Origin of the sequence: Pseudomonas sp. NPDC087598 (genome assembly GCF_044743525.1) — a bacterium.
Lineage (GTDB): Bacteria > Pseudomonadota > Gammaproteobacteria > Pseudomonadales > Pseudomonadaceae > Aquipseudomonas.
The window spans coordinates 172,370-230,040 of sequence record NZ_JBIUWQ010000001.1 but is presented as its reverse complement, the minus strand read 5'-3'; the positions used below and the strand labels follow the sequence as shown (position 1 = coordinate 230,040).

Here is a 57,671-nt window from a genome sequence, read left to right as displayed (position 1 = left end):
GACTTCTGACATAAACAGCGCTTTCCGCGACCTTTGGATAATTGCGTCAACCCTATAACGAATGCACGGCTGCCGTGTAGGCGCGTGCTTGAGCGGCGAACTATGCTTCCCTCAGAAATAGTGATTTAACTAGGTAGTTACCTATCTATATAATGCCCGCCTCATTTCAACGGGACATTCAACGTGAAGCAGAGTCAACGCCTCTCGGGCATATCAAAATTCATTCTGGTCGGGCTGGGCGTGGTCATCGCCCTGCTCGGTCTGGCACTCGCTGCTGGTGGCGTGAAATTGGTCAGCCTGGGAGGCTCGTGGTACTTCCTGCTGGGTGGCTTGGTGATGGCCGTTTCCGGCCTGCTGATTGCTCGCTTCAAACCGGCGGGTGCGTGGTTGTTCGCAGCGTTCCTGGTCGGAACAGCGATCTGGGCGGTGAGCGATGCCGGGCTGGTGTTCTGGCCGGTGTTCTCGCGCCTGTTCATGTTCAGTGCCATCGGCGTGGTCGTGGCGCTGGTGTATCCGCTGCTCAAACGTGCCAACGGCGGTGTTCCAGGACGCGGCGCTTATGCGCTGGCCGCTGTGCTCGCCATCGGTGTGGCGGTCGCGGCCGGCAACATGTTTGTTGCGCACCCGACTGTCGCCGCCACCGGCACTGGTCCGGGCCTGACCCCGGTTGAGCCGGAAAACGCGCAGAAAGACTGGGCGCACTACGGCAATACCGAAGGCGGTAGCCGCTTCGCCGCGCTGGATCAGATCAACCGCAACAACGTCGACAAATTGAAAGTGGCGTGGACTTACCACACCGGTGACGTCGCCGAGAGCGATGGCAACGGTGCCGAAGACCAGCTCACGCCGTTGCAGGTCGGCAACAAGGTGTTCATCTGCACCCCGCACAACAATCTGATTGCGCTGGATGCCGACACCGGCAAGGAACTCTGGAAAAACGCCATCAACGCCCAGTCGAAAGTCTGGCAGCGTTGCCGTGGCATGGCGTATTTCGACGCCACTGCCGCCGTCGCCAAACCGAGCAGTTCTTCGGTGACCCAAGAGGCTGCAGTCGCGCCTGGCGCCAACTGCCAGCGCCGTTTGCTGACCAACACCATCGACGCACGTCTGATCGCTGTCGATGCCGACACCGGCGAGTTCTGCCAGGGTTTTGGCAACAACGGTCAGGTGGATCTGAAGGCCGGTCTGGGTGATGTCCCGGACAGCTACTACCAATTGTCCTCCGCCCCGCTGATGGCCGGGACCACCGTGGTGGTTGGCGGTCGCGTTGCCGACAACGTGCAGACCGACATGCCCGGCGGCGTGATCCGTGGTTTCGACGTGATCACCGGCGCCATGCGCTGGGCGTTCGACCCGGGCAATCCGCAGGATAAAAAGGCACCCGCCGACGGCAGCACCTATGTGCGCAGCACGCCGAACAGCTGGGCGCCGATGTCTTACGACCCGGCGACCAACACGGTATTCCTGCCGATGGGCAGTTCTTCCACCGACATCTACGGTGTCGAACGCAGCAAACTCGACCACACCTACGGCGCCTCGATCCTCGCGCTGGATGCCAACAGCGGCGAAGAAAAGTGGGTGTTCCAGACCGTTCACAACGATCTCTGGGACTTCGACCTGCCGATGCAGCCAAGCCTGATCGACTTCACCAAGGACGGTAAGTCCGTTCCTGCGCTGGTGATCGGCACCAAGGCCGGGCAGATCTACGTGCTGGATCGTGCCACCGGCAAACCGCTGACCGACGTTAAAGAAGTCCCGGTCAAAGCGGCGAACATTCCTGACGAGCCTTACTCGCCAACCCAGCCAAAATCGGTGGGCATGCCGCAGATCGGTGCGCAGCACCTGACCGAATCGGACATGTGGGGCGCGACCCCTTACGATCAGTTGCTGTGCCGCATCGACTTCAAGGGTATGCGCTACGACGGCTTGTACACCGCGCCGGGCACCGACAAATCCCTGAGTTTCCCGGGTTCGCTGGGCGGCATGAACTGGGGCAGCATCTCCACTGACCCGGTGCACGGTTTCATCTTCGTCAACGACATGCGCCTGGGCTTGTGGATTCAGATGATCCCGTCGCAAAACAAGGCTCAAGCGGCTTCCGGTGGCGAAGCACTGAACACCGGCATGGGCGCTGTACCGCTAAAAGGCACGCCGTACGCGGTGAACAAGAACCGCTTCCTGTCGGTCGCCGGCATTCCTTGCCAGGCGCCGCCGTTCGGCACGCTGACCGCCATCGACATGAAGACTCAGAAAGTCGCCTGGCAGGTTCCGGTCGGCACTGTTGAAGACACCGGTCCGCTGGGCATTCGCATGCACCTGCCGATCAAGATCGGTCTGCCAACCCTCGGCGGCACCCTGTCGACTCAAGGTGGCCTGATCTTCATCGCCGGGACTCAAGACTTCTACCTGCGCGCCTTCAACAGCGGCAACGGTGAAGAAGTCTGGAAAGCCCGCCTGCCGGTGGGCAGCCAGGGCGGCCCGATGACCTACGTTTCGCCGAAAACCGGCAAGCAGTACGTCGTGATCACGGCCGGTGGTGCGCGTCAGTCGACCGATCGCGGCGACTACGTGATGGCTTACGCCTTGCCGTAAACCTCGGCGCCCATGCCCAGCATGGGCGCTTTCTTTCGAGCGCGGCACCTACGGGTGCCGCGTTGCTTTTGCGATACCGCTAAAGATTTCAGCAGGAAGATTGTCATGTTTCGTTTTTCTCAAACCGCTTGGTTCAACGGCGTGCTGTTGGGCCTGACCTGTAGCGCCGCCCTGCCCGCTTTCGCTTCTGATGATGCAAATCTTTTGACCCGCAATACCCTGACCGGCGACTGGGGCGGCCTGCGCCACCAGATGGACGAGGACGGCGTCAAATTCACTGGCGACTACAGCGGCGAGACGGCCTACAACGCCGACGGTGGCCTGCATCGTTCGGCCCGCTACTCGCAGAACATCAAGCTCGGCGTGCAATTCGACCTGAGCAAACTGTACGGCGTCGACAACGCCGGCAAGGTCCAACTGAGCATCAACGACCGCCGCGGCAACAGCGCTTCCGAGGATCTGGTCGGCAACCGTCTGCCGATCCAGGAAAACTACGGCGGGCTCTACACGCGCCTGACCGAATTGAGTTACGAGCGCAGCCTGTTTACCCCGGCGCTGAACGTGAAACTGGGTTACATGGCCATGGGCAACGACCTCGGTGGCCTCGACAGCGGCATTCTCTGTAACTTCATGAACGCCGGTTTCTGCGGGCACCCGCTGAACATGTCCGGCGGTAGTGGCTGGACCAACTACCCCAACGCCCGCCTCGGCGTGCGGGTGAAATACGATCTGTCGCCTGAATGGCAACTGCGTGTGGCCGCGTTCAATGTCGATCCCGAAAGCAACGGCAATTCCAGCCGCGCCTGGCACCTTGACCCGAAACACACCACCGGCACCGTGGTGCCGATCGAACTGGTATACAAGCACGCGGGTCAATTACCCGGCGAATACAAGGTTGGCTATTACTACGACAGCTCTGATGTGAAACGCATCGGCAGCGACAAGGAAGTCTCCGGTCGCGGCGGTCATTACCTACTGATCGATCAGGCGGTGTGGCGCTCAGAGACGTCCGAGGGCCGCAGTCTGCATGCTTTCGGTCAATATTCGGCAGCCAGTGAAGCGGCATCGCCGTTCAGCAAGTGGTACGGCACCGGCATGGTCTTGTACAAACCCTTCGAAGGCCGCCCGCGTGACACCGTGGCTCTTGGCTACGGCCGCGCGGTGCCCAACCCACGCAGTCGCGACGTGTTGCAAGACGCGGCGCAGAACAACGGCACAGCATTCCCGAATCTGGACAGCGCCGAACAGTTGATCGAACTCGGTTACGGTTATCAGGCCACCCCTTGGCTGACCCTGCGCCCGAATCTGCAATACATCATCGAACCGGGAGCGTTTTCCGGGCAGGACATCGACAATGCGTTGGTGGTGGGTTTGCAGGTGAAGGCGTCGCTCTGATTGCTGGCCATAAACACCTTTACCCGAACCAAAGTTGATCTGTGGCGAGGGAGCTTGCTCCCGCTGGGGCGCGAAGCGGCCCTTTTCTTGCGCAAAAGAAGGTCTGCTGCGCAGCCCAGCGGGAGCAAGCTCCCTCGCCACAGATACTGCGCGAAATTCGTTCACTCGCCACCGAGGTGTTGGGTAGATTAGCTGACGGCCCACGCCCGCTATAGGATCGCGCATGCCCTATCCCATCATCTTCCTCGTACTCTTCGCAGCGCTCTTGCATGCCAGCTGGAATGCCGCGTTGCGCGGTGGCGCCGACAGATTGTGGTCGATGACGATCATGTGCGTGGCGGTAGCGATTGTCAGCATCGCAACTGCCTTTTTCTTGCAGGCTCCGGCCAAGGCCAGTTGGTTCTACGCGGCGCTTTCAGCAGTCCTGCACGTTGGCTACAACTTGTTCCTGGTGCGCAGCTATAAAGTTGGCGACCTTGGACAGACTTACCCTATCTCGCGTGGGTCCTCACCTATCCTGATTACCCTCGCCGCTTCGGTTTTTGCCGGGGAAACGGTCGGGGCCGTCGCGATGTTTGGCATTTTGCTGGTGTCGGGCGGCATCATCTCGCTAGCCTTCAAAGGGCGCAAACTGGCCGTTCCCAGTCTGCCGTACGCCCTCGGTACCGGTTGTTTCATTGCGGCTTATAGCGTGACGGATGGCATTGGCGTGCGCCTGTCCGGCGCGCCGATGGCCTACACGGTATGGATGTGCGCCTTGTGGGGCGTGTTGATGCCGCTGGTGTATGTCGGCATACGCGACACGAAGAGTCTGGTGACCTTGCGACCCGGGTTCATGACGGCCTTCATCGGCGGTCTGGTTTCACTGCTGGCCTACGGCATCGTCATCTATGCGATGTCCGCCGCGCCCATGGGAGCGGTGTCGGCATTGCGCGAAACCAGCGTGTTGTTCGCGGCATTGATCGGGTACTTTTTCCTCGGTGAGACACTGACGGTGCGAAAGATCCTGGCCTGCGCGGTGATTGCCATCGGTACGATCATCATTGGCTGACACCAGAGGCGCAAAACCGCTGGTCAGCTATATTGGATCGGCTGCTGCCCTTCCTGAACGCTTGGGGCAGGGTCGATACCACTGAAATCGCTGCCAAAGGAGTTATCTCATGTCAAAGCTCTATCCCAGTATCGATCCCGAGGGGCTGATCGAGTACTCGGTGGTCTACACCGACCGCTCGCTCAACCACATGTCGCAGTCATTTCAAGACGTGATGAAAAACATCTCCAGGACCCTGAAACAGGTCTACAACGCCGAGGCTGTTGCGGTGGTTCCGGGCAGCGGTACATTCGGCATGGAAGCGGTGGCGCGGCAGTTTGCTACCGACCAGCAATGCCTGGTCATACGTAACGGCTGGTTCAGTTATCGCTGGAGCCAGATCCTTGAGACGGGCAAAATCCCGGCGGCCACCACGGTGCTGAAAGCCCGACCGGTCGAAAGGGGTCGCCAGGCTGCCTACGCCCCGCATCCTCTGGACGAAGTGCTGGCAGCCATCGCGGCGCAGAAGCCGCAGATTGTCTTCGCCCCCCACGTTGAAACCTCATCTGGAATTATCCTGCCCGACAATTACCTGCGAGCCGTCGGCGACGCGGTGCATGCGGTGGGTGGTCTGTTCGTGCTGGACTGCATCGCCTCAGGCGCGCTGTGGGTGGACATGCACAAATGCGCCGTCGACCTGCTGATCAGCGCACCGCAGAAAGGCTGGAGCGCCTCGCCTTGCTGCGCCCTGGTGATGTTCAGCTCTCTAGCCCTCGAGCGCATCGAACAAACACAAAGCAGCAGCTTCGCCTGCGACCTGAAAAAGTGGCTGCAAATCATGCAGGCATATGAACAGGGCGGACATGCCTACCATGCGACCATGCCCAGCGATTCCCTCGCACGCTTCAATGAGGTGATGAAAGAGACGCAGGCCTACGGTTTCGACAAGGTCCGCGACGAACAACAGGAACTCGGCGATCGCGTGCGCGCCATGTTGACCGGCAAAGGCATCAAAAGCGTGGCGGCAGCAGGCTTTCAGGCCCCTGGCGTGGTGGTGAGTTATACCGATGACGCCGACATCAAAACCGGCAAGAAATTTGCCAACCACGGCCTGCAGATCGCCGCTGGGGTGCCGTTGCAATGCGATGAGCCGGCCGACTTCCAGACCTTTCGCATTGGTCTGTTCGGTCTGGAAAAGCTGCACAATATCGAGCGCACGGTGAGTACGCTTGAGCAGGCACTGGACGAGGTGATGGGTTAACTGAGCCCCAGCGAATATCTGGAAATCACACCAGTGGCCCAATGTCGGCAAAACCGACAATGGGGACAGACAGAAATCGGCCGGTAGCAGACGTACAAGGAGCAGCCGGCTAGTATTTCCGCTTTCTAGTCACAAGCCGAGAGTCCAACTCAGTGCTAAACCGCGATGCCGCCTCCCGCTCAAGATTCGAGAACCTAGCCCACACGTAAATGCCAGGCTAAATCTCAGGTGAAACTGCCTGGGATTGAACCGTGTTCTCGTGCAGGGACGACGCGATCAAGCATGTTCCGCTGCCAACATTGATCTGAACTGAGAAATGGCCTCTGAAGATAACCCGGCACCTTCGAACACTGCGCAGGTGAAGCTGACGGGTGCAGGCCCTGGAGCAGTGATGATGCGGTCTGCAACCACTGCTACTGAACTGCTTCGATAAAGCGTACGCCCTTCATAGCCCACGGCATTCTGTTGTAAGAAGTCAGCGCTGTTCGAGGTATGAGGAACCGTGTCAAGAAGCCCGGCCCTCGCCAGTGCCAGCGTTCCCCCACAGATACCGGCAATTGTCGCTCCGCTTGAACGACAGGCATGAAGAAATTCTCGAAGATCCGGTGCTTCTGCACGTTCCCAGACCATTCCTCCAATGACCACAACAACGTCCGGTTTCCAGTCCAGACATTGTTGCAGACTGCTATCTACCGTGACGGCCAATCCACCCTGCGAGCAGAACCGCCCCGTAGCAGCAGCGAAAAACATGACGTCGATCCCGTAAAACGGGGACGCAGTTCCAGCAATGAACGCATATTCCCAGTCCGCAAAACCGGGTGTCAGTATCAATCCTACGCGGGCCATCAATCAGAATCCTCCATGAGTGCCAATAACAAATGGCGATAGCTTTTGGGTCTGTTTCAGCCGATCACGACGCTATCGTCTGTCGGCCATGCCAGCACATGTTCCATGGTTTCGTACCGATTGGCCTTGATTTTACGGGTGATGTGCGGTGAAGAGGATCACCACCCCCTCCGCCTCTTCCGGCACCTGAAAGTAGCTAGTGATCAAATCAAACTCCGCATCAGTCGCCGCAAAATCATGCTCTCCCCGCTCATTGCGAGCATGCAATCGGGCTCGGCAAGTGTCGTCATCGACCTCCAGATAATGCAGGCAATGCGACGATTGACCCGCGTCCGCCAGACCTCGCAGCCACGCGCGATCGGCAACGGTATTCGCCGGAAAGTCCAATACCACATCAAGCCCTGCCCCTAGCAGATCAATAACCAAAGGCCCCAGCACATCGCGAATACGTTTTGCGCAGCGCACATAGTCCTGCACCGTTTGAACTTCGCCGGGGTAGAGCCGTGAAATCCACTGATCCTCACTCAAAAGAATCGCGCGGTGCTCGGCTGCCAATGACTTCGCGAGTGTTGATTTACCGGAGGCTATCTTGCCGCACATCAGGTGCAGTGTTGGTTCGGGCATGCAGACCTTCCTTATCTCTAAACATGTTTAGCGGCTGACAGCAGCAGGCCATTTCGGCCAATGGCGGGCGCATGGATTGAATTCGTCATGCGCCCTGCTCGCTCACGCCTGATCCATAGCCTCGACCACGCCATTGTCCTCACCCAGGAACCCGCCGCTCTGATGCTGCCACAACCGCGCATAAACGCCGTTCCTCTCCAGCAATTGCGCGTGAGTGCCCTGCTCGACGATGCGCCCTTCGTCCATGACGATCAATCGATCCATCGCCGCAATCGTCGACAACCGATGGGCGATTGCGATCACGGTTTTGCCCTGCATCATCTCGTCGAGGCTTTCCTGAATCGCCACTTCGACTTCCGAGTCCAGAGCACTGGTAGCTTCGTCCAACAGCAGGATCGGCGCGTTCTTGAGCATCACCCGGGCAATCGCCACGCGTTGACGCTGGCCGCCCGACAGCTTGATGCCACGCTCGCCCACCAGCGTGTCGTAACCGCTGTGACCCTGGCGGTCGCTGAGTTGGCTGATGAACTCATCGGCCTGCGCACTGGCCGCAGCGCTGCGCACTTGCGCGTCGGTGGCATCGGGACGGCCGTAAGCGATGTTGTCGCGAATGGAACGGTGCAGCAGCGACGTATCCTGCGTGACCATGCCGATGGCACTGCGCAGGCTGTCTTGCGTTACGTGTGCAATGTTTTGCCCATCGATACGAATCTCGCCACTGTCGATGTCGTAGAAGCGCAGCAGCAAGTTGATCAGCGTGGATTTGCCGGCGCCAGAGCGGCCGACCAGACCGATTTTTTCGCCCGGGCGAATGCTCAGGCTCAGGCCATCGAGCACTTGGCGCTCGCCGTTGTAGTTGAAGCGCACCTTGTCGAACGTCACCGCGCCGCCGGAAGTCACCAGCACGCCGGCATCCGGTGCGTCTTGCACCTTGGCGCCCTGAGTCAGCGTCGCCATGCCGTCCTGCACGGTGCCGATGCTCTCGAACAGCGAAGTCATCTGCCACATGATCCAGTTGGACATGCCATTGATCCGCAGCGCCATGGCGGTGATCGCCGCCACGGCACCGGCGCCAACGTCGCCCTGATGCCACAGCCATAGGGCATAACCACCCGCCGACATGATCAAGCCCACCACCAATGCCTGATTGACGATTTCGAACAGGCTGACCAGACGCATCTGGCGAAAACCGGTGAGTTTGAAATCCTCCATCGCCGCACGCGCAAAGTGCGCTTCACGATTGGAATGGGAGAACAGCTTCACCGTCGTGATGTTGGTGTAGGCGTCGGAGATACGCCCGGTCATCATCGACCGTGCATTCGCCTGCTCCTGTCCGACTTTCCCCAAACGAGGCACGAAGTACCACATGGCCAGCGCGAACAGCACCGCCCAGCCAATGAACGGCAGCATCAGTTTCAAGGCAAAGCCGCCGGCCAACGCGATGATCGCGATGAAATACACGCCAATCCCGGGGAGGATCTCAATAAGGGTGAACAGTACGTCGCGCACCGCGAGCGCCGTCTGCATCACCTTGGTTGTGACGCGGCCGGAAAACTCATCGGAAAAAAACGAAAGGCTTTGCCGCAACATCAGCCGATGGAAGTCCCAACGCAGCCGCAACGGCAAATTGATCGCCAAGATCTGGTGCTGAACCATCGTGCGCAGTGCGACCAGCCCGACACTGGTCACCATGACAATGCCCATGCCCCACAACACCCGACTCTCCTGCGCCGAGGCTTCACCGCCGGCCTGCCAGGTCGACAGCAGATCCACCACTTGCCCGAGGAAGGAAAACAACCAGGCCTCGTAGATCGACACGGCGGCACTCAGCAGCGCCAGCACCAGGATGTAACCGCGAGCGCCCCGCGTACACGCCCAGAGAAAACGCGCCAGACCATTGGGTGGTGGCGGTACCTCGTCTGGGGGAAAAGGGTCGAGTCTTCGTTCGAACGCACGAAGCATGGTGATCTCCAAAACTTTCAAGTTGAGGGGATTCTGCCATTGAATGGTGGCTGGGAGGGCTTTGTGAAAAAGTGTGTGTTAATTGGGGCTGCTTGCGGGTCCGCGAGCTTTAATCCATCCAGCCCGTTTGCAGACGTGTACCGCATGGATCAGACTTGCCGTCCCTTCCACTTTCCCATATTCCGAAATGTCTGACATGTGGCCAAACCCAGTCTTGCCCGGCGTCATGCTAAGACGATGGCGTCTGTTGCACCGGGTCAAACAGTCCTGTGCAGCGGAGTTGTTCAGCGTCACCCAATCCACCATCTCACGCTGGGAGAGTGGCGCACTGGCGCTGGATCCCCTCGCACACAAAAAGCTTGAGACATTGTTGGCCGCTCGCCTGACTACAGCGGCGGATCAAGCGCTGGGCCGCATGGTGCGTGATAGCTCGCGTCCCGTTCATCTCATCTGTGATTTGACGCACCGTTTGCTTGCCTGCTCGCCTTCGCGAGCAGCCCAGTTCACGACGCCTGTCAGCGAGCTGCTGGGACGCTCGTTATGGCGCTTCGCTACACCAAATATCCTTAACAAGGAAGTTGAGCTGGATAAATCGGGTTGGCGGGAAGCCTTCGCGCCACCCGCACTGGAATTTCTAACGGGCCACAATAGTTCGTCCATCGTTCCGATTCGCCAAAGCCTGTGTCGCTGGACACGTATCCCTCTTTCGGACGGAACAACAGCACGCCTGGTCGAGTCATTCTGACTGCGTCGTCCTGCATATTTTATGCGTGGACGCTGAGCATCCTGAGATTTAGTCTGGCCTGAACAAGGTGAGCAGCACTTTGCTCGCCGAATGGGTCAGAGGTGTTCATGGACATCGAAAAAATCAAAGGGCGCCTCGAGTTTCTGCGCGAGACGGAAAAGCTCAAGGATGTACTCAGAAGCGCACACACCTCTTCCGGGCGCACCGAAAGCACGGCAGAGCATAGCTGGCGTCTTTGCCTGATGGCCGTTGTTTTCGACGATTATCTGACGGGGCTAGATAAGCTGAAAATGCTCAAGATGTGTGTCATCCACGACTTGGGAGAAGCCATCAGCGGCGACATTCCCGCCGTCCATAAAGATTCGTTTCCCGACAAGAGCGAGCAAGAGAGACGCGATCTCGTGCTCTTGACCAATGCCCTGGATGAACCGATAAAAACCGAGATATTGGCACTTTGGGATGACTACGAAAGTGCTTCCTCACCAGAGGCGATAGCCGTCAAGGCGCTAGACAAGCTGGAAACAATGCTTCAGCACAACCAGGGCAAGAACCCGCCTGACTTCGATTACGAATTCAATCTTGCCTATGGCAAAAAATACACAGATGCAGCCCCTCTGTTCGAGGCGCTGCGCAATATCATCGACCAGGACACCAGAGAAAATATGCTTGCAAAGCCGAAGTGAATCAGCAGCAACCCTTGCTGGGCATGCGGTTCAACGGATGGGCACAGCGATCCAGTCAGCGTCAGGTGTCCAGGTTGCCATGGGACAGTGCTGCCCTCGTCAGTTTCCAGGGGCATGACGTGGGGTCAAATCCTGCATGCTCGCCTTCTGGGCGCGGCTTTGATGATGTTGTTTTTGGGGCGACCTTATGAGGCATTTCTTAACGGAATACGCAAGGTGTTTGGCTTGCCTCCTGGGCGCGACAAGCCGATGTCGTTGAATAGTTGAGTGGCGGCTATCGGCCAGAAGCAGCCGTTGGCAGTAGACTGCTTCCGACTAGAAGCGATCAGTCAGAAATCGTCAGAATGCAATTTAGAACATGAAAGCTCAGCTCGATAATCGCTGTGTATTAGTGCCAGTCTCTAAAGCAGTGCATGCATTGACGCGCGCGCCAAGTCCTCAACTGACCTCCGCAGAATGAGCACTAGGCAAGCTTTTGCTCGCACAGAGAATTCATCCGATGGTGGAAATACTCCCAGACAACATCCGGATCAATATTTTCTCTGCGGACTATCTCATCTACTACTGCCTGATCACCTTTTCCGTGGAAAATCCCAATGATTGCTAGCGTTTCAGTTGATGGACAATAAGCAGTAATTGACTCGCCGCACCGATTACAAACGCGTTGACCATAGCCAGTAATCATAAATTCGTTTCAGCACCTGGAACTGGAGATGACCTTTTTACTAGTTACTCAGAGCACTGACAACGTCCTCTAAGGGTCGATAACAGTCGATCATGACTGACCGCTCTTGGCCGACAGCAGTCACTCGTGACCCACAACTCGGAACTCAAATAGACTTTCTGATTTGAGCCACCAACATCGCACTTCTAACGAAACCAGGCTTTTAATGAGCGCCCTCTCTACACCGACTCCGTGTCGTCGACCGGCAATGAAGCAAGCATTTCTGCGCGGCACACTTCAAGGATTTCATCAGCAAGTGCGGAGTCATCCGGGCAGGCACGCGACAAAATAATCGCGCCAACGGCCCGCGACAGCAGGTCGATCATTTTCTTTCTGCCCTCACCCGCCTCGGCATCCGTTCCTGTCGGGTATTTCTCTCCTAGCGTCTGCAGAGTTTGTTCGATGCCTTCGGCAAACGTCGCTTTCACATCGTCCGTCTGACGCGCCGCGTCGCCACACAGCGCGGCCATGGTGCAACCGCTGCCGCGTCCGTCGCGATGTTCCCTGTTCAGATAGACGTTGATGAAACCGGGAACATCGAGCGCTTGGGCGCCTGTCAACGATTTGCCGAGACTGCAGGCCGAAGCTTCGGCCATCAGGTCGGCCTTCGAACCGAAATGCTTGTAGAAGCCTCCATGGGTGAAACCGGCAGCCGCCATGAGGTCCGCCACACCGACACCGTCAAAACCGCGCTCACGGAACAGCTCTGAGGCCGTTTCAACGATGTGCTCTCGATTGGCCTGCGCCTGGGCCTTGGTCACTCTCACGTGCAATACCTCGTGTTCACCGGGAAATCATGCGTCCAATCATACATAGATGCTGGTCATAATCAAAACCGTTGACAGTTTAGATTTCGATCATCATCCTAATTGAACGCAACATCGATCTCCATCAACGGGCACGGAAGAAACTCCAGATGACCAACCAGAACCTGTTTACCCCTTACACCCTTGGTAGCCTCGTGCTGTCGAACCGTGTCGTTCTCGCACCGCTGACACGCAACCGCGCAGGCCAGGGCTTTGTGCCCAGCGAATTCGCGGCTGCCTATTACAGCCAACGTGCCAGCGCCGGCTTGCTGATCAGTGAGGCCACGCAAATTTCCCGACAGGGCCAGGGTTATCAGGACACCCCCGGGATCTACACGCAGGCGCAGATAGACGGTTGGCGCACAGTCACCGATGCCGTCCACGCCGAGGGCGGAAAAATCTTCCTGCAACTGTGGCATGTCGGCCGCGTCTCACACGTTGACCTGCAAGAAAACGGCGCCGCACCGGTGGCTCCTTCTGCGCTGCGTGCCGCGACCAAAGTGTTCGTCAACAACCGCTTTGAAGACGTCTCCGAACCCCGCGCGCTGGACATCAGCGAACTGCCGGGGATCGTCGCCGACTTCCGCCAGGCCGCGGTTAACGCTGTCGCCGCCGGCTTCGATGGCGTCGAGATTCACGGTGCAAACGGTTATTTGCTGGATCAATTCCTCAAGGACAACGCCAATCTGCGTACCGATGCTTACGGCGGCTCGATTGAAAACCGTGCGCGCCTGCTGCTCGAAGTGACGGCGGCCGTGATCAATGAAATCGGTGCCGATCGCACCGGTGTGCGTCTGTCTCCAGTGTCGCCGGCCAACGGCGTGTCCAGCAGTGATCCCCAAGCGCAATTCGATTACGTCGCCGAGCAACTCGACGCCCTCGGTGTGGTTTATCTGCACGTGGTCGAAGGCGCGACCGGCGGCCCGCGTGACGTGACGCCCTTCGATTTCGCCGCCCTGCGCCAGCGTTTCAAAAGCACCTATATCGCCAACAACGGCTATGACTTGGACCTGGCGACTGCGAGGCTCGCCGAAGACCAGGCCGATCTGATCGCCTTCGGTCGCCCCTTCATTGGCAACCCGGATCTGGTGGAGCGCCTCAAGCGTGGCGCGCCGCTGTCCGCGTTCGATCCCGCCACCCTCTATGGCGGCGGCGCGGCAGGCTACATCGATTACCCGACACTGGCTGAATCGAGCGTCAGCGCGAGCTGAGCGCTTTCTGTTTCTCACCTTCTGAAAGAGAGATACCCCATGAGCACTCGCCCTACTGTTCTCATCACCGGCGCCTCCACCGGCATTGGCGCCGTCTACGCCGAACGCTTAGCGAAACGCGGCCACGATCTAGTACTGGTCGCCCGCGATCAGGCGCGCCTGGACGCACTTGCAGCGCGTTTGCGTAGCGAGCACGACATCGCCGTCGATGTCATCCCGGCAGACCTGACCCAACTCAGCGATCTGACCATTGTTGAAAGCCGCCTGCGCGACGACGCCCGTATCGGCATCCTCGTCAATAATGCCGGCGCAGCGCTGTCCGGTAACTTCATCAACCAAAGCACCGACAGCGTTGCGCAACTGGTCGCCCTCAACACCACGGCGCTGGTGCGGCTCGCCAGCGCCATAGCCCCACGCCTGGCCAAGGCAGGCGACGGCGCAATCATCAACATCGGTTCGGTGGTGGGCCTCGCGCCGGAATTCGGCATGACCGTCTACGGTGCGACCAAGGCCTTTGTGCTGTTTCTGTCCCAGGGCCTGAGCCTGGAATTGTCGCCCCTTGGCGTATACGTGCAAGCCGTGCTGCCCGCCGCCACCCGCACGGAAATCTGGGATCGCTCCGGCGTCGACATCAACACCCTGAGCGAAATCATGGAAGTGGGTGATCTGGTGGATGCCGCACTGGTCGGTTTTGATCGTCGTGAACCGGTGACCATCCCGCCGCTGCACGAAGCCGAACGCTGGGATGCCCTGCAGGGCGCACGTCTGGGCCTGATCGGGCAAATCCGTCAGTCCGCGGTTGCTCAGCGTTACCAGACTCCAGAGTGATCTTCAGGTAGTGAACATTTGCGGCGGATTCGATGCAGGCGCAAGTCGTTGCACCGAGTCCGGCCCGCTGTCCGGAGTAACAATAACTCCAACGCACAGGCGTTCCTTGATGCCTGACTACGCGGAGCAGCAACACCGCAACCCACCGACTACCCTCCGTACAACCAGCAAGAGCCGCACCACGATGAAAGCATTTCTGATTGATCGCTATGGCAAGAACCCCGGGCGCATTGGCGACGCGCCCGCCCCCGCAGTCGGTGCCCACGATGTCTTGATCGAGGTCCATGCGAGCAGTGTCAACGTGCTCGATTCGAAAATCCGCAAAGGCGACTTCAAGCTGATCCTGCCCTACTCATTTCCGTTGATACTGGGCAATGACCTGGCGGGTGTCGTGGCTGAAGTCGGCTCGAAGGTGACACGCTTCAAACCGGGAGACGAGGTATACGCTCGCCCGCCGGAATCGCGGATCGGGACGTTCGCCCAATTGATCGCCGTGAATGAAAACGCGGTCGCCGTGAAACCTGCCAATACCAACATGGCCCAAGCCGCGTCCCTCCCCTTGGTTGCACTGACCGCCTGGCAAGTACTGGTTGAAACCGTTCGCCTGCAAAAGGGCCAGAAAGTGCTGATTCACGCGGGTTCCGGCGGCGTCGGCACCATTGCCATTCAGCTTGCCAAACACCTCGGCGCGTTTGTCGCCACAACCACCAGCACCGCCAATGTCGAATGGGTCAAGGCACTGGGGGCCGATCTGGTGATCGACTACACGCAGCAGAACTTTGAAAGTGTCCTGCATGACTACGACGTGGTGCTGAACAGCCTCGGCGCCGACGTGCTGGAGAAGTCACTCGCGGTCCTGAAACCCGGTGGCCAACTCATTTCCATCTCAGGGCCACCCACTGCACAGTTCGCGCAGGAACAAAGATTGTCTTGGCCCTTGCAGCAAGTCATGCGCCTGCTGAGCCTTGGCATTCGTCGCAAAGCGCGCAAGCAAGGCGTCAGCTATGCGTTCGTATTCATGCGGGCCAATGGCGCTCAACTGCAACACATCACCGCACTGGTTGAGGACGAAGTCATCAAACCTGTGGTTGATCGTTCCTTCACCTTTGAATCAACGGCAGAGGCATTGAAATACGTCGAGCAGGGACGCGCCAAGGGCAAGGTCGTTGTTTCGCTGAAATGACCACGCCGCCGACTCATGAACCGACCGTTGAAGTTGCACCGCTTTTACCGCTTGAGCGGTCATCATCCGAAGTGATTTCGCCAGAGGCGCAGGAACAGCAAACGCTTCAACCGGATGTTGCGCGGGTTGAACCGCCCGTCATCGTTTGGCGCGGTCTGATGCTTGAGCCATAGGGCGAAACGGGTTGCACGTGATCTCGTCAGGCTGTCGCGTTCGACTCGACAAGATGAACTTCCGTGGCATTACGCCCCGCCAGCCAGGCAAGTACAGACGCGACGATCAGGACAACGGCGCTAAGCTCGAATGTGGCTTTGTAGCCGCTCAGATCAAAAGCCAGACCGCCAATGATTGCGCCGCCGGCGATTGCCAGCTGGACAATCGCTACGAGCAATCCGCCTCCGGCTTCCGCATCATCGGGAAGCGTTTGCGCCAGCCATGTCCACCAGCCGACCGGCGCGGCCGTGGCGACCAGTCCCCAAAGTCCGAGCAACACGGCGGTCAGCACCGGGGATTTGCCGAAGCTGACTAATGCCAGCGCGATAACCGCCATGATCAACGGGATGACGGTCAATGTGCGGTAGAGGCCGCGGCCAATAAATCTTTCGATCAAAAAGGTGCCGATAAAACCCGCCAACCCCAACCCCAGCAGCATGAAAGACAAGGTTGAGACACTGACGCCAGTCACACCCTCAAGAAATGGCCGCAGATAGGTGAACAGCATGAACTGGCCCATGAAAAATACGCTGACGGCGACCATGCCCAAGGCCACTGGCAGTTGCTTCATCAGCTGCAGAACGTTGCCACTACCGGCCTGGCGCTCGGCCTTGAAGGACGGCAGGCTGATTAGCAGCCACACGGCGGCCAGCACTGCGACCGGAACCACACAGAAGAATGCCCCGCGCCAGCCGATCAGCGAACCAAGAAAGCTGCCCGCCGGAGCGGCGATGACCGTCGCCAGCGCGTTACCGCCATTGACGATGGCCAGCGCCCGGGACACCTGATCAGGCTGCACCAGCCGCATGGCGGTCGCCGCCGAGAGTGACCAGAAACCGCCGATCGCAATCCCGATCAGAGCACGCCCAAACATGAATGAGGGGTAACCCGGGGCGAGCGCGACGACCGTTCCGGAGACGATCATCAGCAAGGTCAGCCCCAGCAGAAGTTTCTTGCGTTCGATGCGAGCGGCGACCGAGGCAATCAGCAGGCTGGTAATCAGTGCAAAGGCACCGGACACGGAAATGCCCTGCCCGGCCTGGCCTTCGGTGATGTGCAGGTCTGCGGCGATCGGCGTCAGCAGGCTGACGGGCATGAACTCTGAAGCGACCAGGGCGAATGCGGCCAACGACATGGCCAGCACGGCGCTCCAGCCGCCTGTTCTTTTAGAAGGATCTGTAGAAGGAAAGGTCATGGAAACTACCTGTGGTGCGAAAAAACGTGGGGGTGTGATGCGCAGAGGCAAAGCAGTTTGTCGCCCTTGCGGGCACTGCCCCTGTAACAGATAGACACATTCTCCCGGTCAATTCGGTACTTCCCTAGCGCATTCCTCTTGAATGCTTGCCTGATCCTCTGGCGATGCAGGGTGATGGATAGGAAACGTCTCGTGCGCGGACTAGAGTTCGGTCAACAGGAGTGACCCGACATGATCCCAAGCCCCCCGCCCCAGGCATCGCCTTTGGCGTTGAACATCGACCCGCGCGTGAGCGCACCGGGCGACTTCGCCACGGCCATACCGGGGCTGTCGCTGTTTCGTCGCGACCAGCCGGCGCCGCCCGTGGTGTGCATGATCGAACCCAGCCTGATTCTCGTCGGTCGCGGTGAAAAGCGCCTGTGGGTCGGTGGTGAGGGCTACAGCTACAACCCTTCACGGTTTCTGGTGACGTCGCTGGACCTGCCCGCCAACTCCGAAGTGATGCTCGCCAGTCCCGCCCAGCCCTGTGTCGGCCTCGTGCTGAAACTGGATGTCAGCATGCTCGCCGAGGTCATCACCAAGAGCGGCTTGCCGGCCAAGCGCCAGCCATCGACGGGCACGGGCGCCGCGATTGGCAGCCTGTCGTCTGCGTTGGAGGACGCGCTGGATCGCCTGCTGGCGTTGCTCGATGAACCCGAGGCGATCCCGGTCGTGGCGCCGCTGATTCTGCGAGAGATCCACTATCGGCTGCTGCACACCGACCAAGGCGCACGGCTGCGGCAGATCACTGCCGTCGATGGTCAGGGTTATCGCATCGCCAAGGCGATTGACTGGCTCAAGGTCAACTATACCGACGCCCTGCGCATCGACGATCTGGCCGCGCGGGTGCAGATGAGTGCGCCGACCTTTCACCATCATTTCCGCCAGCTCACCGGCATGAGCCCGCTGCAATACCAGAAATGGCTGCGGCTGAACGAGGCCCGCCGACTGATGCTGGTCGAGCGCCTCGACGTTTCGCGCGCAGCGTTTGCGGTTGGCTATGAAAGTCCTTCGCAGTTCAGCCGCGAATATGGCCGGCTGTTCGGCACCGCGCCGAGTCGTGACATCGCCCTGTTGCGCGGCCAGCCATTTGAAGCAGAAGCGCTCGGCACCGTCGCGAACTGAACGAAAACCGGTGATGCGCCTCGCCGCGTGTCATCGCTCATAACAATGCACGTCAACCGATGATCAAGCGGGTGAACCATGGAACTACGAATCAACCAGAAGACCTATCAGGTCGATGCCGACGCCGATACGCCCTTGCTCTGGGTGATCCGCGATGACCTGGGCATGACCGGCACCAAGTACGGCTGCGGACTGGCGCAATGCGGCGCCTGCTCGGTGCTGGTGGACGGCAATGTGGTGCGCTCGTGCGTCACGCCGGTGGCCGGTGTGGTCGGCCGCGAAGTCACCACCATTGAGGCCATCGAAAGCGATGAAGTGGGCAAACGGGTGGTCTCGACCTGGGTCGATCTGCAGGTCGCCCAGTGCGGCTACTGCCAGTCGGGGCAAGTGATGGCCGCCACTGCGTTGCTCAAAAAGAACCCCAAGCCAAGTGATGCGCAGATCGAGGCGGCGATGGTCAATCTGTGCCGCTGCGGTACTTACAACGCCATTCATGCCGCCGTGCATGAGCTGGCCGGCAAGGGAGAAGCCTGATGAACGTTCGAATCGACCCGTCACTGCAAGCCTCAGCACTGGATCTGCACGAACCGATCAATGTTTCGCGCAGACGTTTCCTGACCGGTACCGCCGTCGGCGCGCTGGTCCTCGGCTTTGGTCTGCCGCTGGGTGTGACGCGCGTGCAAGCTGCCGCTTCTGCGACGGCCGAACGCGGCACGCAGGTGCCGGCGTTTCTCGAAATCCGCCCGGACAACCGCGTGCGTCTGCTCTGCCCGTTCATGGAGGGCGGGCAAGGCACGTTCACCGCGATGGCGCAGATCGTCGGTGAAGAACTGGATGCCGACCCGGCGACCTTCCTGGTCGAAGCGGCACCGCCCGGCGAGGCTTACGTGGTCATGGAAAACGGCATGCGCATCACCGGCGGCAGCATGTCGGTGCGCATGAGCTACCCGGTGATGCGCCGCCTCGGCGCCCTCGCCCGCGCCATGTTGTTGCAGGCGGGTGCGCAGCAACTTGGCGTGCCGGTGAGTGAGTTGACGACCGAGCCTGGCAAAGTCGTACACGCCAAGTCGGGCCGCTCGCTGGCCTACGGTGAGCTGGCCGAGCGCGCGATGGATCTGCCGGTTCCCGATCTGGCTTCCGTGCAACTGCGTGATCCGAGCCAGTTCCGCTGGATCGGCAAACCGGTGAAGCGCCTCGATGCCTACGACAAATCCACCGGCAAGGCGCTGTACAGCATCGATCTGAAGGTCGACGACATGCTGCATGCCGCCGTTCAACATGCCCCGCGCCTGGGGATGACGGTCGGCAACCTGCGCAACGAAGAGCAGGTCAAGGCGATGAAAGGCGTGCATTCCGTGCATCGTCTGCCCGGTGCTGTGGCAGTGGTCGCCGAGCGCTGGTGGCAAGCCAAAAGTGCCGTCGAGGCGATTCAGGTTGACTGGCAAGAACCAACGGCCGACAGCAAAGTGCGGCCGATGCCCGCCGACTTTTCCAGCGATGCCTGGTTCAAGCGCCTCGCTGAAGACAAAGGCCCCGCCAAAGATGATGAACATGAAGGCGACGTGGCCGGGATTCTCCAGGCGACCAAGACCCGGATCGACGCCACTTACCACAACCAATACCTGAACCACGGCCAACTGGAGCCGCCTTCAGCGCTGGCCCGATTCAACCCGGACGGTTCGCTGGAAGTCTGGCTGCCGAATCAGGCGCCGGACATGTTCCGTGCCGATATCGCCAAACGCACGGGGCTGGATCCGTCGCGCATCACCTTGCATTCGCCGCTGCTGGGCGGGTTCTTCGGCCGACATTTCCTCTACGACTCGGCCAATCCCTACCCTCAGGCAATCGCGCTGGCGAAAGCGGTTGGCCGCCCGGTCAAACTGATCTGGAGTCGCGAAGAAGAGTTCCTGCGTGACGTGCTGCGCCCGGTTGCCGCGGTGAATTTCCGCGCCGCGCTGGACAGCGACGGCTGGCCGCTGGCAATCGAAGCGATCAGTGCCACCGAAGGCCCGACCGAAGCCCTCGCCGGCAAACAGGGTGAAAAGCTTGATCCGACGGCGCTTGAAGGCTTGTCGGGCAAGTCCTACGCGATCCCCAACAAGCGCATCGCGCAGATCTACGTCAAAGGCCCGGCAATGCTCGGTTACTGGCGTTCGGTGGGCAATTCGCTCAACGACTTCTTCTATGAGTCGTTCCTCGATGAACTGGCCGACAAGGGCGGCAAGGACCCGTTCGACCTGCGCCTGCATTTGCTGCGCGACAACAAACGACTGACCACCTTGCTGCAAGCAGTGGGTGAACTGTCGGGTGGCTGGAAACGTGGCCCATTTACCGCCGAAGACGGCAGCCGACGTGCGCGCGGTGTAGCCATGGCTTCGCCGTTTGGTACGGAGACGGCGGTGATCGCCGAGGTCTCCATCGAGAACGGCCAGGTCAAGGTGCATGACATCTGGCAGGCGATTGACCCAGGCAGCATCGTCAACCCGGCGATTGTCGAGGCTCAAGTGAATGGCGCTGTGGCGCTGGGATTGTCGCAAACGCTGGTGGAAGAAGCCGTGTGGCTGGATGGCAAACCCCGGGCGCGCAACTACGACTTGTACCCGATCCTGCCGCCTGCGCGGATGGCCCGGGTACATGTGCGTGTGGTTGAGAGCGGGGAAAAAATGGGCGGCATCGGTGAACCGCCGTTGCCTGCCGTCGCGCCCGCCGTCGCTAACGCGGTGGCAACGCTGACCGGTCAGCGGGTGCGCAGCCTGCCCATGAGCCGACACACCTTCACTTGATCAGCGCCGGAGCGTCCATGAATAACAGCCGATTCGCAAGAACCGCTGGCTGGCTGGCGGTGCCGTGCCTGGTCGCGGCAGGCCTGCTGGCCTGGTATGTCACCCGCGAGCCTGTCTCGCGCCTGGAAAACCATCAGATCGCCGTCGCCGATATCGACCCGGCGCTGGTCGCCCGTGGCGAATACGTCGCCAGGCTCAGCGATTGCGTAGCCTGTCACAGCGTGCCGGGTGGCGCGCCGTTCGCCGGCGGCCTGGAAATGGCCACGCCGCTGGGCGCGATCCACGCCACCAATATCACCCCGGACACGGAAACCGGCATCGGTCACTACAGCCTGGCGGATTTTGACCGAGCGGTGCGTCACGGTGTGGCACCCGACAGTCGCCGGTTATACCCGGCGATGCCCTACCCGTCCTACGCCAAGCTCAGTGATGACGACGTGCGTGCGCTGTATGCGTTCTTCATGAAAGGCGTGGCGCCGGTGAAACAGGCGAACATCCCCAGTGCGATTCCGTTCCCGCTGAACCTGCGCTGGCCGATTGCACTGTGGAACGGCGTGTTTGTCGACGCCGAGCCTTATGTGGCCAAACCCTCGCAGGATGAACAGTGGAACCGTGGCGCTTACCTCGTTCAGGGCGCCGGGCACTGCGGCAGTTGCCATACACCGCGCGGCCTGGCGTTCAACGAGAAGGCACTGGATGAATCCGCTACGCCGTACCTCGCTGGCGCCTTGCTCGATGGCTGGTACGCACCGAGCCTGCGTGATGATCACAACACCGGACTGGGCCGCTGGAACGAGGCGGAAATCGTCCAGTTCCTCAAGACCGGTCGCAACCAACACGCAGTGGTTTACGGCTCAATGACCGAGGCGTTCAACAACTCCACGCAGTTCATGAGCGATGACGATCTGACCGCGATTGCCCACTACCTGAAGTCGCTTCCCGGGGACCGCGAACGGGATGGCGCGCCTTGGCAGTATCAAGCGGTTTCGGCAGCGGAACGTCCGGACTCGCCCGGCGCTCATACCTATGTCACGCGCTGTGCTTCGTGCCACGGATTGGACGGCAAGGGTCAAGCGCAATGGATGCCGCCGCTGGCCGGCGCGACTTCTGCACTGGCCAAGGAAAGCGCCTCGGCCATCAACATCACCTTGAATGGTTCGCAGCGTGTGGTCGCGGCCGGCGTGCCGGACGCCTATCGCATGCCGGCCTTCCGTGAGCAACTGTCGGATCAGCAGATCGCCGAAGTGCTGACCTTCATGCGCAGCACTTGGGGCAATCAGGGCAGTTCGGTTGATGCGCAGACGGTAGGCAAGTTGCGTGAACACACCGATCCGGCCAGCAGCAGCCCGATCATTCTGCAGATGCGTTAGAGGAGAATCTGATGGAAAGCATCGACTTGCTGGTCCTGCGCACGGCGCGGGACTGGCTCGCCGCTGGCGAGCGTGTGCTGCTCGCCACGGTGGTGCAAACCTGGGGTTCATCACCACGGCCGACGGGTTCGATGATGGCTTTGCGTGACGACGGTCGCGTGCTGGGCAGCGTGTCCGGCGGCTGCATCGAGGATGATCTGATCCATCGCTACACCACGGCCCATGGCGGCAGCGCTTTTAGCGACAGCGCGCCGCAAGTGGTGCGCTATGGCGTCAGCGCCGATGAGGCGCATCGCTTCGGCCTGCCTTGTGGCGGCACGCTTGAACTGATCCTTGAGTTCAACCCGGCGTGGCAGTCACTCGATGAACTGCTGACGCAACTGGAGGCCGGGCAACTGGTTCGTCGTCGCCTGACGCTGGAATGCGGTCAGGTCCTGCTCGAACCGACCGCGACGCCGGAAAAGTTCAGCTTCGATGGCGCGCAGATGATCAACACCCTGGGCCCGGGCTATCGGATGTTGATGATCGGTGCCGGCGCGCTGGCCGAGTATCTGGCCACCATGGCGTTGTTCAACGGTTTCAAAGTGGCGGTGTGCGATCCGCGTCCCGAATACATCGAAACCTGGACGGTAGAGGGTGTGGAGCGCATCGTCGGCATGCCGGATGACGTAGTGCGCGACTTCGCGGTCGATTTGCGCACCTGCATCGTCGCCTTGAGTCATGACCCCAAACTCGACGATCTGGCATTGCTCGAAGCGCTGCACAGCCCGGCGTTCTATATCGGCGCCATCGGCTCGCGGCGCAACAGCCAGCTGCGCCGCGAACGCCTGATCGAGCATTTTGGCGAGACCGAGGCATCGCTTGAGCGCCTGCACGGGCCGATCGGCCTCTACATCGGCAGCAAGACGCCTGCGGAAATCGCCGTCAGCGTGATGGCCGAGATCCTTGCGACCAAGAATGGTGCGAGCTTGCCGAGCAGGCTCAGCGTCGCCCAGGCTAAACATTCCATCGAATCTGTGGCGTCATCCTCTTAGAGCTTCGCCGGATTGCCAATGCCCAGCGCATATTTCTCAGCAATCCTGCAGCGCAAACCCAGCGTCGTCATTGGCGCTTTTTCTACTCGCGCTCCATGTCCATTTCGATCCTCAGACGTCAGCCGCTATCAGTTCCACCTTGAGGCCAGATGCCCCAAATACCCCTGAGAGAAGTCGAGATACGCCCGCACAATGGCAGACGGATGCCGATGCGACGGGTAGAGCAAGTTGATCTGTTGCTCGGGTAGCGGATGATCGGCAAGCAACGCGACTAACGTCCCTTCGCGAATGGCATTTGCCGCCAGGAATGGCGGCAGTTCGGTGACCACATCACCGGCCAATGCCCGGCTTCGTAGGTGTGCGTAGTCGTTGGTCGACAGTATCGAGTCCGGCGTGAAGGGCTGATCTCCCAATTGCCATGTCGCACTCCCGCCCTGAGTCCACACCGCACAGGGATAGCTGTGCAGAGCCTCAACGGTGTCGGGGATGCCCAAGCGCTCGATCAATGCCGGACTCGCCACTAGCACGTGTCGATAAGTCAGCATGCGGCGCGCGACCAGCGTCTCATGGGCAATCGTTCCTACGCGCAGGGCGACATCGACGCCGTCTTCAATCAGATCAATACGCCGCGCGGTGGTGTAGACGCTGAGCTGAATCTGCGGGTATTGCCGCTGAAACGCCGCGAGGACGTCCCACCACGGTTCAAACGCCGGCGGCAATGACAGCCGCAAGCGCCCTTTCAACTGCGCCTGATCACTGATCACAGCCTGTTCGCCCTCTATCAATGCCTCAATGCCGCGGCTGGCATGTTCATACAGGCGCATCCCCGAATCCGTGAGCTTGGTGCCTCGCACCGAACGCTCAAGCAACTGCACCTTCAACTGCTGTTCGAGCTCACGAATGCGTCGGCTCAACGTCGGTAACGGAATGCTCAGGCGCTCGGCGGCGGCGGACAGACTGCCGGTCTGCGCCACGCTGACGAACATCCGGACGGCATTAAAGTCCATGACTATTCCCTCTCATATTTGAGATGAAGACTATCTCCTACGTGGATTATCTTCCACATTCAATCAGTAGATAGTGCACTCGCTTGCTTGAGAAACAACCTTTCAATCAATCAGGAGTGCCAACATGACCATTCAATCCATCCTCAAAACCTACGAAGCCGCGCTCAATGCCGCGGATATCGACACCATCCTCAGCCTCTACGGCAGCGACTCGGTGTTCATGCCGCAACATGCCCCGGCCCTGATCGGCCGCGAGGCGGTACGTGCCGGCTACGAGCAGGTATTCAAGACCCTCCAGCTCAACGTGCGTTTTGACCTCCATGAGATCGAAGAAACGGGTGATTGGGCCTGGGTGCGGACTTCGTCATCGGGCCGCACCCGTGTTCTTGCTGCCGGCATCGAAGTGACCGAAGGCAACAACGAGTTGTTCGTGTTCCGACGTGAAAACTCCGAGTGGAAGATCCACCGGTACCTGTTCGCAACCAACCAGCCACGTGCCTGAGGAAACCACAATGAAAGCCTATGTGATTGAACAACCGGGCGGCCCTGAAGTCCTGCAACTGCGAGACATCCTGTCACCCGAACCCACGCAGGACGAAGTGAAGATCCGCGTCCGTGCCTTTGGCCTCAACCGCGCAGAAGCGTATCTGCGCGCCGGTAAAATGGGCGAGATCACTTCGCCTCGTGTACCCGGCATCGAGGCCGTTGGCGAAATCATCCATGACCCTGCGGGCATCTTTCGCACCGGCCAACGCGTGGCCACGGCCATGGGCGGCATGCAGTTCAGCCGTAATGGCAGCTATGCCGAGCACGTCACGGTTCTGCGCAACAACGTGGTCTCGCTGGACGGCACCTCACTCTCCTGGGAAGAACTCGCCACGTTGCCGGAGGCCTATCTGACTGTTTGGGGGGCACTGGACAAAAGCCTGGCCATCCAGAAAGGCCAGACATTGCTGATACGCGGAGGAACGTCATCGGTTGGCCTCGCAGCCGTCACCTATGCCAAGGCTCGCGGACTAACAGTGATCGCCACTACACGCAACGCCGCGAACAGCCAGCGTCTCTACGAAATGGGTGCTGATGCCGTGCTCGTAGACAGCGGGGACATCGCGCAGCGTGTTCGCGAAATCGCTCCTCAAGGTGTCGATGCCGCACTCGAAGTGGTCGGGGCCGCGACGCTGCGCGACACGATAAAGACCTTGCGCCCCTTCGGCGCAGTGAGCGTCATCGGCCTGCTCGGCGGCGCACCGATCCTGGAGCAGTTCCACCTGATGCAGGACCTGCCTGCCGGGGTTCGGCTGAACTTCTTTCCGAGCGGCTTGTTCGGTACGCCGGCCTTGCCACTCACGGACACGCCATTGCCGTGGCTCGCCAAGGAAATAGCTGCCAAACGGATGCCGTCCATTCATACCCAGACCTTCGCCTTCGACGAAGTTCGCCAGGCGCATCGCTTGATGGAAAGCGATCGCGCACTCGGCAAGCTCGTCGTCTTGCTCTGATATCAGAGGTTTACAGCCATGCGTACTACATTGATTGCTTTGCTTCTCAGCGCACAGCTACTGCCCGTGGCGGCTCAGGCCGCCAACGCCGGCGCCGAGGATCCAGTGAAGACAGCCGTCACCCGCCAACTCGACAATTATGAAGCGGCACTGAATGCATCCGACGTCGACCGTGTCATGACCTTGTATGCCGCCGATGCCGTATTCATGCCGCAACACAGCCCGCCAGCCGTGGGCCGTGACGCGGTGCGCGCGACCTATCGCCAGGTTTTCAACACGATCAGGCTCGACATTCGTTTCACTGTCGATGAGATCCAACAGCTGTCCAGTGACTGGGCGTTCGCCCGCACTCGCTCCAATGGAACGGTCAAACTGCTGTCCGGCGATCAACCCGCCCGTGCCGAAGGCAACCAGGAAATTTTCCTGCTGCACCGGGAAGCTGACGGCCAATGGCGCTTTGCGCGCTACATCTTCACGACCACCAATCCGCCCCGACTGCAGTGAAATCTGCGTTCGCAGGCGAGATGCCGGTGGGTAACCACCGGCAGATCAACTCATAGGCGACCTCGAGTTCATCAAATCGCGGACACCACGCGGGGTAATTCACAGCGATGCCGACGGCAAGATCGAAGACATCGGCGCGCTGACGGCTGAACGTATGAAAACCATCGACGACGAAACCACCGCAGCGGCACAAGCGTTTATCGAGCGGCAGGCCAAGTCGGGCAAACCGCTTATTGTCTGGATGAACACCACCCGCTTGCACCTTTTCACCCACGTATACGAATCGATGAAGGGCCAGGGGCGGTTGCGCTTCCTTTCAAGAGGCAGCAATCGGCCAAAAGCAGCCGTTGGAAGTGGACTGCTTCCGACTAGAAGCGATCAGTCAGAAATCGTCAGAATGCAATTCAGAACATGAAAGCTCAGCTCGATAATCGCTGTGTATCAGTGCCAGTCTCTAAAGCAGTGCATGCATTGACGCGCGCGCCAAGTCCTCAACTGACCTCCGCAGAATGAGCACTGGGCAAGCTTTTGCTCGCACAGAGAATTCATCCGATGGCGGAAATACTCCCAGACAACATCCGGATCAATATTTTCTCTGCGGACTATCTCATCTACTACTGCCTGATCACCTTTCTCGTGGAAAACCCCAATGATTGCTATCGTTTCAGTTGATGGACAATAAGCAGTAATTGATTCGCCGCACCGATTACAAACGCGTTGACCATAGCCAGTAATCATAAATTCGTTTCAGCACCTAGAACTGGAGATGACCTTTTTACTAGTTACTCAGTGCACTACAACGTCCTCTAAGAGTCGATAACAGTCGGTCATGAATGACCGCGTATCGCGGATAATGATGTCGGTTGCAGGCCCAAACGGAGCTATGGGCGCTGGCCCGCCAGCGATGGGGTCAGGGTACCCCTTCCGCTGGCGAACCGGCTGTTGCTGCCTTGCACTTGGCGTCGCCCCGCGGGGGCGAGTTTCATCATTTGACTTGGCGAACGTAGGTTCCGACGCGCAGATAGGTTTCGTGGGAGTCTGGCGCGTAAACGCACAGGGCGCGCTGGTCGTTGGCCGTGAAATACTTCCATGTACCGTCCTCCAGCATGATTTCGTTGAACGCTTGCCCGTCGTGGCTGACGTGTATGCGTTGGTGGTTGTTGTGCGACGGGAACAGACTCAGGTCTTTGAGGTGGTAGCAGGTCTCGACATTGAGCGCATCCGACTGGCGCTTCCAGTCGTAGCCCTTCTGCGAAGTCAGCAGGTTGCCCCAGGAGAAGCACATCAGTGTGCCGCCCATAGCGGTGACGACTGGATCATGGAAAGAGAGGTCGTCTTCAGGCCAAGTGCAGTTTCGCCAGCCCTTGCCCTGCACGTAGTACATCACTGACGAACTGGTGTTGGTCTTCTTCTTCACCGTGGTGTAGAAACTGCGGTATTTGCAGAATGCCAGCAGGCACGCCGTGCCCGGTATCGCACGCAGATACTCCACTTCCTCGCCTTCGGAAAGGTGCAGGCGATCCTCCCAGCGCTCCCAGGCCGCGCCCGGTTCCTCAGCGCAGAAAAACGCCGGTTTGTCGTAGTTGGAGGTCTTGGTCGAGTCGAACAGGAAGCCTTTGTCGGTATATTCGAACTCGGTGCGCTCGGTGAAACGCCACAGCCACTGGCCATTGAAAAAAACCAGATCTTCCGTGGCGGAAAACGCGTAATTGTCGCTGACGTCCGGGTACCGCGAACGCTCCCAGTTCAGGGCGTCACGGGAGTAGTAGAACCCCTCTGAACCCACCATCAGTACCCAAGTGCCGTCAATCACGTCGAGCCGGCGAATCCAGATGTGTTCATCGTCAACATTGGGCTTGACCGGCTGCCATTTCTCGCCGTCTTCGCTGCGATAGAACTGTTCGTCGTTGTCCACGATCAGCCACACCTTGCCATCGGTCTTGATATGGCGAATCTCCTCTGGATCGCAGGGAGGGTTCTGCATGTCGTGCCAGTCGATGGCAAACAAGTGTCGCTTGCCGTCGTGCTCAAAAGTGACGGATTGTTTTTCCAACGCCTCGCGCAATTTCTGCTGTTCCCGCTCTTCCTGTTTGCGCACTCGGGCCAGCACTACTGAACTGTCGAAATCGCCCGTGCGGAAGTAACCGAGCTGATCATCCGCATCAGAGCAGGCGTCGGAGAATGCCGTGAGCGTCCGGTCGATTTGGCGCTCGCAGTCGTCCAACTGGTGGTACCAGTCATCGTTTTCTGCAGAGTTGTCCAAGTCGTAGTCGGACCAGGATATTTCGTTCTCGAACTCGATACGCGGCAGGCCCCATTGGGCGATCACGCGATTGGCGGCGCTCAGTGCCGGGGCATTCGTAGCGATGAAATCCTGAGCCTTGCGGCGCATGTCGTTGAGGCTAGACAGGACCGACTTGCGGCCGATGGTATACGCTGCGCTACTTGCCGCCGTTGCCATTTTTCCAAGGAAGCCATCATCGAACGACTCCATGAACGACGACCAGTCGCTGCTCTTGCTGGTGGCGGTCATGAGGTCCATGGTCATGTTCATGGCATCCATGCTGGCAGCATAAAGTTGTTTCTCCGTGGCGATCCAGGATTGCTCGAAGCTCAAAGCGCGGTATCGCACCATGTTCTTCCAGCCTTGAGTCAGCGTGGTCAACCCTGCTGCCGCCTTCACTAGCGCCGTTTCGTCGCTCTCACTTAGCAGCGCACGCACCAGCGGTAGGCTTTCCTTGAAGTTGCCAGGCTTGAGAACGGTTAGGATGCGTAGGATGCGCGGATTCTCAACCTTCTTGCTGCACAAGGTCAGGAGGAAGAAGGCGTCAATGATCCATGTGTAGGCCTTGTCATCGTCATTGAGGAGCGTCTGCAGCACTGGCAGGTGCTCACGCTCTTTCAGCGGATTGTCGGCGATGCCGAGAATCTGCGAGACCACCTCAGGGCAGCCACTGTGTTCGGCCAACTGGCAGAGAAACTCCTGGCCCGCGCCGTCCAGCGAGGCCGCGTTATCGAAGCACAGCGCGAACAAGCGCAGGTAGGTGCGGCGCGCCTCGTCGTCGGCCTTGTCGAGGAAACTGTGGGACTGGATGTCCGGCAGGTCGGAGGTCAGCGACAGAGTTGCGGCTTGTTCCTCATCCAAAGGCGCGTCAGCGCTGACGTTGAAACCGTTTTGTTCCTTGTAAATGTCCAGTGCTACCAAGCTGCCGCCAATCACTTCGCCGATCAGGTCACGAACACCATAGTTGGTGTAGAGGCCGCCGAATTCACTGCCGAAGAATCGCGAGATAATTTTTTCTCGGGCCGCGTCGCTATTGCACAGCTCATCGTCGGTGAGGTCGATGATTTTTTCGTACTGCTCCGAAAGGAAGTACAGCGCGTTGAAACCAAGCCCCGAGATGTTTTTCTGGATAAAGTGTGAGTCCAGCACGTGGTCTTCGTTAACCGCCAGCTCAATCATGGTGCGGTAGCGATCGACGCCGAAGACCTCGATCTGATCGATCAGCTCGATGATGAACCCCAGCAGTTCGACTTCGGCATCGCAGTTGACCCCGAGTTTTTCCAAGGTAACCACCAGATGGTTGACATCGCGCTCGGTCAGTTCGATGTCCCGATGTGCGCGCAAGAAGTCGTAGGTCAGGTGCAGGATCAGCAGGTTGCTTGGAATGGATTTGAAGCGGCGCTTGTTGGCCTCGATGTTCAGTGACCAGTTGTGGAAGCTGGCGCTGTTCTCGACGGTCTTCAACCGGTTGTTGATCCGGTCTATGGCGGTTTCCAGAAAGTCCCGGGTCTCGATGATGTAGTCGTTTATCGTGCCCAGGTTGTTGCGGATGACTGCGATGCTCTGCGCGTTGATCAGGTTCTGCTGTTGCAGCTGCTTGAGGTAGTGCCAAGCGTACTTTTGCATTTGCAGGGTGTCGGCTTGGTTCAGCAATTGGTTTTCGTTGTTCTTGCCGGTGAGGCTGCTGGCGAAACGCTTGAGGAAGCCGGCTCCCGACTGTTTGTTCAGTCGCTCCTGGCTACTGGTAATAAGGCGCGAGGCATCCAGGGCCAGTTGCTGGGTCAAGGCAGCGTTGGCCTTGTGGCGGTTGACGAGTGTGGTCACAGCCTCCAGCTCGGGCCCTTGCAGCGGCTCGTGGAAAATCTGCTCTTGTAGCTCTGTCGTTGTCTCGCTCATGGTTCCGGCCTTAAAGAGTGTTGATCTTGTTGCTGAGTCGTTTGCTTTGCGCTTCCAGGGTCTTGACCTGGGCGGCGAAGTGTTTCTCCGACAGGTATAAGCCCTTGTGGAAGTCGCCGTAGAACTGTTGCGAGACCTGCAGGTACTCCAGGGCTTCATGAACGGCGACGCCGTTGCTGACCACGCGCTCTGTGGCGACCAAGGTCAGCTGGAAGCTTTTCTCGATGTGATTGTCCACGGCAATGTTCATCGCTAGCGTCGTGATCAGGCCACCGACGATACTGCCTACCAGTGCGCCGGCGGGGCCGCCTAGGGCACCAATCGCCGCGCCTACCGAGGCACCGCTCACACCAGCGCCGGTCAGCAGCAACCCCTTTCCAGTGCGGGTCTCCAGTTCTTCGGCGGTGATCCTGCCGGCGGCGAACAACACCAGGTTCTGCACCACGTCCACCGCGCAGACCGCCGCCCCGGCAATGCCGCCATTGGCGAAGGTACGTTTGAACACCGAGCCGGCGAACAGGCCGGGCATCGAGCGAGCGGCGATGCTGACACTCGCGGAGGCCACACCAGCCTTTAGCGCGCTGTCGCCGGCGGCGATGGCCGTGTTTTGCAGGATCAGCACGGTGGCCCGTTCGGCAGTGATCTCGCCCCCCCTGACCTGACGGATATACTGGAAGGTATTGATGCTGCCGGCGATGACTGTGGTTACGATGGCTGCCGACCCTGCCGCACGCATACTTTGCTGGAAGGTCGCTTTGTTCAGGTAGCCTGTCTGCATGTTCTCATGCAGCTCTTTGCCGGAGCTCGATCCCGCACCAACGTGCTCCGCGTCACGCTTACTCAATCCTGTGGACTGAACGCCCTCGGCGTCGAGACGGCCAGCGGCCTTGTCATGCACTTTCTCAGCGGCCCGGCTGACCTGGGGGCGGGTGTCCCGGTTTTTCAGCATGTCCTTGTGAGCTGACAGCTTGATGCCTTCAATCTGGTCGGACGGCCCGAGGAACACGTCGGCGTTCTCGTAACGGTGAACCCCGTCCTTACTTGAGCGAAACGCCTTCTGCGTGGCATCGGCGTTCTTGAAGTATTTCAACTGTGCGCCCTGCAGTTGGGTATCGCCTTTCAAGATGACGATGTCGTGAGTCATGTCGTTCTTCGCCAGCGGTGTTTTAGCGAAGTTATCGGTGAAGGCCCGGACATCCTTGTCTTTGAGGATAGCGTCTAGGTTGAACGACTCGGCATGCCAGGTTTCCGCCGCGAACCCGCCCTTAATCGCTTTGTTCTGGGCAGTGGAAGCGATCTTGGCCATGATATTGTTGGACTGGCTGATCTCGCCGACCATGCGGCCGATCTTTTCTGAGGCCTGGGTGGGCCAGATCGGGCACAGGCCAACCGAATGGCTGATGAGTTTGTTTTCCTGCTTATCCATGAGAAAGCCTCAGACGTTGTGCTGAACGAAGGCAGTGCCGACGCTGAAATGGGTAGAGGCGGCAGCGACAGGCGCGTCCTCGTTCAGATAGAACTGCTGCATTGATTTCAGGCGCTGACGGATCTCATCGACCCAGATCTGAGGGGTATGAACACGTATGTTCTCGTTGAGGCCGAAGATCCACCACAGGGTCTCGCGGTCCAGGGTGACCCAAGCGCACAAGCGCTTCCAGGTCTGGTCGGGGAGATCGACTAGGGATTGCTCACGACTGAGCGGCGTCTCGCTCAGCAACTCGGCAAGTTGGGGATGGACGTCCGCGACCAGTTCAACGCGGTCATCGCCCTGGCGTTGGCTGAAGCGGCCTCTAGCGATGTATTCGTCGATGTTGAAGTCGGGGTGCTCCCCGGTCTCGGTTTCCAGCATGCGGATCAACTGGATCCGATGCAGGGCGAACTGGCGCAAGTCGTCGTAGCCGTCAACCGATGCAAGTAGGTAAGTAATGGCATGCCGGGAGACTAACCCGACCGGGTGCAGAACCAGTTGCTTCACATCACCTTTGCTGCGACTGCGGTAGGCGACCTCGATCTGTCGACGTTCCAACAGGCTCCCCGAGACCGTTCCCCAGACCTCGGGAGCGATCGCCGCTGGCAAGAGTGTTTTACCGTTGGGGATCGCACGGACCCGACGCGCCCAGTCCGCCAAACCGTTGTGGCCCAAATCGCCAAGGAAATTCCGGGCTCGGCGAAACTGCGGACTGAGCTGGTCGATCACGGTCTGTGGCAGTAGCGTTGTCAGATGGCTTTCGGACAGGTAGAGGGCGAGCGCGGTCGGCGCGTCCATGTCTTCCAGCCTCAGCGGTGCATCGCGGGTGAAGCTCCAGCGGAAAGGTGATTCGCTATCGTCACATTGCAACGAGAACGGTAGGGAGAGCCGATTGAGGTCGCGCTGGATAGAGCGCAGCGTGACGGAAAAACCCTTGTCATGCAGCTTCTCCAACAGTGTGGTGCTGGCGATACGGTGCGGCTCGGTAGGAATTAGGCGCAGCAAAGCAAACAGCCTGAACAGCGTATCCTTCGCTTGAGACATGGACACTTCCTTGTTATGCATCAGTCGCTGGCGCCTGGTGGCTGACGTCAGGTTTTCCACGATGCTAATAAAAATGATGGCGCAGTGCTACTTATCTAACGTAACACGGGACTAAAGTCGGAGAGGCGTGCAGGCCGCTCAGTGGCCGTGTGGGGGGGCGGTTTCCTCGTAACGCTTCAAGTCTTGGTACTCGCGGTACAGCTCATAGGCCTTTTTCAGCACCACAACACAACCGATGGCGGCAAACAGGTTCTTCATGACAGCGGGCTCCTAGTGTTTTTTGCATTTTGTTACGGGGGGGCGACAAATCTTGTCGTCGCGGAGAGCTGCCTGAGGGCATGGCCGGTTTTCGCTGACACATATGCAGGGTCAGCCCGACTATCCCGCCTTGGGTTCACCAGGTCGCTGTACATTTTCTCGATTGCATCCGGATTCAAGCCCTCGGCCTCTGCCCACGTGCGTCGTGTTGCCAGCATGGCCTTGAAGCGCTCCGGCGCGCGCACTGAAGTCGCCGAGGTCTTGAACTTCGAGGCAGCGAGGACGTATTGAAAACGCTTGCCCAACAGGTTGATAACAGCCTGATCGAGGGCATCGATTTCACGTCGGATGTCCTCCATGCCTGCGCACGCTTCGGGCTGCAAATGATTGATGACTTCCATGCAGGAGACTCCGTTCTCTGAAAAAAGTGAAATTGCCGCATCATGCTGCACCTCTGACGCACGGCTAAATCCTAACTCAACAACAGCCAAAACCGGCACAGTCACCCGTGCCGGAACTCACAGCCCTGCCCTTACTTCTTCATAGAAACAATCGTCGCCTTCCCCTCCTCCATCCGGAAAGAAAACCACACCCGATCGCCAACCGCCAACCCGGCCAACTGCTCCTCGGTCACGGAAAACCCCATAGTCATCGGCGGCCATTGCAATGCCGGGACCGCGCCATGGGCAAGCGTCACCGTATGCCCGGCAGGATCGATCGCCTTGATCGTGCCCTCAGCATTTGCAACTGGCGCCGGCTTCAATTGCGGCGCCATTCCCTCCATTTTCATTCCCTGCATCTCTTCCGCCCACGCAGCAAACGACAACACGCTAACCACCCCGGCAACGACAATCCAACTCGGCTTCATACAATTTTTCCTTCAGCAGTAACGGATTCAACAAGAAGCTTGCGCCGACGCATCAACCGATACGCCGCCGGAATAACGAACAACGAAAGCAACGGCGCCGTGACCATCCCGCCGACCATCGGCGCGGCAATGCGGCTCATCACTTCGCTGCCCGTGCCGCTGCCCAACAGGATGGGCAGCAGGCCGGCGATGATGACGGCCACGGTCATGGCTTTGGGGCGTACGCGCTGCACGGCGCCTTCGCGAATAGCTGCGACCAATGCGCGCTCGGAGTTGTCGCCGAGGGCTATGCGTTCGGCCCAGGCGTTTTTCAGGTAGAGCAGCATGATCACGCCGAACTCGGCGGAAACGCCGGCCAGGGCGATGAAGCCGACGCCGGTGGCGACCGACAGATTGAACCCCAGCAGGTATAGGAACCATGCGCCTCCCGTCAGTGCGAATGGCAGCGTGGCCATGATCAACAGGGCTTCATCAAACCGGCTGAACGTCAGGTAAAGCAGGACGAAGATGATCAGCAGCGTCGCCGGCACCACCAGTTTCAGTCGTGCATTGGCCCTTTCGAGAAACTCGAACTGGCCGGAGTAGCTCAGGCTCATGCCGGGCTGCAATTTGACCTGCTCGTTGACCACCCGGCGCAGGTCGGCGACCACCGAGGCGATGTCCCGCCCGCGCACGTCGATGTACACCCAGCCCGAGGGCCGCGCGTTTTCGCTTTTGAGCATCGGCGGACCGTCGGTGATGTTGATGTTGGCCACCGTGCCGAGGGTGATCTGGTTGCCTGACGTGGTGTAGATCGGCAGCTGTTGCAGAGCCCCCGGCGAGTCGCGCCACTCCCGTGGATAACGCACGTTGATCGGGAATCGGGCGAGTCCTTCAATGGTTTCCCCAACGTTTTCACCACCGATGGCGCCGGCGACAATGGACTGCACATCCGCGATGTTCATGCCGTACCGGGCCGCTGCCTTGCGGTCGATATCGACGTCGATGTAGCGCCCGCCGGTCAAGCGTTCGGCCAGTGCGGAGCTGACGCCGGGGACGTTTTTCGCGACGCGCTCGACCGCTTGGGTGACCGCATCGATTTCCGTCAGATTGCTACCGGCGACCTTTACACCGATGGGACTTTTGATGCCGGTCGCCAACATATCGATGCGGTTACGAATCGGCGGAATCCAGATGTTGGTCAGGCCCGGCACGCGCACCACGCGGTCGAGTTCTTCCACCAGTTTTTCCTGGGTCATTCCGGGGCGCCATTGTTCATGGGGCTTGAACGAAATGGTGGTTTCGAACATCTCCAGCGGCGCCGGGTCTGTCGCGGTTTCGGCTCGACCGGCCTTGCCAAAGACGTGCGCCACTTCAGGCACGGTCTTGATCAGTCGATCGGTCTGTTGCAGCAGTTGCGCGGCCTTGTGCACCGACAACCCGGGCAAGGCTGACGGCATGTAGAGCAGATCGCCCTCGTCCAGTGGCGGGAGAAACTCGCCACCCAAACGCGAGAGGGGCCATAGCGCACTGACGAACACCAACAGCGCCACCACCAGGGTGAACTTGGGGCGCCGCAACACCGCGTCCAGCGCCGGTTGATAGATCCGGATCAGCCAGCGGTTCAACGGGTTCTGTTGTTCACCGGGAATGTGCCCGCGAATCCAGTAACCCATCAGCACCGGCACCAGCGTCACCGACAGCCCCGCCGCCGCGGCCATGGCGTAGGTTTTGGTAAACGCCAACGGCCCGAACAACCTGCCCTCCTGCGCCTCTAGCGTGAACACCGGGATGAACGACAGCGTGATGATCAACAGACAAAAGAACAGCGCAGGGCCGACTTCGGCCGCGGCTTCGGTCATCACCTGCCAATGGCGCTCACCCTTCAGTTCCTCGCCGGGGTGGGCCGCATGCCACGCTTCGATTTTTTTGTGGGCGTTCTCGATCATCACCATGGCGGCATCGACCATCGCGCCGATGGCAATGGCGATCCCGCCCAGGGACATGATGTTGGCGTTGAGGCCCTGATAACGCATGACGATGAAGGCCATCAACACCCCGACTGGCAGGGAAATGATTGCCACCAACGATGAGCGCAAGTGCCACAGAAAGATCCCGCACACCAACGCGACGACGATGAACTCTTCGAGCAGCTTGTGGCTGAGGTTCTCCACCGCGCGGTCGATCAGCTTGCTGCGGTCGTAGGTGGTGACGATTTCCACGCCGGGCGGCAGGCTGCTTTTCAGTTCATCGAGTTTGCTTTTCACCGCGGCAATGGTTTCCCGGGCATTTTTGCCGCTGCGCAGGATCACCACGCCACCGACGGCCTCGCCTTCGCCGTCGAGTTCGCTGATACCACGGCGCATTTCCGGGCCCAACTGAATCGTCGCGACATCGCCTAGCGTCACGGGGACGCCACCCGCGCCGAGCTTGAGCGGGATAGCCCGGAAATCATCGAGCGATTTCAGGTAGCCGGACGCCCGCACGATGAACTCGGTCTCGGCCATCTCCAACACGGCACCGCCGGTTTCCTGATTGGCTTTGCCGATGGCCTCGGTCACTTGCGTCTGAGTGACACCAAGATTGGCCAGTTTCGCCGGATCAAGCTGCACCTGATACTGCTTGACCATGCCGCCGACCGTCGCCACTTCCGCCACATTCGGCAGCGTCTTCAGTTCGAACTTGAGGAACCAGTCCTGCAATGCGCGCAGCTGTGCCAAGTCGTGGCCGCCGGTGCGATCGACCAGTGCGTACTGATAAATCCAGCCTACCCCCGTCGCATCCGGACCCAATGCCGGTTTGGCGCTCGCCGGCAAGCGGCTCTGGATCTGGCTCAGGTACTCCAATACCCGCGAACGAGCCCAATACAGGTCGGTCCCGTCCTCGAACAGCACATAGACAAAGCTGTCACCGAAGAATGAGTAACCGCGCACCGTTTTCGCTCCCGGCACCGAGAGCATGGTGGTGGCCAACGGGTAGGTCACCTGGTTCTCGACGATTTGCGGAGCTTGTCCCGCATACGGCGTGCGGATGATGACCTGCACGTCCGAGAGGTCCGGCAACGCATCGATGGGCGTGTTCTGTACCGACCAGATCCCCCAGGCCGTGACAAACAGCGTCGCCAGCAGCACCAGAAAACGGTTGGCGACAGACCAGCGAATGACGGCAGCAATCATGGCCGATCTCCCGACTGCTGATCATTTGGACCGGCGACGATGCCTTTGAGACTGGCTTCCGAGTCGAGCAGGAACTGCCCCGACGTGATGACTTTCTGGCCTTCCTCCAGACCGCTGACGATGGCGGTCTTGCCATCGCTCTCCTGCCCCGTTTGCACCTCCACCGGGCGATAGCGGCCCGCGTCTTCGGCAAGCATCACCAAGGCGCGCTTGCCTGTGCGAATCACCGCCTCGCTCGGCACCGACAACACACTCTGGCCGGTTGCACGGTTCAAGCGTACTTGCGCCGTCAGACCGGGCCTGAGGCGTCCGTCGGGATTGAGCAGTTCGACCCGCACGCGCAGGGTGCGGCTGTCGGGGTTGGTGTCCGCCAGAATCGTGCTGACGGTGCCGTTGACCTTGGTCCCCGGGAAGGCCGGGAACTGCGCCTCGACCGTTTGCCCCACGGCGATGGCGCCGGCCGCCGATTCAGGCACCGCCACCGCCAGCCAGACACTGCTCAGACCATTAACACGCGCCAGCGTCTCGCCCGCCGCAACGGTCATGCCGATCCGCAGGTTGAGCTCTTGCAGCACGCCACCAATCGGGCTGGTCAGCGTCAGATAAGGCTGGACCTTACCGCTGCGCTCGACCTGCGCAATCAATGCCGGAGGCATTCCGGTGAGGCGCAAACGCTGGCGGGCAGCCGCGAGCAAGTCGCGATCACCGTTGCCTTTGAGAGCGAGAAATTCGGTCTGCGCCGCCGCCCACTCTGGCACCAGAATATCTGCCAACGCCGCGTTGGCTTTGAGCACATCACCGGGGGCATGCGCGTAAACCCGTTCGACAAAGCCCGGAGTGCGGGCCTGAATGACCGCGACATCACGCTCGTTGAAGGCGAGGATACCGGTCACGTCGAGGCTGGACTCAAACACCCCTCGGGTGACCATTGCCGATCGCAGACCGAGATTCTGAGCCACGCCGGGATCGATGCTGACCGTCGCTTGATCGTTGCTGCCACTGGCGTATTGCGCGACCAGTTGCATGTCCATGAACGGCGATTTCCCCGGTTTATCGAATTTTTGCTGTGGGTACATCGGGTCATACCAATACAGCGCCTTGCGCTCGTCCGATGTCTTGGCGTTTTGCTCAGGCGCAGCGCCCGGCATCTCGCTGATGCGCTGAGGTGCAAGCCAGTAGCCGCCGGCAAGTCCCACGACCATTGAAACGCCTGCCAGCAACGCCCCGCTCCATTTAAGGTTCATTGGCTAGCCTCCCCGTACGCAAAATAGAGTCGCGCGCCGGTCAGCGCTCGCTGCTCCTCGACGTCGACCTGTTTGAGGCGCGCCTCGATGAGTTCACGCCGGGCCGCGACAACGGTATTCAAATCGCTTTTACCGGCACGGTAACTGGCCATGCTGAGGTCGACTTTTTCTTTGGCCAGCGGCAGCAGACTTTGCGCGTTGCGCTGGACCGCACGATCAAGCCGTTCATAGTCGGCCAGCTCGCTTTCCAGTTGCTGGGTGTGCTCGCGTGACAACGCTTCGCGCTCGGACTCGAGTTGGTTGACTTGCGCTTCTCTGGCGGCAATTTTCGGGTTTTGCCGGGTCTGCGCAAACAGCGGTAGATCCCAGGAAAGTTGCACGCTGACCATGTCGCCGAACTGCCGGTCGCGGTGCTGATAATCAACCTCCCAACTCCAGTCGGATTTCTTTTCCGCCTGCGCTTCGCGAACCCTGGCTTGCGCCTCGCGGGTCATCGGCCCATATGCGGCCAGCTCGGGATGGTGTTGCAGCTTATGCGGCAGGCCTGAGGTATCGACCGGCCATTGCGGCAGGCTACCCACTGGTGTTTCGTTGGCGGCGGGACCAATCCAGCGTTTCAGCGCCGCACGCGCTTGCGCCCGCTGACGAATCAGGTCGTCCTGCTGCTCGGCCAGTTGCGCCGCTTCCTGCTTCGGTGTCACGGCATCGGCCGGTTGTGCGCGTCCGCCGGCAATCTGGGCGCGGACGGTGTCGCTGAGCAGGCGGTTCTCCTTGTAGAAGTCCTGGAACAGCGCGTCTTTGCGTTGCACCGAATAGCTGCTGATCCAGGCCAACGCGGTGGCCTGACGAACGTTCAGCCGTTCGACCTGACGCTCCGCAGCGGCGCGATCAACAGCGGCGTTGGCCACCTCGATCCGCGCCTTGCGTTTGTCACCATTGAGCATGTCTTGCCTGACGCCGACCATTTGCATGGTCATGAAGTCGTCGTTGACGCTCCAGCGATCCGGGCCGCCGATGGGATAGTTCTGCAGACCTGCGAGCAACTTCGGGTCGGGCAATTCACCCGCTGGAATAGCCGCACTGCTGGCCGCCTGAATCTTTGCATCCTGTGCCGCCAGCGACGGCGCGGTGTTTTCGGCCAGCCGCAAGGCTTCGTCGAGTGTCAGCGCGGCAGCGAAGCTCGGCAAGGCCAGTACGCTTGCCGCCAGGCCGGCCACAAGGGACCAGCCTGTGCAAAAGCACTTGGAGTTCATGTTTGCGATTCCTGTGATGATCCGCTGCGCGCGTCAAAAGAGATGCGCACAGCCATGCCATCCCGTTAAAACAGGATGAGGTTCAATAACGGACAGGAATCAGATGCGAGGCGGTCGCCAGACCCCGGACAGGGTCGGCACAGCAACGGAATCGCTGGCAAAGGCCAGCACAACGGGGCTGAACAAGGTTACGGGCGGCTTGACGATCGACACTTGCAGCATGCCTCCCGTCTTGCACTCCTGGCCTGGCTTGCAAGGTTTGCCATGCTCGGTCGGGCTTTTCATGTCATTGCAACAATCCATGCCCATGTCATCCATCATCGCCATGCCCATCGTCTTCATCGGGCACGGTTCTGTCGGTGCCTGCACCCCCGCCATCCCACTGAGGGGAAGCGCCAGACTGATCACGAAAATGAGGCAAAACCGCAGATAGCGTTTCATGGGGTTGGAGTGTAGCCGTCAGATCTGGCGCGAACAATCGATGAGAACAGACTCGCGAGTGCCGTACGCGAGGCGTTGGATGCGCGGGATATAAACGCATGAGTATTAAGCGAGGATTAGTTTTTCCGTCTGTGAAACGGCTGCTTGAAGGGGCACAGGGACAAAGCGCGTTTCTAAATGAGCTCTGGTTCTGAAAGTTAAACCGCTTTCGGCCGATAGCGAGCTGTCGAGAAATTCAAACGACGAGTTTTAGCCGATTCGCCAACAGCTCTTTAAACTCGGCGCGATCTGTATAAATTTCCCGATGCGTAGACCGGTGAATGATCTGCTCAGCCGTCATCAGCGGCGAAAATTTTTCGATCACCCTTTACATGTACCTTCCAGCAGCAAAGGACGCTTGATGAGAACCCCGCTACTCGCCCTTACCCTCGCCGCTCTATTGAGCGCATGCGCCATCCCTTACCAGACCCCGGAAGCCCGCGCCAATATTGAACGCGATCTGAAGCTCAGCGCAGATGAAATCGTCACTATCACCGAAACCAACTGGTGCTGGTTTCCCTATGGTGATTTGCAAGTGTGCACACCCAAGCAAGGCCTGGGTGTGCTGACCAAGAGCAAGCTAGTGCTGGCCCTCTATAAGGGTGGCATCTATCAGCAAGCTCAAGTCATCAACGCCAGCGATGTGCAGTGTGCCCAGCTGCAAAGTGGCAGGGCCACAGCCGATACCTTCTACCTGTTCGGTGAACGATGGGCCGCCATGCTGGCGCCAATTACCGTGGGAGGTGCCTTGGCCCTCGACAAGAAAGCCCAGTTCCTGAGCGTGTTAGTGCCACCAGGCACTGAGAGCTTCACGGGTGGGGAAGGAAATTTTATTCGGGTCACTGATCGCAAGAATTACTCGGCTGTGGCGGTACCAGGTACCAAGACCTATGTAGGAACCAGCGAGAGTATTAACGAGATTTTTAATCCGTGTACGCAGGGCAAGAATCTCTCAGCCGGATCCTGAGTCCTGGCCTGATCTTTCGAGTGAGACAGTCCCGGCAGCACTTGCAGCGCAAGATGCGCCGGGCCTGTAGAGAGCCAACAGTGACAGACACAAAGATCGACAGCAGTTCAGAGCACAAGGTTATCGCTGCAAATTCCACATTCGTATAGTCCTTGCCCCATTGCGCAATGCCCCATAAACCCACCTTGTTGAATCGACGTATTCAGGTCAATAACGCCGGTCAGACGCCGGCACAAGGAGGGACCATGAACGCCACAGCCATTCCCGAGGGTTTCAGCCCTTTTACCCGCAGCAGCCCGTTGCTTGATTTGCTTGGCCCGATCTACGCCAGAGGCAAAGGGTTGCAGTTGGAGTTGGGATTGTTGACTGACTCACGACACGCCAATGGTCGCGGCACTTTGCATGGCGGTGTACTGGCGACGTTGGCTGATGTGGGTATGGGTTACGCCATGGCGTTTGCCAGCGACCCTCCACAGTCATTGATCACGGCGAGCATGACCCTGGATTATCTTGGCCCGGTACAAATCAATGAGTGGCTGGAAGTGCGTCTTGAATACTCCAAAAAGGGCCGTCAACTGGCCTTTGCCGCCGTCAGTCTGCATGTCGGTGAGCGAACAGTGGCGCGTGCCAGTGCGGTGTTCGCTGTGCCAATGAGTTGAAACGCGAGGTCATCAGGCATTGCTCTGGAGAAATGAAGGCGGAATTATCTGAAGCAGGCATTGATGAGCATATTCTCCGTCCTCTTCCAGCCCTTTCATTGCGTAATCGCTGTTCATGAACTATTGCTTAAGCTCCGATCAGACAAGGATGCCCGTTGTTAAGGGCGAGTCTTCTCGCTGACGCGTTGTCAGCGATTGTGCAGGGAGCCCACACCATGCCAGAGCACGATTCCGATTCCGAGGTTGCATCAACACCCGAGCCGGAGCCAGTCAGCAGTCCCGGTCGCCCCATGGGCGAGTATGTTGGCCTGGATGAAGCAGACACCAACAAAAAACGCATGACGTGCCTCCACTTGGCGGGTAGCGTCATGGTTGAAATGGCAGGCACGAATTATCCGGTTTTCAGCAAACTGACTCCTCTGATTACTCACTACTTTAGTTCTAAGGCGGAATTTGTCAGCGCTTCGAGACACTTCGATGAATCGGCTTTTTCGGAGGTGGTTTCTTCTACGCATGGCGCGTTGAGCAACGTGATCAGCAGCGTATGCGCCGGCGCCGGGCTGGCTGAAATCTTGCTGGACGACTCGGTCAAGAACAGACTGCTCACTGGCTCAACGCATGTGATGAAACAACACATTGCCGATAATTCAGGCTGGATGAAGATAATGAGGGGCGTTTTGTTCGCAGAACCGTACTTAACGCCGATAGGCAAGAGAGAATATACGAAGATATTGGAGTCGCCCGATTTCTATAAGGTAATGAATACAGCGTATGAGTCAGCGCTTGCGGGTACGTCCAACCCAAAAACCACCGCCGAAGGGTTCCAGAATCTCTTCCGTAACATGCCCTACAAGTCCTTTCACCCACTGCCTGAATTTCCCGTGCAAACAATCGAAAGTACGTTGGCGCACGAATTGGGAAACATGAAAGGCAAGATAGCTGACTTGCGTGAATTTAAACGATTTGCGTCATTTACCACTCCCCTCCTCACCAAATATTTGCCACCGCTCGACGTCGCCTCAAACATGAAATCAGTCCATGGTGACTGGCAAAAATACAGTGCAGCCAAAACACCAGAAGCCACTGCGGACTCACTCGCAGCGCTGTCGTGCAGTAGCATGTCGCTATTGGGCTCAGCCATAACAGCTTTCGGCCTCAATCCGGTGACCAAACGGTACCTTCCGAAACCCCTCATGCCCGTAGCACTAGGGCTGATGTGTACTGGCGCTGCCGGCTCCTTCTACATGGATAGAAATGCCGGTAAGGAAGCCGCGCAAATAAAATAACGCTGCACGTTTGAGCGGCCGTGCGGCTGACTCACGCGAGCGCAGCCGCCGTACCCTGAATGCCAGGCTTACAAATACCAGCGATACTCCCGCGCACTGATCTCCTGCATGAACGCCAGATGATCCTGACGTTTGTTCTCACAATACACGTCGACAAACTCCGCACCCAGGCCCTCGCGCAACTGCGGCTGATGCTGCATCGCCCTCACCGCTTCGAACATCTCCGTCGGGAAACCAATGCCGCTGTGGCGATCTTCATTGAGCGGTGCGATCGGTTCTTTGCCTGACGCCAGTCCATGCTCCAATCCCACCAGAATCGCCGCCAATACCAGATACGGATTGGCATCCGCCCCGGCCAGTCGGTACTCAATGCGCAGGTTCTTTTCGTCCGATTCGGGAATGCGCAAACACGCATCACGATCTTCAAACCCCCAACTCGCCTTGGTCGCCGTATTCACCGTGCCACCCAAACGTCGCATCGCGTTCTGGTTCGGCGCGAAGATCGGCATGCTGTGCGGCAGCAGTTGCAGACACCCAGCGACCGCATGACGCAGCGGCTGTTGCTGATTGGCCGCCAGCAAATTGTTGCCCTGCGCATCGTAAAGACTGACGTGCACATGCATGCCACTGCCCGGATGCTGCAAGTACGGCTTGGCCATGAAACTGGCGCGATAACCGTGTTTCAGCGCGACGCCTCGGGTGCTGCGGCAGAACAAAGCGGCCCAGTCGGCTGCACGCAATCCGTCGTCGAGATGGCCGAAGTTGATTTCGAATTGGCCGGGGCCGAGTTCTGCGGTGATCACGGTGGCGTCGATGCCTTGAGTGCGCGTGGCCTCGACCATTTCATCAAGCACCGGCGCGAAGCGTGACAGACGTTCGATGTGCATGTTGGGTTGGTCATCGGCGTCGTCGGTCAGGTCGTCGCGGGGGAATTGAGGCAAACCGTCGCGCAGTTTTTTGTCGAACAGGTAGAACTCCAGCTCGAAGGCCACGACCGGGTGAATGCCTTTGCGCGCCAGTCGATTGAGCACCTGTGCGAGGACTTCGCGGGGCTCGAATTCGATGGGGTTTGCTGTGCCGTCGGAGGTGATCAGCATTTGTCCCAGCGGCTGTGCTTCCCATGTCACCGGTTTCAGAGTGCCGGGCACCAGACGGCGCACGGCGTCCGGGTCGCCATCGTTGAAGCAGTAATCGCCGATCTTGAACAAGCCGCCCTGCACACCCAGCAACACGCAGTTTTGCGGCAGTTTGAGGGCACTGCCGGCGGCGACTTTTTCGAGCATGTCCACCGGATAGCGTTTGCCGTAGAAGTGCCCGGGAATGTCCAGAGAAATCAGGTCGACATAACGCACCTCGGGGTAGCGTTGGCGAAAAGCACGCACTTCGGCCAGCAGGTCAGCGCAGACAGCGTCCATCGTGTTCATCCTTTGATTGTTATCAGGTGTAGACCCACAGCACGCGGGTGAGCTGGTCGGTGAGGTTGCCGTAGCGGCAACGGGTATGACTGTCGAATTGAAAGCTGTCGCCGGCGCGCAATGTGGCGGGTTCTTCGTCATCGCCCAGCCATAAGGTCAGCTCGCCTTCGAGCACGTAACCGCCCTGCTCCGAGCTGTCGCTGATGTGCCGGTCGCCGCTGCTGGCGCCCGCTTCCAGATGACTTTCAAGCATGGAAAAGGAGGCGCGCATCTGCGGTGACACCAGGATGTCGGTGATGCCGTTGGCGTAATACAACGTGCGGCGTTCGTCCGGGCGGGTGACCCACGGCAATTCCTTGGCTTTGGGCAAACTATAGAAATAAGTGGTCGGCACGCCGAAGGTTTCACTGATCGCTGTCAGGTCGGCCACGGTGGGCCGCGACAGACCGCGCTCGACCTGCGAGAGAAAACCCACCGAACGGCCGATCTTGTCGGCCAGTTCCTTCAAGGTGCATTTCTTATGCTTGCGCAGGTCGTGGATCAGGATCGCCAGCGCGGCGATTTCTTCTTGCTTGTTCATGGCCGGGATTCCGAAAAATGGCTCATCAAATGCTGTCTCGCAGTCGATACCAGGCTTTGCCGATGGCTTCGAGCGGCGCGGCGAGGTATTTACCGCCGGGAAAACTGCCATTACTCAGGGCTTGATACAACGCCAATTCATCCGTGTTGCCGAGGATCGCATCAGAAACCGCACGGGCGGCGGCCAGTGTCGGCAGCACACCGTGCCCCGAGTAACCCTGCAGCCAAAAGCGATTGCCCTCACCGCCAACATCTGGCGTGCGGTTCATCGTCAGATCGATGTGGCCGCCCCAGGCAAATTCCACCTCAACGCCTTTGAGCTGCGGGAACACCCGTTCGAGAAACGGCCGGGTTGCCGCCGCGATGTCCTTGGGCATGCCGCCCAGATAGGTGCAGCCACCGCCAAACAGCAAGCGGTGATCCGGGGTGCGGCGGAAGTAGTCGAGGACGAACTGGTTGTCGGTCACACAGACATTGCTTGGCAACAGTGCGCTGGCTTGTTCCGAGGTGAGCGGCGCGGTTGCGACCTGGTAGGTGCCCACCGGCAAGATGCAGCTGGAGAGTTGTGGATCGAGTTCATCGAGATAGGCATTGCAGGCGAGCACCAGCACGTCAGCCTTGATCGAACCGCGCTCGGTGTGGACGCGAAAACCTGCGCCCTCCTTCTGATAACTCAGCGCTTTGCTCTGCTCAAAAATGCGCCCGCCAGCTCGCTCGATGGCGGCCGCCAGACCCAGTGCCAGTTTCAGTGGATTGAGGTGCGCACCTTCCGGGTCATAAAGCCCTGCCTGATAGCGCTCGCTGGCCACCCATTGCGGCAGCTCTTCGCGTGGAATGAACTGCAACGCATCGTGGCCCCATTTCTGGCTGGCTTCGTGTTGCCATTCGGTCAGCAGACTGACTCGGCGCGGCATCACCGACGTCCATAAATGCCCCGGACGATAGTCGCAGTCGAAAGCATGCCGCCCCGGCAGTTCACGCAGTTCGCGAGCCGCCCAGCGCATGCCCTCCCACAATCGTTTCGCCCGCTCATGACCGAGCGCGGCTTCCAGCGGCGGCATGTCACACGACCAACCCAGAATCGCCTGCCCGCCATTACGCCCCGACGCTGCCCAGGCCACTCGGCTGGCTTCCAGCAACGTCACCCGCTTGCCGGCCAACACCAGACGCAACGCGGTGTGCAGCCCACTGAAACCGGCGCCGATGATCACCACGTCGGTGTCGTGGTCACCGGCCAATGCGGGACGATCGCTGAGAATTTCGGCGCAGCTGTGGGCGTAGTAGCTGTCGACATGGCGCTGGGATTGCTGGAACATTCGCGGCCTCATGAAATTATCTTTTTATAATTTCATGAAAATTTATACACAATATTTCACGAAGGCAACCCGAAATTAAAAATCGTAACTGAGAACAACAACTGCGACCCGACAATGCCCTGGCCGCACAACACGTCGCGCGAAACTTCAACCCACAGGCTCTGGCCGAGGCCAACTGCAAAGAAAAAGTCGCCCCGACCGCTGCCAAACTGGCGAGGATGGACGATCAACCCAATAAAGAGCTCGCGATCAAATGGCTGGGGGCCTGCAACTAGCGTCAAAGCGCATTCGATAGCTTTTCGAGAAAGTCATTAATGTCTTTATTGGCAATTCGGGTGTTCAGGCTTTCGCACAATTTATCGTTCTTGTCCCAATCGAAGGTGGGTGACCCACCCTTGATAGTGATGGTCACTGTTTTGTCTGGATCATTACCTTCGGCGGCCTGTCTGGCGATTTCCCCGGTAAAAGTTTGAAGCGCCGCCTCGTCTGGCGCTGAGTCGGGGTGGCCACTGGAAAGCGCCGCAAACAGTGAGTTCACGTAAGCGTTGTATTTTTCATAGTGATGGTTGATGAAAATCGCGTCGGGATCATCACCAAAGAGCGAGTCAAACAAATGCCCGACACCCGGCCCATACGCCTCAGGTGGTTTTCCTTTCACATGCGCATAACTATCGCCAAACGCGTGAATCAAGAAACCCAATTGCCAATCAGGAACACCAGAATCTGGTTTGACTGCCTCCTCAATCATTTTTTTCAGGCGTGCCCTTCGCTCATCAACCGCCGCTGTGTCGCCCCCGTGCAAAGAATGAAGTCCATTCACGACTTGACGTCGATAGGTCCAGAGCCCAGGTGCAATGCCGTAAATGGAGACAGGCACAGCGTTGAGTTTCCATAACTCCTCATCGGGAGTTTGAGTGAAACACGAAATTCGCTGGAGCTTATCAAGGTCGTGATACCCCGCCAGATAAGCGACGTAACCAGCGGTATAAAAATGCCCATCCTTTGCGAAAAAGACGCTCGGATCGTCGACAGTTGAACCCTTCGCGCTGGTCGATGTAGCGGAGCCGGGTTTCGCTGGAACAGCTTTCAACTGGTGAATCTGCTGATCAGTAGAGCAACCCACCTGCATTAAAACGACAGCGAGCCATGGGACTGTTTTTGCAAAAGTCCGAAATGAATTCAATTTCGCGCATCCTTGCTGTGGTTTCCGGGAGATGTTTTATCAAACAGTAGTACACGTCAGCTCCAGGAGCACTGGACGGGCATAACAAAATGCCAGCATCGATGCAAAAACCTTCTACTCTGCAAATCAGGATGCAACAAACAGAGGACGATGGTGATGCGCGCACTGATCATGGTCATCGGCTATGCACTTCATCGCGCATCCAGCGACGTATGAGTACGACTCGGCAAAAAATCCCACTCAAAACCACCCGACTCGATTGGCCTTGCAACGAGTCACCGATTTCTTGCATCTCCATTTGCAGGCGTAGCCTGCCATCCCCCACGCAACGGCCATGAAGGAACGAGCAAATGACAATGAAGTCAGCCTTGGTAGCGGCAGGCATCGTAATCGTTTCCCTGAACTCGACATTGGTTCCGGCAGACGACTACACGCTGGATCAGAACTGGAGTGCAAAAGACCTGGCAATCTGGCGGGACACCTCCCAAGGTTCGCGCTTGATCCCGCTCAGCTGGATGATGGCTTTAGAAATAAAAGGCTCGAAAGTGCCCTTTATCTCCGACGCTAACGTCCAGACTTTTGGCTATACGCCGCGAACTCTGGAGTTCGCCTACCGCAGCTATCGGTTGCCCCGTGGCTTTGTCGTCGACCAAGGCAACGACAAGGCGTTGACGTTTTCACGACTGCGCTGGCAAAGCGGACAATCCAATCAGGAACCCTGGGTGGGAATGAACTGTGCGGCCTGCCATACAGCGAATATTTCCTACGGCGGCCATACCTGGGAAATTCAGGGAGGCCCAACCAATGCCGATTACCAGAAGTTTTTCCAGGCCTTTCGCGAGGCACTGACCGAGACCCACAGCGACGGCCAGAAATTCGATCGCTTTGCAGTCAAAGTCCTGGCTGACGCAGACACCGAACAAAATCGTGGACTGTTATCCAATGCATTGAACACGCTGAACCAGTTTCTTGCAAAAAGCGCCTCGCTCAATCACACAGATCTTGAATATGGGCCAGGCCGTGTCGACGCTGTCGGGCACATTCTCAACCGCGTCGCACAACTCAATGACGCACCTGACCCGACACCCAATCCATCTGATGCGCCGGTCAGCTATCCATTTCTCTGGAACACTCCTCAACACGACAAAGTGCAGTGGAACGGGGTTGCGCCTAACGCGCGATTGAGCAAACACGGCCTGGATATAGGTGCTCTCGCGCGCAACGCCTCAGAAGTGGTGGGGGTGTTCGGGGATGTGGCGTTTCGTACGGATACGTTCCTGAAAGGATTCGACTCCAGCGTACGAGTGAGCAACCTGGATACACTTGAGCGCACGCTGGAGCGTCTGAAACCACCAAAATGGCCAGAAAAGCTTGGTGCGATCGACACAAGCAAAACACCACACGGCGCTGAGTTGTTCGCCCGCCATTGCTCAAGCTGTCACTTGCCACTCGCACGTGATGATCTGAAAACCAAGGTCCTCGCCCAGATGGCGACGATCACCGCAGACACCGAAACCTCGAAATCAATTGCGACCGACCCATGGATGGCGTGCAACGCCGTCCAGTTCATCAGCGCCCCCGGCAAGCTCAAAGGCGCGCACCTCAACAAACTCTCGGGGGAAATCACTGATCGGTCAGCTTTGGTGACTCAACTGGGTGTGACGGCGAGAGAAGTTTTGTTGAATCAGACCCCCGACATTCTAGGTTTGGCGCTGGCGGACTTCCTTAACGTCGAACCTGTGTCCCAAAGGCCTTCACGCACAGGTACTTTCGCTTTCCTGCGATCCTTCCAGTCAGAAAGGAGCCGCCGGCTCAGCGCCTGCTACAAGCTTGCCCTCGATATCAAAAAGTATCCGACTCTGGCCTACAAGGCGCGCCCTCTGACCGGCATCTGGGCAACTTCCCCTTACTTGCACAATGGCTCGGTACGGACATTGTTTGACCTGCTTCGCCCGCCCAGCGAGCGTCCGTCCAGCTTCAAGACCGGTTCGATCATCTTTGATCCGAAGAATGTCGGTTTTGTTGATGCCAACGGTCCCGGCAGTCCGTTTACCTTCGACACGTCTTTACCGGGCAACTCCAATGCGGGCCATGACTATGGCGCGTCTTCATTCAATGATGATGAACGCTATGCGCTGATCGAATACATGAAAACCCTTTGATGCACAGGGCGACTCGGCCAGCGAAGTGCCCGGATCAACATTCCGGGCACTTTTTTGCATTACGCGCCGCCAGCAGTTCCATGGCACGCTGTCGACGTTTCATCAATGCGCCAACGCATACCGACGGCAATGTTCCAGATAACCGCGCTCATGATTACCCACCAACTGCACCACACTCGTCCAAAGCCACGACGGCGCATCGAGGGTTTTCGAGCGGCACGCTTGCAACTCGCTGATCCACGAAGCTCTTGTAGTCAAATCCATCTGCCGCGCATGGGCCCGCCCCACTACCCGCGCCAGGTATCCCGCAGCAAGCATGGCGTCGCGTTGACTCAACTGGTCCAGTTCAAGCTTCATGTCTTGCGGCAATAATTCGCGGACAAAGAATCCGTGATCGAGCATGCGTGTCGCGATCATCCGGTTGCCCAGCCCCGGTGACAGAAACCGCGCCCCTTCGACCACGCGCTTGCCATTGTCCCGGGGCATCGACACCTTGGCCGCGCGCGGTGCAGCCGCACCGACGGCTTCTTTGACATCGAGCAGGCAATATTCCTGATCGTCCTCCTCGCCCACACCCAGCAACACCGCATAACGCTGCAAGCCCAGCGAGCTGCAACCTTTGACCCAATACGCCGAGTCGAGCATTTTCACCCGATCGTCCTTTGAGCGGCCCTTCAGCGAAGTCACCAGCGTGTGGATTTCCGGTGTGGCACACAGCGCCTTCAGCGCCGAACGTTCTGGCCGGGACAGCGTCCAGAATTGCTTGCCCAGCGGAATGGTCGGTTTGCTGTTCTCGATGCGTTCTTCAGCCAGGTGTTTCCAGGTGCGCTGCACCGCGCTGCGCATCCCGGCTTTGACCTGCGGCGGACGTGGCGGCTCTTCATCCACGTCGCCTTCAAAGGCTTGCTCGTAGCCGCGCATCATCTCTTCGAGCATTCGTGCCGTGGCCACACCGGGCAGGTCCGAGCCCCGGGCGGCAGTGGCCAGCGACAGTGCCAGGCGCACCAGATCATGCACCGGGTTGCCGATGACGGTTTGATCGAGGTCGCGGATATGAATGTCGATCTTGCCTTTCAGGTCCCCGGTCGGCCCCAGATTGCCGGCATGACAGTCGCCGCAGATCCACACCGGCGGGCCTTTCGGCAGGCTGCGACCGGGCTGGCTGTGCAGCCACTCATAAAACTGCACAGTGCTGCCGCGTACATAAGCGTGCGCGGACCGGGCCATTTTCAGATTGCGGAGTTGCGACAGCGGTTCAAGGCGTGCGGATGGCCGTGGGGTTTTCATGGACACTTCTTATCGGGAATGTGAGCTGTTGACCGCGTCCCGACAGCAAATGTTTCAAAGTATTACAGCGGCAACTCGACCCGCGCCAATAGCCCACCAGCGCTGCGATTACTCAGCGTCAGTTCACCGCCCTGCTCACGCACGATCGCCCGCGCCGCCGAGAGCCCGAGGCCGACGCCGCCGGTGTGGCGGTTGCGTGAAGTCTCAAGGCGAAAGAACGGATCGAAGACCCGTTGCAGCGACTCTTCCGGTATGCCCGGCCCTTCGTCGCTGACGTCGATGCGGATCAAGCGTTCACCAGCGCTCAATTCGATACGTGGGTGCTGCGCGTATTTCTCGGCGTTTTCCAGCAGGTTGACGATCACCCGTTTGATGCCCAGTGGCCGGCCTTCGTACACCAGATGCGCCGGGCCGTCGAAGTCGATGGCGATGTGTTGATCGCGGTAGTCATCAACGATGGTGTGCAACAGTTCCGAGAGGTCGAACGCTGTGGTGTGTTCAGGCTGAGTATCTTCACGAAAGAACGCCAGCGCGGCGTTGATCATCGACTGCATCTCTTCAATGTCGCGGATCTGTTTGCCTTGGTATTCAAGATCCTCGATGAACTCGCTGCGCAGACGCATGCGGGTCAGCGGCGCGCGCAAGTCGTGGGAAATCGACGCCAGCATGTGTGTGCGCTCGCCAATGAAATGCTGAATCTGTGCCTGCATGGTGTTGAAGGCGATGATCACCTGGCGGATCTCTTCAGGGCCTTCGATATTGATGGGCGGCGCGCGCAGATCGCTGCCGAAACGTCGGGCGGCGTTGGCGAAACGTTGCAGGGGTTTGGCCAGTTGGCGCGTGGCAATCCAGGCGACCAGCAGCGTGGCGATCAAGCCCAGGGCGATGATTACGGCGATCCGCGTACCGACATCCACGCCCCAGGAACGCTCCGGCGGTGAAAACGACAACCAACTGCCATCGACCAATTGCACCAGCGCGGCATAGCGTGCGCCGGGATTATTTTTGGGCCAGTCATCAGGATTGAACACCTGGATATTTCGGTTATCGCCCAGCAGTTGATGCAGCACGGGCACCCTGCCCACTTTGACCGGCTCGCCGCCGGTGGGCAACGCCACCCCGGCGCGTTGCGCACTCCACTGCACTTGCAGAAGCGGACTGGTCGCCGCCGCTGCGAGTTGCGGGCGCAAACCGGCGGGTGCCGCTTCGATCACTTTGGTGGTCGCGGCAATCTGTTCGAGCAGGCCCGTGCGTTCAATCGGGGGCTTGGCCCAAATACCGGCGACCTGCACAAACAAAGCATTGAGCACCAGCGAAGTCAGCATCGCCGCCAAAATCGTCAGGGCAATCCGCCGACTCAAGGTGTCGCGGCGCAGGATTGAACGCTTCATGAGCGGCTGACCTTGGCGGTGAACATATACCCGCCGTTGCGCACGGTGCGGATCAGATCCGGGCGTTTGCAGTCCGGTTCGATCTTGCGGCGCAGGCGGCTGACCTGCACATCAATACTACGGTCGAAAGCATCGTGGCCCTGACCGTGGGTGAGATCGATCAACTGCTCGCGAGTGAGAATGCGTTGCGGATGATCAAGAAACACCACCAGCAGATCGAACTCGCCCCCGGACAGCGGAATCATCACGTTGTCCGGCGAGCGCAACTCGCGGCAGGTGATATCCAGATGCCAACCGGCGAAGCCGATCACCGGCCGCGACGGTTCAACCGGGCTCCGCTGTTCGCCGGCCCGCCGTTGCAAGGCGCGCACGCGGGCCAGCAACTCTTGCGGTGCGAACGGTTTGGTCAGGTAGTCATCGGCGCCGAGTTCCAGACCGACAATCCGGTCACTCAACTCGGCCATGGCCGTCAGCATGATGATCGGAATACCCATCTGCGCCCGCACTTTCTGGCACAGGCTCAGCCCGCCTTCACCGGGCAGCATCAGGTCAAGAATGATCGTGTCCGGGCGCTGCTGCGCGATTGCCGCCCACATCGCCTCGCCATGCTCGGCCACATCGACTTCATAGGCGTGCTGGACGAAAAACTTCTTCAGCAGCGAGAGGATTTCCACGTCATCGTCGACGATCAGCAGTTTGCTCACAGGTACAGGATCCATGGACCAAAAAAGAGGCTATCTAAAGCCATTTTGCCGTCCGGGTCATTTATTTCAATCGAGCAACATTCCTGCATGACCGACATTAAGCGGACATCCTCCGGCAAAAACCCTCGGGCACTCTGCACCCATTCCAATACAGGGGGGTTGCATGATGAACGTATTGAACAACAGCCATTGCACCGAGGGACGCCACAGCAATCGTCCGTTGATCCTTAGCCAGCGTACCGCCGCGCTCGGCCCCGACACGCCGATTGTGTTCCAGGAATCATGCCTGGGCGTGTCCAGCGATCAGAGCCGTATCGTCCTGCGTCGTTACTTCGAGCAATTCAGTCCGACCAATGCGCACTGGGTGGAGTACGTCCACAGCATCGCCGCCGCCGACCTCATCGAATGGATCATGCGCCACGGCCAGTTGCACATCGAATGCTCGGACCACTCCACGCCCAAGCAACAGGATGCCCGTTGATGAGAAGCCACTGCCTGATGTCGTTGTTGTGCACCGCGTCCCTTAGTCTGTCCGGGTGCAGCAGCAATAACACTGAACAGACGGGGTTTCTGCATGATTACAGCGTTCTGAAGGAGCACAAATCGCCGTCGGGTCACGACGTACTGAGTTGGGTCAGCCCGGCATTGGCCAGGGGCCGCTACACCAAAGCCTATCTGGCGCCGAGCCAGTTTTACCCCAGCACAGCACCGACCGAACGCATTCCTCTGAGCACGCTTTCCGGTGTCACCGAGTACTACGATGCCGCCCTGAGAAACGAACTGGGCAAAGTCCTGCAACTGGTATCCATGCCCGGCCCGGATACGCTGATCGTCAGGCCCGCCATTACGCGGGTCGCCGCCAGCACTCAGGGCTTACGCTTTTATGAATGGTTGCCGGTCACGTTAGTGGCTGCCGGGGTCAGTACCGCTGCCGGGATCCGCGATCAGGACAGTGAAATCGCCACCGAAGTATCGTTCGAGGACGGTTCGACCGGCGAAGTGGTTGCAGAGGTGGTGCGCAAAGGCATCGGCGTGCCGCTGGAAAACGACAAACAGGTGCTGACGGCTGATGACGTCAAAGTTGTGCTGGATGGCTGGGCCACTGATCTGGGGCAGTCGTATGTAGCGATCCGTCGATAGTCCGGCTGTTTTCTGGTCTAACGTGAAATGCAGGCATCTGCACCACGGGACATGGCCAGTGATGAGCAACTTCCCCATCGTAGCGACAATTCTCTCGATGATTCTGGGGCTGTCGGTCACTCGGCTGCTGCTCGGCGCATTGACGGTGTTCCGCATCCGCCGGGCAGCGGCGCCGGATTGGGTGGCGCTGGTCTGGGCCGTAACGCTGTTCGCCACGCAGCTGGATTTCTGGTGGGCGGTCAATTCGCTGCCGCAGATCAAGTCGACATTTTCCTTCGCGGAGTTCTTGTTGCTGGTGCTGTTGGCGCTGTCGCTGTTCGTCTCTTCGGCGCTGTTGCTGCCGAGTCGAAGCGAAGATGAACAGAACGGCTTGCGAGTGTATTTCGAACAGGACGGCCGCTACGCCCTGCTCTCGTTGTCGACGTATCTGTTTCTCGGGCTGATCGTTAACGTGTTCCTGTTTCAAGCCTCGCCGATTGCGCTATGGGGTGTGCTGGACTTGTTGATGATCATTCTTCCGCTGTGTGCCTTCGCGGCGAAATCACGCAAGGCTTACACAGCGATCACCCTGATTTATCTGCCGATCAATGCGTTGGACATCGTTGTTTCGTTGACGAATTAGGCGTTTTTTTCAAAAGCCAGATCAAAAGATCGCAGCCTTCGGCAGCTCCTACATAGATCGGTGTAGGAGCTGCCGAAGGCTGCGATCTTTTGATCTAAACAGACACGTTTAAATGACACCTTCAGACACGGGTTCAAGGCTACGCATCCTTGCGTAATTGCCTACAGCTACGCCAGAATCCGCCGGCTTGTGCGCCTTGGGGGTGGGTTCTATTGTGGTGCGGTCGCTGACATATCAGCGATCGGGTCTCGCAGCCCGCTGATTTCTAGACGCACAACATCCGTCCTCGTTTTATGGCGGCTGTACGTGGGAGACCCTTGGGTCTGCCGGTTCTAGAGTCCCGGTCTGCGACTCGCGTATAGCTGCCGCCTCCCTTTCGTTCTGTGTCGGACACAAGCCTCAGCCAAACAAACCTGTGGGAGCGGGCTTGCCCGCGATGGCTGACTCACTGGCAATACATCTCTTCCGGCAGACAAAACCCGCCATCCCGTTCAATCGGGATGGCGGGTTTTGTCGTTTTCGACAGGCAAGATCAAAAGATCGCAGCCTTCGGCAGCGCCTACATAGACCGGTGTAGCTGCCGAAGGCTGCGATCTTTTGATCTAAACAGACGCGTTTAAAAGACACCTTCTGACACGGGTTCAAGGCTACACAACCTTGCGTAATTGCCTACAGCTACGCCAGAATCCGCCGGCTTGTGCGCCTTGGTGGCGGGTTCTATTGTGGTGCGGTCGCTGAGATTCAGTGATCGGGTTTAGCAGCTCGGCAATTCTCAAGGCACGCGAGTTCCGCCACTACGTTATGGCGGCTTTGCGTGGGGCACTTCGGTGCGCCGGGATCCTTGAGCCTGGTCTGCTAACCCGCGTACAGCCGCCACCTCTTCGTTTAGCAGCGATGGTCGACGGCTCCGTTTTTCTCAAGGAGTTTCACCATGATCAAACCAACACCGAACCCGCCCGAAACCGACCTCACCTCGCCCTACGAATCTCTCGAGTCGAAGAAGCTCAACGAAGCCGCCGACCGCGCCCTCGATCATTACCTCTGCCCGCCCGGGTCCACGCCACCTCCTCGTAAAATCCGCAGGATGTATGCGGTTACCGCAGACTTCAAAAACGAGGAGATGCTGGTCGATGCGTGCGAAACACTCGCTTCGGCAAGAACCATCACCAATGACTTCGCCAACCTCCTACCCGCGTCGCAACGCCGAACGCTGCAGGGCATTTCGCAACTGATCATGCTCGGGGAACTGGCGGTGAATCGGGTGCTGAATAATCTGGAGTTGCCGGACTGAGGCCGGGACTGTGAACACTTGCTCAGTTATTCAGTAACCATCTGGCCCCTTCGCGAGCAAGCAACGCAATTCCTTCAGGCAGAAGAAACCCGCCATCCTGCTCAATCGGAATGGCGGGTTTTGTCGTTTTCACCAGGCACGATCAAAAGATCGCAGCCTTCGGCAGCGCCTACATAGACCGGTGTAGGAGCTGCGGAGGGCTGCGATCTTTTGATCTAAACAGACACGTTTAAAAGACACCTTCAGACACGGGTTCAAGGCTACACAACCTTGCGTAATTGCCTACAGCTACGCCAGAATCCGCCGGCTTGTGCGCCTTGGGGGCGGGTTCTATTGTGGTGCGGTCGCTGAGATTTCAGTGATCGGGTTTAGCAGCTCGGGTTATCTTCTAGACGCACAAGGTCCGTTGTCGTTATGGCGGCTTTGCGTGGGGCACTTCGGTGCGCCGGGTTCTAGAGTCCTGGTCTGCTAACCCGCGTACAGCCGCCACCTCCTTCGTTAGCAGCGAACGGTGGCAGCTTCATTACTCTAGAGGCTTTTGCCATGATCAAACCAACACCTAATCCGCCCGAAACCGACCCAACCTCGCCCTACGAATCCCTCGAATCGAAGAAGCTCAACGAAGCCGCCGACCGCGCCCTCGATCACTACCTCTGCCCACCCGGCTCAACGCCACCCCCACGTAGAATCCGCAGAATGTACGCCGTCACCGCCGACTTCAAAAACGAGGAGATGCTGGTCGATGCCTGCGAAACACTCGCTTCAGCAAGAACCATCACCAATGACTTCGCCAACCTCCTACCCGCCTCGCAGCGCCGAACGCTGCAGGGCATTTCGCAATTGATCATGCTCGGGGAACTGGCGGTGAATCGGGTGCTGAATAATCTGGAGTTGCCGGACTGAGGCCGGGACTGTGAACACTTGCTCAGTTATTCAGTAACCATCTGGCCCCTTCGCGAGCAGGCTCACTCCCACAGTTGATCGCGTCCCAATGTGGGAGCGAGCCTGCTCGCGAAGACTGGCGAGTAAGCAACGCAATTCCATCAGGCAGAAGAAACCC

General features: G+C 58.9%; 48 protein-coding genes and 1 pseudogene. 27 read left to right on the top strand and 22 right to left on the bottom strand.

The annotated features are described in order from the left end of the window. The first annotated feature begins 183 nt into the window (after positions 1–183). The 4 genes from ACIOWE_RS00970 to ACIOWE_RS00955 all read left to right on the top strand — a co-directional run bounded on the left by ACIOWE_RS00970 (position 184) and on the right by ACIOWE_RS00955 (position 6,278). Positions 184–2,592, top strand: a complete 2,409-nt coding sequence (locus ACIOWE_RS00970; RefSeq protein WP_401386173.1) for a glucose/quinate/shikimate family membrane-bound PQQ-dependent dehydrogenase — start codon at positions 184–186, stop codon at positions 2,590–2,592. A gap of 105 nt (positions 2,593–2,697) precedes the next feature. Beyond that, positions 2,698–3,987, top strand: coding sequence for a carbohydrate porin (locus tag ACIOWE_RS00965; protein ID WP_401386170.1), 1,290 nt, complete (start codon positions 2,698–2,700; stop codon positions 3,985–3,987). Positions 3,988–4,210: 223 nt separating this feature from the next. Continuing rightward, positions 4,211–5,038, top strand: a complete 828-nt coding sequence (locus ACIOWE_RS00960; RefSeq protein ID WP_401386167.1) for an EamA family transporter — start codon at positions 4,211–4,213, stop codon at positions 5,036–5,038. Positions 5,039–5,147: 109 nt separating this feature from the next. Continuing rightward, the gene (locus ACIOWE_RS00955; protein WP_401386164.1) at positions 5,148–6,278 is read left to right on the top strand and encodes an aminotransferase class V-fold PLP-dependent enzyme; all 1,131 of its coding nucleotides are present in this window, start codon (positions 5,148–5,150) and stop codon (positions 6,276–6,278) included. Positions 6,279–6,554: 276 nt separating this feature from the next. On the opposite strand, the gene ACIOWE_RS00950 is transcribed toward ACIOWE_RS00955, so the two are convergent. The 3 genes from ACIOWE_RS00950 to ACIOWE_RS00940 form a co-directional block, all read right to left on the bottom strand. After that, positions 6,555–7,124, bottom strand: coding sequence for a DJ-1/PfpI family protein (locus ACIOWE_RS00950; protein WP_401386161.1), 570 nt, complete (start codon positions 7,122–7,124; stop codon positions 6,555–6,557). A 132-nt stretch (positions 7,125–7,256) separates the two neighbouring features. Continuing rightward, positions 7,257–7,748 (bottom strand): AAA family ATPase, encoded by a 492-nt coding sequence (locus ACIOWE_RS00945; protein ID WP_401386158.1) that lies wholly within the window; start codon positions 7,746–7,748, stop codon positions 7,257–7,259. 102 nt (positions 7,749–7,850) lie between these two features. Further along, a complete protein-coding gene (locus tag ACIOWE_RS00940; RefSeq protein WP_401386155.1) occupies positions 7,851–9,710 on the bottom strand; it encodes an ABC transporter ATP-binding protein in 1,860 nt (619 codons plus the stop codon). A gap of 187 nt (positions 9,711–9,897) precedes the next feature. Here ACIOWE_RS00940 and ACIOWE_RS00935 point away from each other — a divergent pair, with 187 nt between their 5' ends. Both ACIOWE_RS00935 and ACIOWE_RS00930 read left to right on the top strand, forming a co-directional pair. Continuing rightward, positions 9,898–10,455: a transcriptional regulator gene (locus tag ACIOWE_RS00935; protein WP_401386152.1), complete on the top strand. Its 558-nt coding sequence runs from the start codon at positions 9,898–9,900 to the stop codon at positions 10,453–10,455. A gap of 107 nt (positions 10,456–10,562) precedes the next feature. After that, complete coding sequence (locus tag ACIOWE_RS00930; protein ID WP_401386149.1) at positions 10,563–11,138, top strand: HD domain-containing protein; 576 nt, start codon at positions 10,563–10,565, stop codon at positions 11,136–11,138. 903 nt (positions 11,139–12,041) lie between these two features. Here ACIOWE_RS00930 and ACIOWE_RS00925 read toward each other — a convergent pair. Next, positions 12,042–12,629, bottom strand: a complete 588-nt coding sequence (locus ACIOWE_RS00925; RefSeq protein WP_401386147.1) for a TetR/AcrR family transcriptional regulator — start codon at positions 12,627–12,629, stop codon at positions 12,042–12,044. Between the two features lie 149 nt (positions 12,630–12,778). On the opposite strand from ACIOWE_RS00925, the gene ACIOWE_RS00920 reads away from it, so the two are divergent. From ACIOWE_RS00920 to ACIOWE_RS00910, 3 genes are all read left to right on the top strand, one after another. Further along, positions 12,779–13,879, top strand: a complete 1,101-nt coding sequence (locus tag ACIOWE_RS00920) for an alkene reductase (RefSeq protein WP_401386144.1) — start codon at positions 12,779–12,781, stop codon at positions 13,877–13,879. A gap of 39 nt (positions 13,880–13,918) precedes the next feature. After that, entirely contained in the window at positions 13,919–14,707 is a 789-nt protein-coding gene (locus ACIOWE_RS00915; protein ID WP_401386141.1) for an SDR family NAD(P)-dependent oxidoreductase, read from the top strand. A 184-nt stretch (positions 14,708–14,891) separates the two neighbouring features. Then, positions 14,892–15,890 (top strand): NADP-dependent oxidoreductase, encoded by a 999-nt coding sequence (locus ACIOWE_RS00910; RefSeq protein WP_401386476.1) that lies wholly within the window; start codon positions 14,892–14,894, stop codon positions 15,888–15,890. A 199-nt stretch (positions 15,891–16,089) separates the two neighbouring features. Here the strand turns inward: ACIOWE_RS00910 and ACIOWE_RS00905 are convergent, their stop codons facing one another. Continuing rightward, a complete protein-coding gene (locus ACIOWE_RS00905; RefSeq protein WP_401386473.1) occupies positions 16,090–17,298 on the bottom strand; it encodes an MFS transporter in 1,209 nt (402 codons plus the stop codon). Between the two features lie 231 nt (positions 17,299–17,529). Here ACIOWE_RS00905 and ACIOWE_RS00900 point away from each other — a divergent pair, with 231 nt between their 5' ends. From ACIOWE_RS00900 to ACIOWE_RS00880, 5 genes are all read left to right on the top strand, one after another. After that, positions 17,530–18,462 (top strand): AraC family transcriptional regulator N-terminal domain-containing protein, encoded by a 933-nt coding sequence (locus ACIOWE_RS00900; RefSeq protein ID WP_401386138.1) that lies wholly within the window; start codon positions 17,530–17,532, stop codon positions 18,460–18,462. A gap of 78 nt (positions 18,463–18,540) precedes the next feature. Next, the gene (locus tag ACIOWE_RS00895) at positions 18,541–18,996 is read left to right on the top strand and encodes a (2Fe-2S)-binding protein (protein ID WP_401386135.1); all 456 of its coding nucleotides are present in this window, start codon (positions 18,541–18,543) and stop codon (positions 18,994–18,996) included. Continuing rightward, positions 18,996–21,245 carry a molybdopterin cofactor-binding domain-containing protein gene (locus tag ACIOWE_RS00890; protein WP_401386132.1) on the top strand — a complete coding sequence of 750 codons (2,250 nt, stop codon included), beginning with the start codon at positions 18,996–18,998 and terminating at the stop codon, positions 21,243–21,245. Before ACIOWE_RS00895 ends, ACIOWE_RS00890 begins: the two co-directional genes overlap by 1 nt. Positions 21,246–21,262: 17 nt before the next feature. After that, a complete protein-coding gene (locus ACIOWE_RS00885) occupies positions 21,263–22,615 on the top strand; it encodes a c-type cytochrome (protein ID WP_401386130.1) in 1,353 nt (450 codons plus the stop codon). A gap of 11 nt (positions 22,616–22,626) precedes the next feature. Beyond that, entirely contained in the window at positions 22,627–23,649 is a 1,023-nt protein-coding gene (locus tag ACIOWE_RS00880; RefSeq protein ID WP_401386127.1) for an XdhC family protein, read from the top strand. A gap of 128 nt (positions 23,650–23,777) precedes the next feature. Here the strand turns inward: ACIOWE_RS00880 and ACIOWE_RS00875 are convergent, their stop codons facing one another. After that, a complete protein-coding gene (locus tag ACIOWE_RS00875; RefSeq protein WP_401386124.1) occupies positions 23,778–24,656 on the bottom strand; it encodes a LysR family transcriptional regulator in 879 nt (292 codons plus the stop codon). 124 nt (positions 24,657–24,780) lie between these two features. Between ACIOWE_RS00875 and ACIOWE_RS00870 the strand changes: the two genes are divergently transcribed. The 4 genes and pseudogenes from ACIOWE_RS00870 to ACIOWE_RS00855 all read left to right on the top strand — a co-directional run. Then, positions 24,781–25,158 carry a YybH family protein gene (locus ACIOWE_RS00870; RefSeq protein ID WP_401386121.1) on the top strand — a complete coding sequence of 126 codons (378 nt, stop codon included), beginning with the start codon at positions 24,781–24,783 and terminating at the stop codon, positions 25,156–25,158. Positions 25,159–25,168: 10 nt separating this feature from the next. Beyond that, the gene (locus ACIOWE_RS00865) at positions 25,169–26,155 is read left to right on the top strand and encodes a zinc-binding alcohol dehydrogenase family protein (protein WP_401386118.1); all 987 of its coding nucleotides are present in this window, start codon (positions 25,169–25,171) and stop codon (positions 26,153–26,155) included. An 18-nt stretch (positions 26,156–26,173) separates the two neighbouring features. Continuing rightward, positions 26,174–26,659: a YybH family protein gene (locus ACIOWE_RS00860; RefSeq protein WP_401386115.1), complete on the top strand. Its 486-nt coding sequence runs from the start codon at positions 26,174–26,176 to the stop codon at positions 26,657–26,659. A gap of 58 nt (positions 26,660–26,717) precedes the next feature. Continuing rightward, a pseudogene (locus ACIOWE_RS00855) lies at positions 26,718–26,957 on the top strand (arylsulfatase); the annotation flags it as partial. Positions 26,958–27,644: 687 nt separating this feature from the next. Here the strand turns inward: ACIOWE_RS00855 and ACIOWE_RS00850 are convergent. The 9 genes from ACIOWE_RS00850 to ACIOWE_RS00810 form a co-directional block, all read right to left on the bottom strand. Continuing rightward, on the bottom strand, positions 27,645–30,839 hold the full coding sequence (locus ACIOWE_RS00850) for a hypothetical protein (protein WP_401386470.1): 3,195 nt from the start codon (positions 30,837–30,839) through the stop codon (positions 27,645–27,647). A 10-nt stretch (positions 30,840–30,849) separates the two neighbouring features. Beyond that, the gene (locus ACIOWE_RS00845) at positions 30,850–32,265 is read right to left on the bottom strand and encodes a hypothetical protein (protein WP_401386112.1); all 1,416 of its coding nucleotides are present in this window, start codon (positions 32,263–32,265) and stop codon (positions 30,850–30,852) included. A gap of 9 nt (positions 32,266–32,274) precedes the next feature. After that, on the bottom strand, positions 32,275–33,351 hold the full coding sequence (locus ACIOWE_RS00840) for a helix-turn-helix transcriptional regulator (protein WP_401386109.1): 1,077 nt from the start codon (positions 33,349–33,351) through the stop codon (positions 32,275–32,277). Positions 33,352–33,641: 290 nt separating this feature from the next. Further along, a complete protein-coding gene (locus ACIOWE_RS00835; protein ID WP_401386106.1) occupies positions 33,642–34,010 on the bottom strand; it encodes an isochorismate lyase in 369 nt (122 codons plus the stop codon). 131 nt (positions 34,011–34,141) lie between these two features. Further along, the gene (locus ACIOWE_RS00830) at positions 34,142–34,477 is read right to left on the bottom strand and encodes a copper-binding protein (protein ID WP_401386103.1); all 336 of its coding nucleotides are present in this window, start codon (positions 34,475–34,477) and stop codon (positions 34,142–34,144) included. Then, the gene (locus tag ACIOWE_RS00825) at positions 34,474–37,632 is read right to left on the bottom strand and encodes an efflux RND transporter permease subunit (protein WP_401386100.1); all 3,159 of its coding nucleotides are present in this window, start codon (positions 37,630–37,632) and stop codon (positions 34,474–34,476) included. Before ACIOWE_RS00825 ends, ACIOWE_RS00830 begins: the two co-directional genes overlap by 4 nt. Next, a complete protein-coding gene (locus ACIOWE_RS00820) occupies positions 37,629–38,876 on the bottom strand; it encodes an efflux RND transporter periplasmic adaptor subunit (protein ID WP_401386098.1) in 1,248 nt (415 codons plus the stop codon). Before ACIOWE_RS00820 ends, ACIOWE_RS00825 begins: the two co-directional genes overlap by 4 nt. Continuing rightward, on the bottom strand, positions 38,873–40,129 hold the full coding sequence (locus ACIOWE_RS00815) for a TolC family protein (RefSeq protein WP_401386095.1): 1,257 nt from the start codon (positions 40,127–40,129) through the stop codon (positions 38,873–38,875). Before ACIOWE_RS00815 ends, ACIOWE_RS00820 begins: the two co-directional genes overlap by 4 nt. Before the next feature lie 99 nt (positions 40,130–40,228). Beyond that, positions 40,229–40,570: a hypothetical protein gene (locus ACIOWE_RS00810; RefSeq protein ID WP_401386093.1), complete on the bottom strand. Its 342-nt coding sequence runs from the start codon at positions 40,568–40,570 to the stop codon at positions 40,229–40,231. A 316-nt stretch (positions 40,571–40,886) separates the two neighbouring features. On the opposite strand from ACIOWE_RS00810, the gene ACIOWE_RS00805 reads away from it, so the two are divergent. From ACIOWE_RS00805 to ACIOWE_RS00795, 3 genes are all read left to right on the top strand, one after another. Next, positions 40,887–41,576, top strand: coding sequence for a hypothetical protein (locus tag ACIOWE_RS00805; RefSeq protein WP_401386090.1), 690 nt, complete (start codon positions 40,887–40,889; stop codon positions 41,574–41,576). Positions 41,577–41,821: 245 nt separating this feature from the next. Further along, positions 41,822–42,235 carry a PaaI family thioesterase gene (locus ACIOWE_RS00800; protein WP_401386087.1) on the top strand — a complete coding sequence of 138 codons (414 nt, stop codon included), beginning with the start codon at positions 41,822–41,824 and terminating at the stop codon, positions 42,233–42,235. 215 nt (positions 42,236–42,450) lie between these two features. Next, positions 42,451–43,521 (top strand): hypothetical protein, encoded by a 1,071-nt coding sequence (locus ACIOWE_RS00795; protein WP_401386084.1) that lies wholly within the window; start codon positions 42,451–42,453, stop codon positions 43,519–43,521. 68 nt (positions 43,522–43,589) lie between these two features. On the opposite strand, the gene ACIOWE_RS00790 is transcribed toward ACIOWE_RS00795, so the two are convergent. From ACIOWE_RS00790 to ACIOWE_RS00775, 4 genes are all read right to left on the bottom strand, one after another. Then, on the bottom strand, positions 43,590–44,936 hold the full coding sequence (locus ACIOWE_RS00790; RefSeq protein ID WP_401386081.1) for a glutamine synthetase family protein: 1,347 nt from the start codon (positions 44,934–44,936) through the stop codon (positions 43,590–43,592). Positions 44,937–44,958: 22 nt separating this feature from the next. Further along, entirely contained in the window at positions 44,959–45,516 is a 558-nt protein-coding gene (locus ACIOWE_RS00785; RefSeq protein ID WP_201238126.1) for a helix-turn-helix domain-containing protein, read from the bottom strand. 25 nt (positions 45,517–45,541) lie between these two features. Continuing rightward, on the bottom strand, positions 45,542–46,831 hold the full coding sequence (locus ACIOWE_RS00780) for an NAD(P)/FAD-dependent oxidoreductase (protein WP_401386077.1): 1,290 nt from the start codon (positions 46,829–46,831) through the stop codon (positions 45,542–45,544). Between the two features lie 277 nt (positions 46,832–47,108). Then, entirely contained in the window at positions 47,109–48,014 is a 906-nt protein-coding gene (locus tag ACIOWE_RS00775) for a hypothetical protein (RefSeq protein WP_401386074.1), read from the bottom strand. 350 nt (positions 48,015–48,364) lie between these two features. Here ACIOWE_RS00775 and ACIOWE_RS00770 point away from each other — a divergent pair, with 350 nt between their 5' ends. Then, complete coding sequence (locus ACIOWE_RS00770; protein WP_401386071.1) at positions 48,365–50,176, top strand: di-heme-cytochrome C peroxidase; 1,812 nt, start codon at positions 48,365–48,367, stop codon at positions 50,174–50,176. A gap of 102 nt (positions 50,177–50,278) precedes the next feature. Here the strand turns inward: ACIOWE_RS00770 and ACIOWE_RS00765 are convergent, their stop codons facing one another. The 3 genes from ACIOWE_RS00765 to ACIOWE_RS00755 form a co-directional block, all read right to left on the bottom strand. Further along, positions 50,279–51,463 (bottom strand): DUF2252 family protein, encoded by a 1,185-nt coding sequence (locus ACIOWE_RS00765; RefSeq protein WP_401386068.1) that lies wholly within the window; start codon positions 51,461–51,463, stop codon positions 50,279–50,281. A gap of 62 nt (positions 51,464–51,525) precedes the next feature. Next, on the bottom strand, positions 51,526–52,854 hold the full coding sequence (locus ACIOWE_RS00760) for an ATP-binding protein (protein ID WP_401386065.1): 1,329 nt from the start codon (positions 52,852–52,854) through the stop codon (positions 51,526–51,528). After that, complete coding sequence (locus tag ACIOWE_RS00755) at positions 52,851–53,573, bottom strand: response regulator (protein ID WP_401386062.1); 723 nt, start codon at positions 53,571–53,573, stop codon at positions 52,851–52,853. Before ACIOWE_RS00755 ends, ACIOWE_RS00760 begins: the two co-directional genes overlap by 4 nt. 151 nt (positions 53,574–53,724) lie before the next feature. On the opposite strand from ACIOWE_RS00755, the gene ACIOWE_RS00750 reads away from it, so the two are divergent. The 5 genes from ACIOWE_RS00750 to ACIOWE_RS00730 all read left to right on the top strand — a co-directional run bounded on the left by ACIOWE_RS00750 (position 53,725) and on the right by ACIOWE_RS00730 (position 57,514). Beyond that, a complete protein-coding gene (locus tag ACIOWE_RS00750; protein ID WP_401386468.1) occupies positions 53,725–54,039 on the top strand; it encodes a hypothetical protein in 315 nt (104 codons plus the stop codon). After that, on the top strand, positions 54,039–54,698 hold the full coding sequence (locus ACIOWE_RS00745; RefSeq protein WP_401386059.1) for a DUF3313 domain-containing protein: 660 nt from the start codon (positions 54,039–54,041) through the stop codon (positions 54,696–54,698). The genes ACIOWE_RS00750 and ACIOWE_RS00745 overlap by 1 nt, the downstream gene beginning before the upstream one ends. A 61-nt stretch (positions 54,699–54,759) precedes the next feature. Continuing rightward, positions 54,760–55,320 carry a hypothetical protein gene (locus ACIOWE_RS00740; protein ID WP_401386057.1) on the top strand — a complete coding sequence of 187 codons (561 nt, stop codon included), beginning with the start codon at positions 54,760–54,762 and terminating at the stop codon, positions 55,318–55,320. A gap of 931 nt (positions 55,321–56,251) precedes the next feature. Continuing rightward, positions 56,252–56,611, top strand: a complete 360-nt coding sequence (locus ACIOWE_RS00735) for a DUF6124 family protein (protein ID WP_401386054.1) — start codon at positions 56,252–56,254, stop codon at positions 56,609–56,611. A gap of 543 nt (positions 56,612–57,154) precedes the next feature. Next, positions 57,155–57,514 carry a DUF6124 family protein gene (locus ACIOWE_RS00730; protein WP_201238118.1) on the top strand — a complete coding sequence of 120 codons (360 nt, stop codon included), beginning with the start codon at positions 57,155–57,157 and terminating at the stop codon, positions 57,512–57,514. Positions 57,515–57,671: the final 157 nt, after the last annotated feature.

What these genes read in the sequence shown, in the direction of transcription:
- ACIOWE_RS00965 (WP_401386170.1), top strand. Translation starts at nt 2,698, where the DNA reads ATGTTTCGTTTTTCTCAAACCGCTTGGTTCAACGGCGTGCTGTTGGGC.
- ACIOWE_RS00960 (WP_401386167.1), top strand. Translation starts at nt 4,211, where the DNA reads ATGCCCTATCCCATCATCTTCCTCGTACTCTTCGCAGCGCTCTTGCAT.
- ACIOWE_RS00955 (WP_401386164.1), top strand. Translation starts at nt 5,148, where the DNA reads ATGTCAAAGCTCTATCCCAGTATCGATCCCGAGGGGCTGATCGAGTAC.
- ACIOWE_RS00950 (WP_401386161.1), bottom strand. Translation starts at nt 7,124, where the DNA reads ATGGCCCGCGTAGGATTGATACTGACACCCGGTTTTGCGGACTGGGAA.
- ACIOWE_RS00945 (WP_401386158.1), bottom strand. Translation starts at nt 7,748, where the DNA reads ATGCCCGAACCAACACTGCACCTGATGTGCGGCAAGATAGCCTCCGGT.
- ACIOWE_RS00940 (WP_401386155.1), bottom strand. Translation starts at nt 9,710, where the DNA reads ATGCTTCGTGCGTTCGAACGAAGACTCGACCCTTTTCCCCCAGACGAG.
- ACIOWE_RS00935 (WP_401386152.1), top strand. Translation starts at nt 9,898, where the DNA reads ATGTCTGACATGTGGCCAAACCCAGTCTTGCCCGGCGTCATGCTAAGA.
- ACIOWE_RS00930 (WP_401386149.1), top strand. Translation starts at nt 10,563, where the DNA reads ATGGACATCGAAAAAATCAAAGGGCGCCTCGAGTTTCTGCGCGAGACG.
- ACIOWE_RS00920 (WP_401386144.1), top strand. Translation starts at nt 12,779, where the DNA reads ATGACCAACCAGAACCTGTTTACCCCTTACACCCTTGGTAGCCTCGTG.
- ACIOWE_RS00915 (WP_401386141.1), top strand. Translation starts at nt 13,919, where the DNA reads ATGAGCACTCGCCCTACTGTTCTCATCACCGGCGCCTCCACCGGCATT.
- ACIOWE_RS00910 (WP_401386476.1), top strand. Translation starts at nt 14,892, where the DNA reads ATGAAAGCATTTCTGATTGATCGCTATGGCAAGAACCCCGGGCGCATT.
- ACIOWE_RS00905 (WP_401386473.1), bottom strand. Translation starts at nt 17,298, where the DNA reads ATGACCTTTCCTTCTACAGATCCTTCTAAAAGAACAGGCGGCTGGAGC.
- ACIOWE_RS00900 (WP_401386138.1), top strand. Translation starts at nt 17,530, where the DNA reads ATGATCCCAAGCCCCCCGCCCCAGGCATCGCCTTTGGCGTTGAACATC.
- ACIOWE_RS00895 (WP_401386135.1), top strand. Translation starts at nt 18,541, where the DNA reads ATGGAACTACGAATCAACCAGAAGACCTATCAGGTCGATGCCGACGCC.
- ACIOWE_RS00890 (WP_401386132.1), top strand. Translation starts at nt 18,996, where the DNA reads ATGAACGTTCGAATCGACCCGTCACTGCAAGCCTCAGCACTGGATCTG.
- ACIOWE_RS00885 (WP_401386130.1), top strand. Translation starts at nt 21,263, where the DNA reads ATGAATAACAGCCGATTCGCAAGAACCGCTGGCTGGCTGGCGGTGCCG.
- ACIOWE_RS00880 (WP_401386127.1), top strand. Translation starts at nt 22,627, where the DNA reads ATGGAAAGCATCGACTTGCTGGTCCTGCGCACGGCGCGGGACTGGCTC.
- ACIOWE_RS00875 (WP_401386124.1), bottom strand. Translation starts at nt 24,656, where the DNA reads ATGGACTTTAATGCCGTCCGGATGTTCGTCAGCGTGGCGCAGACCGGC.
- ACIOWE_RS00870 (WP_401386121.1), top strand. Translation starts at nt 24,781, where the DNA reads ATGACCATTCAATCCATCCTCAAAACCTACGAAGCCGCGCTCAATGCC.
- ACIOWE_RS00865 (WP_401386118.1), top strand. Translation starts at nt 25,169, where the DNA reads ATGAAAGCCTATGTGATTGAACAACCGGGCGGCCCTGAAGTCCTGCAA.
- ACIOWE_RS00860 (WP_401386115.1), top strand. Translation starts at nt 26,174, where the DNA reads ATGCGTACTACATTGATTGCTTTGCTTCTCAGCGCACAGCTACTGCCC.
- ACIOWE_RS00850 (WP_401386470.1), bottom strand. Translation starts at nt 30,839, where the DNA reads ATGAGCGAGACAACGACAGAGCTACAAGAGCAGATTTTCCACGAGCCG.
- ACIOWE_RS00845 (WP_401386112.1), bottom strand. Translation starts at nt 32,265, where the DNA reads ATGGATAAGCAGGAAAACAAACTCATCAGCCATTCGGTTGGCCTGTGC.
- ACIOWE_RS00840 (WP_401386109.1), bottom strand. Translation starts at nt 33,351, where the DNA reads ATGTCTCAAGCGAAGGATACGCTGTTCAGGCTGTTTGCTTTGCTGCGC.
- ACIOWE_RS00835 (WP_401386106.1), bottom strand. Translation starts at nt 34,010, where the DNA reads ATGGAAGTCATCAATCATTTGCAGCCCGAAGCGTGCGCAGGCATGGAG.
- ACIOWE_RS00830 (WP_401386103.1), bottom strand. Translation starts at nt 34,477, where the DNA reads ATGAAGCCGAGTTGGATTGTCGTTGCCGGGGTGGTTAGCGTGTTGTCG.
- ACIOWE_RS00825 (WP_401386100.1), bottom strand. Translation starts at nt 37,632, where the DNA reads ATGATTGCTGCCGTCATTCGCTGGTCTGTCGCCAACCGTTTTCTGGTG.
- ACIOWE_RS00820 (WP_401386098.1), bottom strand. Translation starts at nt 38,876, where the DNA reads ATGAACCTTAAATGGAGCGGGGCGTTGCTGGCAGGCGTTTCAATGGTC.
- ACIOWE_RS00815 (WP_401386095.1), bottom strand. Translation starts at nt 40,129, where the DNA reads ATGAACTCCAAGTGCTTTTGCACAGGCTGGTCCCTTGTGGCCGGCCTG.
- ACIOWE_RS00810 (WP_401386093.1), bottom strand. Translation starts at nt 40,570, where the DNA reads ATGAAACGCTATCTGCGGTTTTGCCTCATTTTCGTGATCAGTCTGGCG.
- ACIOWE_RS00800 (WP_401386087.1), top strand. Translation starts at nt 41,822, where the DNA reads ATGAACGCCACAGCCATTCCCGAGGGTTTCAGCCCTTTTACCCGCAGC.
- ACIOWE_RS00795 (WP_401386084.1), top strand. Translation starts at nt 42,451, where the DNA reads ATGCCAGAGCACGATTCCGATTCCGAGGTTGCATCAACACCCGAGCCG.
- ACIOWE_RS00790 (WP_401386081.1), bottom strand. Translation starts at nt 44,936, where the DNA reads ATGGACGCTGTCTGCGCTGACCTGCTGGCCGAAGTGCGTGCTTTTCGC.
- ACIOWE_RS00785 (WP_201238126.1), bottom strand. Translation starts at nt 45,516, where the DNA reads ATGAACAAGCAAGAAGAAATCGCCGCGCTGGCGATCCTGATCCACGAC.
- ACIOWE_RS00780 (WP_401386077.1), bottom strand. Translation starts at nt 46,831, where the DNA reads ATGTTCCAGCAATCCCAGCGCCATGTCGACAGCTACTACGCCCACAGC.
- ACIOWE_RS00770 (WP_401386071.1), top strand. Translation starts at nt 48,365, where the DNA reads ATGACAATGAAGTCAGCCTTGGTAGCGGCAGGCATCGTAATCGTTTCC.
- ACIOWE_RS00765 (WP_401386068.1), bottom strand. Translation starts at nt 51,463, where the DNA reads ATGAAAACCCCACGGCCATCCGCACGCCTTGAACCGCTGTCGCAACTC.
- ACIOWE_RS00760 (WP_401386065.1), bottom strand. Translation starts at nt 52,854, where the DNA reads ATGAAGCGTTCAATCCTGCGCCGCGACACCTTGAGTCGGCGGATTGCC.
- ACIOWE_RS00755 (WP_401386062.1), bottom strand. Translation starts at nt 53,573, where the DNA reads ATGGATCCTGTACCTGTGAGCAAACTGCTGATCGTCGACGATGACGTG.
- ACIOWE_RS00750 (WP_401386468.1), top strand. Translation starts at nt 53,725, where the DNA reads ATGAACGTATTGAACAACAGCCATTGCACCGAGGGACGCCACAGCAAT.
- ACIOWE_RS00745 (WP_401386059.1), top strand. Translation starts at nt 54,039, where the DNA reads ATGAGAAGCCACTGCCTGATGTCGTTGTTGTGCACCGCGTCCCTTAGT.
- ACIOWE_RS00740 (WP_401386057.1), top strand. Translation starts at nt 54,760, where the DNA reads ATGAGCAACTTCCCCATCGTAGCGACAATTCTCTCGATGATTCTGGGG.
- ACIOWE_RS00735 (WP_401386054.1), top strand. Translation starts at nt 56,252, where the DNA reads ATGATCAAACCAACACCGAACCCGCCCGAAACCGACCTCACCTCGCCC.
- ACIOWE_RS00730 (WP_201238118.1), top strand. Translation starts at nt 57,155, where the DNA reads ATGATCAAACCAACACCTAATCCGCCCGAAACCGACCCAACCTCGCCC.